General features: G+C 70.2%; 48 protein-coding genes and 1 riboswitch (2 of these 49 running past the window's edge). Of the genes, 23 read left to right on the plus strand and 25 right to left on the minus strand.

Going from position 1 to position 56,850, the window contains the following annotated elements; genetic code table 11:
- Together MQC88_RS07200 and MQC88_RS07205 are read left to right on the plus strand one after the other, a co-directional pair.
- Window positions 1-97, plus strand: the 3' end of a protein-coding gene (locus tag MQC88_RS07200) for a TonB-dependent receptor (protein WP_243320559.1). The gene continues 2,918 nt to the left of window position 1, outside the view; the window shows 97 of its 3,015 coding nt (coding positions 2,919-3,015); the start codon falls outside the window, past its left edge; its stop codon occupies window positions 95-97.
- A gap of 82 nt (window positions 98-179) precedes the next feature.
- Complete coding sequence (locus tag MQC88_RS07205) at window positions 180-1,736, plus strand: tetratricopeptide repeat-containing sulfotransferase family protein (protein ID WP_243320561.1); 1,557 nt, start codon at window positions 180-182, stop codon at window positions 1,734-1,736.
- 54 nt (window positions 1,737-1,790) lie between these two features.
- Here the strand turns inward: MQC88_RS07205 and MQC88_RS07210 are convergent, their stop codons facing one another.
- Both MQC88_RS07210 and hslO read right to left on the minus strand, forming a co-directional pair.
- Complete coding sequence (locus tag MQC88_RS07210) at window positions 1,791-2,606, minus strand: XOO1806 family protein (RefSeq protein WP_243321287.1); 816 nt, start codon at window positions 2,604-2,606, stop codon at window positions 1,791-1,793.
- A gap of 154 nt (window positions 2,607-2,760) precedes the next feature.
- Complete coding sequence (gene hslO / locus MQC88_RS07215) at window positions 2,761-3,699, minus strand: Hsp33 family molecular chaperone HslO (RefSeq protein ID WP_243321289.1); 939 nt, start codon at window positions 3,697-3,699, stop codon at window positions 2,761-2,763.
- Between the two features lie 99 nt (window positions 3,700-3,798).
- On the opposite strand from hslO, the gene mtgA reads away from it, so the two are divergent.
- From mtgA to MQC88_RS07230, 3 genes are read left to right on the plus strand one after another with little or no spacing between them, the layout of a single operon-like run.
- Window positions 3,799-4,539: a monofunctional biosynthetic peptidoglycan transglycosylase gene (mtgA, locus tag MQC88_RS07220; protein ID WP_243320565.1), complete on the plus strand. Its 741-nt coding sequence runs from the start codon at window positions 3,799-3,801 to the stop codon at window positions 4,537-4,539.
- A gap of 33 nt (window positions 4,540-4,572) precedes the next feature.
- Window positions 4,573-5,595 (plus strand): glycosyltransferase family 2 protein, encoded by a 1,023-nt coding sequence (locus tag MQC88_RS07225; RefSeq protein ID WP_243320567.1) that lies wholly within the window; start codon window positions 4,573-4,575, stop codon window positions 5,593-5,595.
- Entirely contained in the window at window positions 5,555-5,983 is a 429-nt protein-coding gene (locus MQC88_RS07230; RefSeq protein ID WP_243320569.1) for a CBS domain-containing protein, read from the plus strand. The genes MQC88_RS07225 and MQC88_RS07230 overlap by 41 nt, the downstream gene beginning before the upstream one ends.
- A gap of 123 nt (window positions 5,984-6,106) precedes the next feature.
- Here MQC88_RS07230 and MQC88_RS07235 read toward each other — a convergent pair whose 3' ends face one another.
- The 6 genes from MQC88_RS07235 to MQC88_RS07260 form a co-directional block, all read right to left on the minus strand.
- Window positions 6,107-8,080, minus strand: a complete 1,974-nt coding sequence (locus MQC88_RS07235) for an AsmA family protein (RefSeq protein WP_243320571.1) — start codon at window positions 8,078-8,080, stop codon at window positions 6,107-6,109.
- A gap of 18 nt (window positions 8,081-8,098) precedes the next feature.
- The gene (locus tag MQC88_RS07240; RefSeq protein WP_243320573.1) at window positions 8,099-8,473 is read right to left on the minus strand and encodes a hypothetical protein; all 375 of its coding nucleotides are present in this window, start codon (window positions 8,471-8,473) and stop codon (window positions 8,099-8,101) included.
- A gap of 81 nt (window positions 8,474-8,554) precedes the next feature.
- Entirely contained in the window at window positions 8,555-9,193 is a 639-nt protein-coding gene (gene trhA / locus MQC88_RS07245; protein WP_243320576.1) for a PAQR family membrane homeostasis protein TrhA, read from the minus strand.
- A 157-nt stretch (window positions 9,194-9,350) separates the two neighbouring features.
- On the minus strand, window positions 9,351-10,955 hold the full coding sequence (locus MQC88_RS07250) for a peptide chain release factor 3 (RefSeq protein WP_243320578.1): 1,605 nt from the start codon (window positions 10,953-10,955) through the stop codon (window positions 9,351-9,353).
- A 61-nt stretch (window positions 10,956-11,016) separates the two neighbouring features.
- On the minus strand, window positions 11,017-11,949 hold the full coding sequence (locus MQC88_RS07255; protein WP_243320582.1) for a peptidoglycan DD-metalloendopeptidase family protein: 933 nt from the start codon (window positions 11,947-11,949) through the stop codon (window positions 11,017-11,019).
- A 5-nt stretch (window positions 11,950-11,954) separates the two neighbouring features.
- A complete protein-coding gene (locus MQC88_RS07260) occupies window positions 11,955-13,067 on the minus strand; it encodes an NHL repeat-containing protein (protein ID WP_243320584.1) in 1,113 nt (370 codons plus the stop codon).
- Between the two features lie 144 nt (window positions 13,068-13,211).
- Window positions 13,212-13,329: riboswitch (SAM riboswitch) on the plus strand.
- 94 nt (window positions 13,330-13,423) lie between these two features.
- Between MQC88_RS07260 and metX the strand changes: the two genes are divergently transcribed.
- Genes metX through MQC88_RS07275 form a run of 3 tightly spaced genes read left to right on the plus strand, consistent with a single transcriptional unit; the run spans window position 13,424 to window position 16,874 of the window.
- On the plus strand, window positions 13,424-14,491 hold the full coding sequence (gene metX, locus MQC88_RS07265) for a homoserine O-succinyltransferase MetX (protein ID WP_243320586.1): 1,068 nt from the start codon (window positions 13,424-13,426) through the stop codon (window positions 14,489-14,491).
- Window positions 14,470-15,687 (plus strand): cystathionine gamma-synthase, encoded by a 1,218-nt coding sequence (metB, locus tag MQC88_RS07270; RefSeq protein WP_425491602.1) that lies wholly within the window; start codon window positions 14,470-14,472, stop codon window positions 15,685-15,687. The genes metX and metB overlap by 22 nt, the downstream gene beginning before the upstream one ends.
- Window positions 15,684-16,874, plus strand: coding sequence for a homoserine dehydrogenase family protein (locus tag MQC88_RS07275; protein WP_243320590.1), 1,191 nt, complete (start codon window positions 15,684-15,686; stop codon window positions 16,872-16,874). Before metB ends, MQC88_RS07275 begins: the two co-directional genes overlap by 4 nt.
- Here the strand turns inward: MQC88_RS07275 and MQC88_RS07280 are convergent.
- Window positions 16,817-19,006: a putative bifunctional diguanylate cyclase/phosphodiesterase gene (locus tag MQC88_RS07280; protein ID WP_243320592.1), complete on the minus strand. Its 2,190-nt coding sequence runs from the start codon at window positions 19,004-19,006 to the stop codon at window positions 16,817-16,819. The genes MQC88_RS07275 and MQC88_RS07280 overlap by 58 nt on opposite strands.
- Window positions 19,007-19,079: 73 nt before the next feature.
- Window positions 19,080-20,462, minus strand: coding sequence for an L-serine ammonia-lyase (locus MQC88_RS07285; RefSeq protein WP_243320594.1), 1,383 nt, complete (start codon window positions 20,460-20,462; stop codon window positions 19,080-19,082).
- 17 nt (window positions 20,463-20,479) lie between these two features.
- Here MQC88_RS07285 and MQC88_RS07290 point away from each other — a divergent pair, with 17 nt between their 5' ends.
- A complete protein-coding gene (locus MQC88_RS07290) occupies window positions 20,480-20,719 on the plus strand; it encodes a glutaredoxin family protein (RefSeq protein ID WP_243320596.1) in 240 nt (79 codons plus the stop codon).
- 161 nt (window positions 20,720-20,880) lie between these two features.
- Here the strand turns inward: MQC88_RS07290 and MQC88_RS07295 are convergent, their stop codons facing one another.
- From MQC88_RS07295 to MQC88_RS07305, 3 genes are read right to left on the minus strand one after another with little or no spacing between them, the layout of a single operon-like run.
- Complete coding sequence (locus MQC88_RS07295) at window positions 20,881-21,426, minus strand: YceI family protein (RefSeq protein ID WP_243320598.1); 546 nt, start codon at window positions 21,424-21,426, stop codon at window positions 20,881-20,883.
- Entirely contained in the window at window positions 21,419-22,000 is a 582-nt protein-coding gene (locus MQC88_RS07300) for a cytochrome b (protein ID WP_243320601.1), read from the minus strand. The genes MQC88_RS07295 and MQC88_RS07300 overlap by 8 nt, the downstream gene beginning before the upstream one ends.
- Window positions 21,997-22,767, minus strand: a complete 771-nt coding sequence (locus MQC88_RS07305) for a YceI family protein (protein ID WP_254713277.1) — start codon at window positions 22,765-22,767, stop codon at window positions 21,997-21,999. Before MQC88_RS07305 ends, MQC88_RS07300 begins: the two co-directional genes overlap by 4 nt.
- A gap of 133 nt (window positions 22,768-22,900) precedes the next feature.
- Here MQC88_RS07305 and MQC88_RS07310 point away from each other — a divergent pair, with 133 nt between their 5' ends.
- Complete coding sequence (locus tag MQC88_RS07310; RefSeq protein WP_243320603.1) at window positions 22,901-26,437, plus strand: hybrid sensor histidine kinase/response regulator; 3,537 nt, start codon at window positions 22,901-22,903, stop codon at window positions 26,435-26,437.
- Between the two features lie 6 nt (window positions 26,438-26,443).
- On the opposite strand, the gene MQC88_RS07315 is transcribed toward MQC88_RS07310, so the two are convergent.
- The 5 genes from MQC88_RS07315 to MQC88_RS07335 form a co-directional block, all read right to left on the minus strand.
- Window positions 26,444-27,538 (minus strand): proline iminopeptidase-family hydrolase, encoded by a 1,095-nt coding sequence (locus tag MQC88_RS07315; RefSeq protein WP_243320606.1) that lies wholly within the window; start codon window positions 27,536-27,538, stop codon window positions 26,444-26,446.
- A gap of 72 nt (window positions 27,539-27,610) precedes the next feature.
- Entirely contained in the window at window positions 27,611-28,705 is a 1,095-nt protein-coding gene (gene hemE, locus MQC88_RS07320; protein WP_243320608.1) for a uroporphyrinogen decarboxylase, read from the minus strand.
- Window positions 28,706-28,807: 102 nt separating this feature from the next.
- Window positions 28,808-29,068, minus strand: a complete 261-nt coding sequence (locus MQC88_RS07325) for a WGR domain-containing protein (protein WP_243320610.1) — start codon at window positions 29,066-29,068, stop codon at window positions 28,808-28,810.
- A gap of 41 nt (window positions 29,069-29,109) precedes the next feature.
- Window positions 29,110-30,207 (minus strand): 3-dehydroquinate synthase, encoded by a 1,098-nt coding sequence (aroB, locus tag MQC88_RS07330; RefSeq protein WP_243320612.1) that lies wholly within the window; start codon window positions 30,205-30,207, stop codon window positions 29,110-29,112.
- Entirely contained in the window at window positions 30,204-30,794 is a 591-nt protein-coding gene (locus MQC88_RS07335) for a shikimate kinase (protein ID WP_243320614.1), read from the minus strand. Before MQC88_RS07335 ends, aroB begins: the two co-directional genes overlap by 4 nt.
- Window positions 30,795-30,902: 108 nt before the next feature.
- Between MQC88_RS07335 and MQC88_RS07340 the strand changes: the two genes are divergently transcribed.
- Window positions 30,903-31,106 (plus strand): dodecin family protein, encoded by a 204-nt coding sequence (locus tag MQC88_RS07340; RefSeq protein WP_243320616.1) that lies wholly within the window; start codon window positions 30,903-30,905, stop codon window positions 31,104-31,106.
- Window positions 31,107-31,211: 105 nt separating this feature from the next.
- The gene (locus MQC88_RS07345; protein ID WP_243320617.1) at window positions 31,212-32,873 is read left to right on the plus strand and encodes an NAD+ synthase; all 1,662 of its coding nucleotides are present in this window, start codon (window positions 31,212-31,214) and stop codon (window positions 32,871-32,873) included.
- 544 nt (window positions 32,874-33,417) lie between these two features.
- On the opposite strand, the gene MQC88_RS07350 is transcribed toward MQC88_RS07345, so the two are convergent.
- A complete protein-coding gene (locus tag MQC88_RS07350) occupies window positions 33,418-34,275 on the minus strand; it encodes an outer membrane protein assembly factor BamD (RefSeq protein ID WP_243320619.1) in 858 nt (285 codons plus the stop codon).
- 115 nt (window positions 34,276-34,390) lie between these two features.
- On the opposite strand from MQC88_RS07350, the gene rluD reads away from it, so the two are divergent.
- Window positions 34,391-35,395 carry a 23S rRNA pseudouridine(1911/1915/1917) synthase RluD gene (gene rluD, locus MQC88_RS07355; RefSeq protein ID WP_243320621.1) on the plus strand — a complete coding sequence of 335 codons (1,005 nt, stop codon included), beginning with the start codon at window positions 34,391-34,393 and terminating at the stop codon, window positions 35,393-35,395.
- Entirely contained in the window at window positions 35,392-36,129 is a 738-nt protein-coding gene (pgeF, locus tag MQC88_RS07360) for a peptidoglycan editing factor PgeF (RefSeq protein WP_243320624.1), read from the plus strand. The genes rluD and pgeF overlap by 4 nt, the downstream gene beginning before the upstream one ends.
- A gap of 144 nt (window positions 36,130-36,273) precedes the next feature.
- Here pgeF and otsA read toward each other — a convergent pair whose 3' ends face one another.
- From otsA to MQC88_RS07380, 4 genes are all read right to left on the minus strand, one after another.
- Complete coding sequence (otsA, locus tag MQC88_RS07365) at window positions 36,274-37,641, minus strand: alpha,alpha-trehalose-phosphate synthase (UDP-forming) (protein WP_243320626.1); 1,368 nt, start codon at window positions 37,639-37,641, stop codon at window positions 36,274-36,276.
- Between the two features lie 22 nt (window positions 37,642-37,663).
- Window positions 37,664-39,457: a glycoside hydrolase family 15 protein gene (locus MQC88_RS07370; RefSeq protein ID WP_243320627.1), complete on the minus strand. Its 1,794-nt coding sequence runs from the start codon at window positions 39,455-39,457 to the stop codon at window positions 37,664-37,666.
- Window positions 39,454-40,221 (minus strand): trehalose-phosphatase, encoded by a 768-nt coding sequence (otsB, locus tag MQC88_RS07375; RefSeq protein ID WP_243320629.1) that lies wholly within the window; start codon window positions 40,219-40,221, stop codon window positions 39,454-39,456. The genes MQC88_RS07370 and otsB overlap by 4 nt, the downstream gene beginning before the upstream one ends.
- Before the next feature lie 99 nt (window positions 40,222-40,320).
- Window positions 40,321-42,573, minus strand: a complete 2,253-nt coding sequence (locus MQC88_RS07380) for a hypothetical protein (RefSeq protein WP_243320631.1) — start codon at window positions 42,571-42,573, stop codon at window positions 40,321-40,323.
- Between the two features lie 113 nt (window positions 42,574-42,686).
- On the opposite strand from MQC88_RS07380, the gene clpB reads away from it, so the two are divergent.
- The gene (gene clpB / locus MQC88_RS07385; RefSeq protein ID WP_243320632.1) at window positions 42,687-45,266 is read left to right on the plus strand and encodes an ATP-dependent chaperone ClpB; all 2,580 of its coding nucleotides are present in this window, start codon (window positions 42,687-42,689) and stop codon (window positions 45,264-45,266) included.
- 30 nt (window positions 45,267-45,296) lie between these two features.
- Here the strand turns inward: clpB and ybaL are convergent, their stop codons facing one another.
- Together ybaL and MQC88_RS07395 are read right to left on the minus strand one after the other, a co-directional pair.
- Window positions 45,297-46,973, minus strand: a complete 1,677-nt coding sequence (ybaL, locus tag MQC88_RS07390) for a YbaL family putative K(+) efflux transporter (protein ID WP_243320634.1) — start codon at window positions 46,971-46,973, stop codon at window positions 45,297-45,299.
- A gap of 119 nt (window positions 46,974-47,092) precedes the next feature.
- The gene (locus tag MQC88_RS07395) at window positions 47,093-48,307 is read right to left on the minus strand and encodes an NAD(P)/FAD-dependent oxidoreductase (protein WP_243320636.1); all 1,215 of its coding nucleotides are present in this window, start codon (window positions 48,305-48,307) and stop codon (window positions 47,093-47,095) included.
- 139 nt (window positions 48,308-48,446) lie between these two features.
- Here MQC88_RS07395 and abc-f point away from each other — a divergent pair, with 139 nt between their 5' ends.
- From abc-f to ruvC, 8 genes are all read left to right on the plus strand, one after another.
- Entirely contained in the window at window positions 48,447-50,396 is a 1,950-nt protein-coding gene (gene abc-f / locus MQC88_RS07400; protein ID WP_243320638.1) for a ribosomal protection-like ABC-F family protein, read from the plus strand.
- Window positions 50,397-50,532: 136 nt separating this feature from the next.
- Window positions 50,533-51,741, plus strand: coding sequence for a cation:proton antiporter (locus MQC88_RS07405; protein WP_243320640.1), 1,209 nt, complete (start codon window positions 50,533-50,535; stop codon window positions 51,739-51,741).
- Window positions 51,742-51,932: 191 nt separating this feature from the next.
- Complete coding sequence (locus tag MQC88_RS07410; RefSeq protein ID WP_243320642.1) at window positions 51,933-52,274, plus strand: FmdB family zinc ribbon protein; 342 nt, start codon at window positions 51,933-51,935, stop codon at window positions 52,272-52,274.
- Between the two features lie 133 nt (window positions 52,275-52,407).
- On the plus strand, window positions 52,408-54,177 hold the full coding sequence (gene aspS / locus MQC88_RS07415) for an aspartate--tRNA ligase (RefSeq protein ID WP_243320644.1): 1,770 nt from the start codon (window positions 52,408-52,410) through the stop codon (window positions 54,175-54,177).
- Between the two features lie 3 nt (window positions 54,178-54,180).
- On the plus strand, window positions 54,181-54,729 hold the full coding sequence (locus MQC88_RS07420) for a GNAT family N-acetyltransferase (protein WP_243320646.1): 549 nt from the start codon (window positions 54,181-54,183) through the stop codon (window positions 54,727-54,729).
- A complete protein-coding gene (locus MQC88_RS07425; RefSeq protein ID WP_243320647.1) occupies window positions 54,726-55,358 on the plus strand; it encodes a putative lipase in 633 nt (210 codons plus the stop codon). The genes MQC88_RS07420 and MQC88_RS07425 overlap by 4 nt, the downstream gene beginning before the upstream one ends.
- A gap of 157 nt (window positions 55,359-55,515) precedes the next feature.
- On the plus strand, window positions 55,516-56,244 hold the full coding sequence (locus tag MQC88_RS07430) for a YebC/PmpR family DNA-binding transcriptional regulator (RefSeq protein WP_243320650.1): 729 nt from the start codon (window positions 55,516-55,518) through the stop codon (window positions 56,242-56,244).
- A 127-nt stretch (window positions 56,245-56,371) separates the two neighbouring features.
- A protein-coding gene (gene ruvC, locus MQC88_RS07435; RefSeq protein WP_243320653.1) for a crossover junction endodeoxyribonuclease RuvC crosses the window boundary here: on the plus strand, window positions 56,372-56,850 show its 5' portion. The gene runs 49 nt beyond the window's last position; only the first 479 of its 528 coding nucleotides appear in the window; its start codon is at window positions 56,372-56,374; its stop codon lies off the right edge, out of view.

A 56,850-nucleotide genomic window follows, 5' to 3' on the forward strand; every position in this document is an offset into this window, starting at 1 on the left:
GGACGCAGCGGGTAACCCGACCCCTGAAACCTACAAGCGCGCCACTGAGTACCAGGCCCCGCGTTCGGTGCGTTTCATGGTCCAGTACGATTTCTAAGAAAAGCGTTTGATGCACGGATTGAGCGGCCGCCTTCGGGCGGCCGCTTTTTTTGTGGGCGGGCGATATGGGACCATGGCCCATGACCACGCAAACCATCGGCCTGTGGCAGGCCGCACAGCAACAGTTCGCGCGCAAGGACTGGCCCGGTGCCCGGCGTTCCCTGCTGTCGATCCTGTCGATCCAGCCCGAACACGTCGCCGCCTTGCTGCATCTGTCATACGTGGAGTCGTACCTGGGGCACTACCGGGCCGCCAGGGAGTGCACCCTGCGTGCCCGGCACCTGGAGGTGCGCCACCCCGAGCTGCTGATGGACCTGTTCGGCCGGCTCCGCACCTTCAACGAGGCGGAAGCCTTCTTCAGCCGGCTCCAGTCGTTGCCGCCGCTGTCCCAGGTGGGCATACCGGTACTGCTCACGATTGCCGCGCAGCTGAGCTACCTGAACCTGCAGGAGCGCGCCTTGCCGTTCCTCGCGGAGGCGCGGAAGGGGGATCCGGACTACCCGCCGATGTTGCTGGCATCCGCGCAGGTACTGATTTACCTCGGGCGCTTCGATGAAGCGGAGGCCGATCTGGCGCGCTGCCTGCGTGTGGCGCCGGACTTGGCTCCCGCCTATTGGCAGTTGGCGCGCCTGCGTCGCCAGACCCCGGCTGATAACCACGTCGACCGGCTCCGTGAACTGCTTCGCAAGGATGCTTCCCCGGCCGAGCGCACGACCCTGCTCGCCTATGCCTTGCACAAGGAACTCGATGACCTGGGCGACCACGCCGGGGCTTGGCGGGCGCTCGAAACTGCGCTCCGCGCCAAGCGCCAGGCCTTGGCCTACGACCCAGAGGATTCCAGGCGACTGGTAGAGCAATTGATGACCTTGCCTGGAGCGCCGATAACGCAACCGGCATCGGGCGAGGGTGGGCGCACGCCCATCTTCATCGTCGGCATGCACCGCTCGGGGACGACGCTGCTCGAACAACTCCTGGACGGCCACGATGATGTCAAGGGCGTCGGCGAGTTGTACGACTTCACCAGCCAGATGCGCTACGCGACCGACCACCACTGCCGCGGCGTCATCGACGCGACCATCATGGAGCGCGCCGGCAGCGTGGACTTCGAAGCGGTCGGCCGCGGCTACCTGGACAAGATCGGATGGCGGCTAGGCAGGGAACGCTGTTTCACGGACAAACTGCCATCCAACTTCTTGAATATCGGCTTCATCTGCCAGGCGCTGCCGCAGGCGAAGATCCTGCACATGGTGCGCGATCCGGTCGAGACCTGCTTTTCCAACCTGCGCGAGCTGTTTTCCGATGCCAACCCCTATTCCTACGACCAGCTGGAGTTGGCGGCGTTCTACAGGCAGTATCGCCGCCTGATGGCGCACTGGCACAAGGCCTGGCCCGGCCGGATCCTCGACGTGGACTACGCCGAACTGACGCGGGATCCCGAAACGGTGCTAAGGCGGGTATGCGCGTTCTGTGGGCTGGACTTCGAGCCGCGGATGCTGGCGCTCACGGAAAGGGAGCGTGGAGTGGCAACTGCGAGCGCGGTTCAGGTGCGGCAGGGGATCGTCGCCCGCGAACGCCCCAAGTGGGCGCCATACGAGGCTTATCTGCAGCCGCTGATCCAGGCGCTGCGCGAGGACTGAGTGCCGGATGCAGGGCGCGGAAAGGCCGTGGCGGCCCCGAGCGACGTGCGCCGGCTACAGGTCCTGCTCGTAACGCACGTACGGCACGGTCCCATCACCGGAATCGCCGTTGCCGCTGGTCGAGAACGGGTTCTTGCCCCGGGTCACGACATTGTCCGCGCCGACCGTGAGCTGTCCGCTCCAGGGCGTACGCCAGGTCAGGCCAAGTCCCAGGCCGCTCCACTTGGGTTGGCCAGGGGTGTCGATGACGTGGCCAACGATGTTTGCGCCAAACGCGCCGAATCCACCGCCGATCGTCAACGACTTGCTGCTCCAGCGGTCCGTGAGCTCCGGTGCCTGCGAAGCCGGAACCAGGCGCGCCTTGGCGACGGTGCCGGCGATCGAGACGAAGCCTTCATTGCGCAGGTTCTTCTGCGCGAACACGGTGAGGTCGTTGACGTCGACCTGGTTGCGCGGCGCGCCGGGGACCAGCCAGCCTGGCAGGGTGTCGTGTCCGCTGCCGGCGCTTACGCCGAGCTTGCCGCCGTCGCGGCTGAAGGCCGCGGTCGCGCTGGCGCGGCGGCTGCCGTTGCGATTGTCGTCGTCAAGACTGTCGCCGAGCGCGGCGAGCAGGCAATTGTTGGGCAGGTTGCCGAGCGCGCCGACGATGCCGCTCTTGCGGTTGCACAGCAGTGCCAGCGAATCACCGGCTTCGAGGCCGAAAGTGGTGTCCAGCGAGTTGTTGCCGAAGCGCCAACGGGTGCCGACCTGCGGCGCTTCGGTCGGTTCAAGCACCAGATAGGCTTCGAGCTTGCCGCTGGCGTTGTTCCAGACCGGCAGCCAGGTGCTCTTGTCGCTGTGCCGCGTCTGCGCGGCCGCGCCTGCCACCATGCAGAGCAGGAGCAGCAGGGCCAACGGCAATTTCAGCAACCGGATGGTCATCGGCGGATCTGACCTCGGGGTCCCGGTCGAGTTCCCGGGAGGGGGAAGCCTGAATCTACTGGATTTATGTTTCTTTAACAATCGGTGAAGCGTGAAGGACGTCTCATTGCAGCCGTTCCGGCGCCTCGACGGCGACCGACCCGGCCGGGAACAGGGCCGCGATTTCCTCCAGGCCAAACCGGTATTGCTCTCCGCAGAACTCGCAACGGATCTCTGCGTCGCCAGCGGCCGCCGCGGCCCGAGCCTCCTCCTCGCCCAGCGACTGCAGCATGGCCGCCACCCGGTCCCGGGAGCAGGAGCAGGCAAAACGCAACTGACGCTCGCCCAGCACCTCGACCCCGTCCTCCTGGAACAACCGCTGCAGCAGCGTGGTGGCGGGCGCGACCAGCAGTTCGGTGGGCGACAGGGTCTCGAACAGGGCGCACGCGCGATCCCAGCCGTCGTCGTCGCCGCCATCGCCGGGCAGCTTCTGCAGCATCAACCCGGCTGCCCGGTGCCCGTCCGCGGCCAGCAGCAGGCGCGTCGGCAGTTGTTCGGACTGGCGGAAGTAGTCCTCGAAGGCACCGGCGAGCGATTCGGACGCCAGTGCCACCAGCCCTTGGTAGCGCACCGGCTCGCGGCCGGCGCCGCCCGGGTTCTCGATCGTGATCGCCAGCACTGCCTCCGCGCCCAGCGCACGCAGGTCGCGCGGCATTGGCGCGGCGTCCGGCCGGACCTGGGCGATCCCGCGCAAGGTCCCCGCGGCCGTGCACTCGGCGAACAGGGTGCGCACGGGGCCGTCGCCACGCAGTTGCACCGAGAGCCGGCCTTCGATCTTGGCGTGGCCGGTGAACAGCGCGGCGGCGACGGCGGCTTCGCCCAGCAGTTCGGTCACCGCAACCGGCACGTCGTCGCCGGCGCGCTCGCGGATGCGTGCCCAGGTTTCGTCCAGTTGCACGTGCACGCCGCGGACCCCGGCCGCCTGCAGCAGGAAACGGGTCAGGCGGTCCGGGCCGACATTGCTGGCGACACTGGCGGGAGGGACGTGCGTGCTCGTGGGCATGGTCATGGAACTCATTGTGGAGGCATGCGAGGCAGCGCGCGACGGTGATAATGCGCGTGCGCGGGCCGCTGTCCGCTCAATGGGGACCAGGGGCCGCCCGTGCAAGCCGAACCACTGCAGACAGCCGATCCCAAGCGCTCGTTGCGCCGCCGTCGCTGGCGCTGGCTGCTGGCCTTGCCACTACTCGCATTGCTGGCCACGGTGCTGCAGGTGCTGGCGCTGCGCTTCGTCGATCCGCCGTTCACCGCGTTCATGGCCGCGCGCCAGCTTTCGGCGTGGCGCGAGGGCGACTGGGATTACGGCATCGTCTACGACTGGCGCGACCTCGACCACATCGCGCCGAACCTGCCGCTGGCGCTGGTCGCCGCCGAGGATCAGAACTTTCCCGTCCACCACGGCTTCGACTTCAAGGCGATCGAGAAGGCGCGGCGCAACAATGCGCGCGGGCGCAAGGTCCGCGGCGCCAGCACCATCAGCCAGCAGGTGGCCAAGAACCTGTTCCTGTGGAGCGGCCGCAGTTGGGTGCGCAAGGGCATCGAAGCCTGGTACACGGTGCTGATCGAGGCCTTGTGGCCCAAGCGGCGGATCCTGGAGATGTACGCCAACATCGCCGAGTTCGGCGACGGCGTGTATGGCGCGCAGGCGGCGGCGCGCAGCTTCTTCGGCAAGGATGCCGCCCGGCTGTCCGCTGCCGAGTGCGCGCGGCTGGCGGCGGTGCTGCCCAACCCCGCGCGCTACGATGCCCGCAACCCCGGGCCTTACGTGCAGCGCCGCAGCAACGGCATCCAGCGGCAGATGCGGCACCTGGGCGGCAGTGCCTACCTCGAACGCCTGGACTGACCCGGTCGCCCGGGCTGCAGGTACGATGGCGCCATGGCCCAGGACCTGCTGACCGTCGTCGTCGCCGCCTACAACGAAGCCGAGGCATTGCCTGCGCTGCACCCGCGCCTGTCCGCGGTGCTGGAAGGACTGCGCGATGACGGCGTCGACGGCCGCGTGCTGTATGTCGACGACGGCAGCAGCGACGGCACCTGGGCGGTGCTGCAGAGGATCGCCGCTGGCGATCCGCGGGTGTCGCTGCTGCGGCTGTCGCGCAACTTCGGCAAGGAGGCGGCGTTGACCGCGGGCCTGGACCGGGTCGTGGACGGCGCCGCCCTGATCCTGGACGCCGATGCCCAGGATCCGCCGGAGCTGATCCCCCGGTTCGTGGCCAAGTGGCGCGAAGGCTATGACGACGTCCATGGCACCCGCATCGCCCGCGACGGCGAGGGCCTGCTCAAGCGCGGGACCGCGCACCTGTTCTATCGACTGATCGGGCGCCTGTCGAAGACGCCGATCCCGCAGGACACCGGTGATTTCCGCTTGCTGTCGCCGCGCGCGCTGGCGGCGCTGCGGCAATTGCGCGAGCGCCACCGCTTCATGAAGGGCCTGTTCGGCTGGGTCGGCTTCGAGCAGGTCGCAATCCCCTACCAGCGCGAGCGCCGGATCGCCGGGAGCAGCAAGTTCAATTTCTGGAAGCTGTGGAATTTCGCGCTCGAGGGCATCACCAGTTTCACCACCGCGCCGCTGCGGCTGGCGACCTACCTGGGCGTCGCCACCGCGCTGCTGGCGTTCGTCTATGCGCTGTGGATCGTCCTGAAGGCGCTGCTGTGGGGCGACCCGGTCGCCGGGTGGCCGACGATGATGTCGGCGATCCTGTTCCTGGGCGGCGTGCAGCTGGTGGCGCTGGGCCTGATCGGTGAATACCTCGGCCGCCTCTACCTGGAATCCAAGCAGCGTCCGTTGTACCTGGTCGATGCCTGGCAGCCGGCGACCGGAGTATCCTCGCAACAGTCCCCTGTGCAAGGAGATGGCCATGCGCACCGTGAGGCAATTGCTGGAGGCCAAGGCGCCTGAGATCTTCGCCATCGGCCCGGATGCGCCGGTGGTCGACGCGATCCGGCTGATGGCCGAGAAGCGCATCGGCGCGGTGCTGGTGATGCAGGCCGGCCGGCTTGCGGGGATCCTGTCCGAGCGCGACTACGCGCGCAAGATCGTGCTGCAGGGGCGCTCGTCCAAGGACACGCCGGTGCGCGACATCATGACCGCGCAGGTGGTCAGCGTCGGCCTGGGCGACAGTACCGACCACTGCATGCAGCTGGTCACCGACAAGCGCATCCGCCACCTGCCGGTGCTCGACGGCGACAACGTGCTCGGCGTGGTCTCGATCGGAGACCTGGTCAAGGCGGTGATCGAGGACCAGCAACTGGAACTGGACCAGCTGCAGCGCTATATCGCCAGCTGACGGATTCATCCTTGCCTGTGTTTGTGGGAGCGGCTTCAGCCGCGAGCTCCCTGGTTGTGACAGTCGCCAGGAACTCGCAGCCAAAAGGCGCCCCGCGGATGAGCGCAGCCGCGCCTGCAAGCCTCATTTCGCGTATTTGCCGCCGCAGCCCGAGTCCTCGCCCGGGCCCAGTTCCAGCGTCGCCAGCAACGCCGCCGGTGGCGCGATGCTGCCCAGCACCAGCGCGATCGCGCCGCGCAGGCCGACGCGCGCGTAATCGGGGTGGAACTTCGGCGCCTTGAAGCTGCCCTCGACGATCAGCGGCGAGCGGAATACCAGCAGGCTGCGGTCCTTCGGCCGCGGCCGCAGCTTCAGGTGCAGGGACTCGTCGCGGAGGCTGATCGTGCCTTCGCCGACGATGATCGTGTCGGTGGTGTCGAAGGCCAGCGCGCGCGTGGTCATCACCCCGTCCTTGACCGCGAAGTCGCCGAAGGCGCAACGGATCGGGATCTTGCGGTCGCCGCTCACCAGGAATTTCAGCGCTTCGGCGATGTCGAGCCCGGCGTATTCCATCAGCAGGTTGCTGATCTGGCCGCGGCCCATGCCGATCGCCGCGTTGCCGTTGCTGCTTCCGAGCATGCGCGCGATCGAATTGCCGCTGCCGCTGAGGGCGATGTTGCCACCGACCTTGCCGATGGCGTCCTGCGCCTGCTTCACGTCCGGCAGCAGCGGTGCCAGGTTGAGGCCGCGCGCGGCGATATCGGCCCGGGTGCGGATCGGCGATTCGCGCGCATCCATGCGGATGTCGGAACGGATGTCGCCACCGGCGACGCCGAAGTTGAGCGGCTTGAGCTGCAGCAGGCCGTTTTCCAGCACCAGGCGGGCATCCATGTCGTCCAGCGGCAGCTTCGGCGCACTGATCCGCTGCGCCTTCCAATGCACGTCGGCGTCCATCGCCCTCAGTTTGTCGAGTTCATACGGCGTATCGGGCAAGACCCTGGCGCTGGCCCGTTGGCGCGCGGCCTGGGCGGCGAGTTCCGGATTGGTGCTTTCCCTGCCGCCAGCCTGTGGCGCTGCGCCGACGAAACCGGCCAGGTCGTCGAAATCCAGGGTCTTGGACACCAGGTCCGCGCGCAGGTAGGGGCGCGCACCGCCGGTGGTGACGCTGGCGCTGCCGGACAGGTCGCTGTCGCCGACCTTGCCGCCGAAACCGTCGTAATGCCAGGTCGTGCGGCCGTCCTTGATGTCGCGCGTCAGGCGGCCGTCGAGGCTGTACGGCGGGGTCGGCGGGGTGGCAACGCCGATCAGGGGGTACAGGTCGGCCATGTCCTGGCCCGCCAGTGCCAGCTTCAGGTCGAAATCCCGCAGTCGCAGGGGATCGACCAGGATGCCTCGTGCGTGCGCCCTGGTGTCGCCGGCCTGGGCGTGGGCATCGATGCGATACGGGCTGCGTGGATCGCGCAGGTCCAGCGGCGATTCGGCGTGGCCGCGCACGCTGAACTTGTTGCCATGCCAGCGGCCGCCGCCTTCGACGTCGATTGGAGGCGCATCCTGGCCCTTGCCCTGCGCGCTGCTGTCGACCGCGACATCGATGTCGGTCTTGTTCGCGGCATCGAGGAAACGCAGGCGGCCGTCGTCGATCCACAGCCGCCGGAACTGCGGCTGCATCCCGCCAGGCTCGCCGAACACCCAGTTGCCGACGCCCTTGGGTCCCTTTTCCAGCCGCAGGTGCGGCTTGGCGAGGTGGATGTCCGGGATCAATACCTCCCGGTGCAGCAGCAATGGCCACACGGCGATGCCGAATTCGAGCCGTTCCGTGCTGGCCATGATCGGTGCCTTCGACCAGGCCGCGTTGCCGAAGCTGAGTGCGTCGGCGCGGATCGTGGTGACGCGCCCGAGGTCGACATCCAGGTTGCCGCCGATTTCAAAACTGCGCCCGGTGCGAGCCTCGACCTGGCGTTCGATCGGGCCGCGGAACCAGTTCCAGTCCCACAGCGCAACCAGGATCGCGATCCCGACCAGCAGCACGGCCAGCAAAGACAACCAGGGGTGGCGTCGAACCCCCGCCCACGCCTTGCGTGGATCGAAGTTCGGCGCGCTGGTGTCCGGGGTCGCCATGCCGGTCGGCGCAGCCGCTTACTGCGGCCGGCAGGTCAGCTCGTTGGTCTCGTCGCCGCGCGACAGGTGCGCGCCGCTGTCTCCGATCGCGAAGTACAGTTCGCCGCCGGTGAACACCGGCGGTGCGCTGCCGGCGACCTTGGACAGGGTGACGTCGGGTCCGTCGGGCAGGTCCACCCGGGCCGTGTCGCTGCCCAGGATCGCCACGCTGGTGTTGCCGTCGCAGGCGTAACGCATGGTGACGTCCTTATCGTCGGTGCCGGCCGGTGCAGTGGCGGACGCGGGCGGGGTGGTGTCGGCGGGGGTAGCGGAACCGGCATCGGCGCCAGTGTCGCGATTGCATGCGCCGAGCAGCAGCGCGCCGGCCAGCGGGAGAAAAACGGAAAGGCGCATGGAAAGCCTCGTGGCTCAGCGGGATCGTCGGCCACCATCGCCATTGCGGGGTCAAGCGACAGTGAAGCCGCCCATCACGGTTCAGCGTGCGGGAAGCATCAGCGGCAGCACCGCGAGGTAATGGCAGACGCTGCCGGTGATCACGAACAGGTGCCACACCGCATGCGAATAGGGCAATGACGGCCGGTGGTAGAACACCGTGCCCAGGGTGTAGGCGGCGCCGCCGGCCAGCAGCCAGCGCAGGCTCCAGGCGTCCAGTGCGACCAGCAGTGGCTCGATCGCGACCAGGGCCAGCCAGCCCATGGCAATGTACAGCAGGGTCGACACCAGCTTGAAGCGGCCGGTGAAGCGGAGCTTGAACAGCACCCCCAGCGCCGCCAGCGACCAGATCGCGGCGAACAGCCACCAACCGACATTGCCGCGCAACGCGACCAGGGTGAACGGCGTGTAGGTGCCGGCGATCAGCAGGTAGATCGCGCAGTGGTCGATCACCTTCAGCCGCGCCTTGGCGTCAGGCTGTCGCGCGCAGTGGTACAGGGTGGAGGCGAGGTACAGCAGCAGCAGGCTGGTGGAAAACACGATCGCCGCGGCCAGGCGCCAGGCGTCCCCATGCGCGGCCGCGAGCGCGACCAGCACCACGCCGCCGGCCAGCGCCGCCAGCGCGCCAAGGCCGTGGGTCAGGGCGTTGGCGGCTTCCTCCCGGTGTGCCGATGCGTGCATGCCGCCCGAGCATCCTCGCGTAGGCTGGAGCAAATGCTCCATGAAAGGCCGGTGCGACGATGGGCACGCCCGGTCGTCGTCGCTCCGCTACCGCAATGCGCGTGCACGCAGCGACGGCCGCGCATGCGCACGGGACCGCGGGTTGTTGCCCCGGGGATCAGCCTGCGTCGACCGCGTGCGCATGCTCGCGCGTGGCCAGGAATTCGACGCCGGAGGCGCGCTCCTGGGCGAGCTGCAGGTTGACGCGGGTCGGCGCCAGGTAGACCAGTTGCCCGGCGGCGTCGATGCCGAGGTTCATCGCGTTCTTCTCGCGGAATTCCTCCAGCTTCCTCGCGTCATCGCAGCGGATCCAGCGCGCGGTCGCCACCTGTACCGGCTCGAAGCTCGCGTCGACGCCGTACTCGTCCTTGAGCCGGTAGGCGACGACGTCGAACTGCAGGGTGCCGACCGCGCCGAGGATCAGGTCGTTGCTCATCAGCGGGCGGAAGAACTGGGTGGCGCCTTCCTCGCTGAGTTGCGCCAGGCCCTTCTGCAGCTGCTTGAGCTTGAGCGGGTCGCGCAGGCGCGCGCGGCGGAACAGTTCCGGCGCGAAGTTGGGGATGCCGGTGAAGTGCAGCACTTCGCCTTCGCTGAAGCTGTCGCCGATCGAAATCGTGCCGTGGTTGTGGATGCCGATCACGTCGCCAGGCCAGGCGGTTTCGACGATCTCGCGGTCCGACGCCATGAAGGTCAGCGCGTTGGCCAGCTTCAGCTCCTTGCCGGTGCGCGACTGGAATGCCTTCATGCCGGCGCTGAACTTCCCGGAACAGATGCGCATGAACGCGACGCGGTCGCGGTGTTGCGGATCCATGTTGGCCTGGATCTTGAACACGAAGCCGGTGAGCTGCGGTTCCGATGGCGCGACCTCGCGGCTGGTGGTCGCGCGTGGCCGCGGTGCCGGTGCATGCTCCACGAAGAAGTCCAGCAGCAGCTGCACGCCGAAGTTGTTGACTGCCGAACCGAAGAACACCGGCGTCTGCTGCCCGGCGAGGTACCTGGCCAGGTCGAACGGGTGCGAGGCGCCCTGCACCAGCTCCAGTTCGTCGCGCAGCTCGGCGAGCATCGGTGCGCCGATGCGCTCCTCCAGCTTTGGATCGTCGATCGAGGCGAAGATGGTCGAATCCTGCCGCGTGAAGTTGCGGCCGGGTTCGTACAGGTGTACCTCGCCGCTGACCAGGTGCACGACGCCCTTGAGCCGCTGGCCCATCCCGATCGGCCAGGTGACCGGCGCGCACTGGATGCCGAGCACCGACTCGACCTCGTCGAGCAGGTCGATCGGGTTGCGGCCCTCGCGGTCGAGCTTGTTGATGAAGGTCATGATCGGCGTGTCGCGCAGCCGGCACACGTCCATCAGCTTGATCGTGCGTTCCTCCACGCCCTTGGCGACGTCGATCACCATCAGTGCCGAGTCGACCGCGGTCAGCACGCGGTAGGTGTCCTCGCCGAAGTCGGCGTGGCCGGGCGTATCGAGCAGGTTGACGATGCGGTCGGAATAGGGGAACTGCATCACCGACGAGGTCACCGAGATGCCGCGCTCCTTTTCCAGCGCCATCCAGTCGGAGGTGGCGCTGCGCGAGGTCTTGCGCGACTTGACCGAGCCGGCCATCTGGATCGCGCCGCCGAACAGCAACAGCTTCTCGGTCAGCGTGGTCTTGCCGGCGTCGGGATGCGAGATGATGGCGAAGGTGCGGCGGCGCGCGGCTTCGAGGGAAACGTCGGACATGGCGGCGGCGCGCGGCGGGCGCGGGGAACGGCGGGGAAGGGCGCGATTATACGGGGCGCGGTCAGCGCCGGTCGCCGAAACGCAGTTCGCCCCGTGGTCCCAGCATCCGGAACGGGATCGACTCCAGGCGCATGCCGCGGTTGACCTGCACCGCGAAATGCAGGTGCGGGCCGGTGGTGAAGCCGGTATTGCCCGATAGCCCGATCTGCTGCCCGGCCTGCACCCGCTGGCCCACGCGCACCATCACCCCCTCGGGCTTGAGGTGCGCGTACAGCGCCATGGTGCCGTCGTCGTGCAGGATGCGGACGAAGTTGGCGCGACCGCCGTATTTCTCGCGGTTGAGACCGGCCTTGTCGAAATCGTTTTCGACCTGCATCACCACCCCGGCGCGCGCGGCCAGCACGCTGGTACCGACGTCGGCGGCGAAATCGACCGCGTACAGGTTCTGCGGATCCGTGTGGCTGAAGCTGCCGCCGTAACCCTGGTCGACCTGCAGCGCGCCCTGGCGCAGCGGCAACAGGTACTGGACGTCGCTCGGCCGCGCCGACGGATCCCCGGGAATGCCGTCCAGGCGCAATTCGAATTCGCCCGGTTGCGCTGGATCGACCGCGCCGATCCGCGCGACCAAGGCGCTGCCGCGGGCCGGCACGGTGGCGCGCGCAGGCAGCGACGGGTCGCCGGCGACGTTGCGCTCGCGGCTGAAGCGCAGCATCACCTCGATCGGCCCGGCCAGGGTGTTGTCGGCCCAGGCCATGTAGGCGCCATCGCTGTTCTCCACGCGCAGCCGCACCATCGCGCCGGGCTGCGCCTGGACCGGGATCACCTTGACGTGCTTCACCGCGGCGTTGGCGTCGGGCGGGCGGTCGCCGTAATGCACGACGCCATTGCGGTCGGTCCACTTGTAGACCTTGCCGGCGTGGGCGACGCCGGCCGTGGCCACCAGCGCTGCAAGCAGCGCGGGCCACAGGCGGGCGGGGGGCGGGGGCGCGGGCATCGCCGTCAGTGCACGCAGTCCGTCGCCAGGCCGAGGGTGGCCACGACGTCGCGCAGGTCGAACGCCGCGACCGACTTGTCGTCGTGCACCGCATACAGCACGCCGCCGGGAAAGCGCGGCGTGGCGATGGCGTGCAGCGCGACGCCGTCGGTATGCGCGGTGACGTTGCCCTCGAAGCTGCCGCGCGGCTCCAGCGTGAGCCGGTCGAACAGGTGGAAGATCGTCAGCGGCGCGAGCTGGTCGACCGCGATCCAGTAGCCGCCGCCGTCCGGGCAGGTCCATAGCGCCACGCCTTCGGCCTCGGCGCCGAAGGCGTCCTGCGGCAGGCTGTGGCCGGTGTAGCGGCCGCTGAACGAATACTCGCGCAGGGTGGAGGCGTGGCGGGTGTCCTCGTCGGCGATCAGCAGGCGGTCGTTGGCCGGGTCGCCGGCAATCGATTCCACCATCCGCAACGCGGTCTGCTCGTGGGTATCACCGAAGGCGCCGCCGTAGTTCGCGCGCAGCCGGCCGGCCTGGTCGAACTGCACGCGGAAGCGGCGCACGCGCTGGCCCAGTTCGTCCCACGGCGGCACCACGTCGTACTTCTTGCCGTACATGAAGCTGTCGGTGACGTAGGCCTCCAGCTCTTCGGGTTCGGTCTCGTTGATCCAGATGCCGTAAGGGCTGCGCAGGATGTCGTCGCCGAAGCTGCCGATCGCCGTGAAATCCGGCAGCGTGAATACCTGCACGCGATGGTTGTCGCGCTCGACCACGAACAGGTGGTCGCCATACACGGCGATGCCGTTGGGGCGATTGAACTGGCCAGGACCGCTGCCTTCGCTGCCGAAAGTGCGCAGCTGCCTGCCGGTTTCGGCGTCGTAGACCACCAGCCGGTGGCTGGACTTGCCGGTGGCGATCAGCCAGGTGCCGCCGTCCTCGCCGGTCCAGGTGGCCAGGGAATCGAGTTCCTCGGCCGGGGTTTCGGCCGAGACCCAGGCTTCGGCGATGCCGTGGACGGTGGGTGCCGCCGCGGGCGTCGCCGCTGCCGCGGGTGGGGCGGATGGGGCCGGCTGCGGCAGCGTACTGCAGGCGGCAAGGAACAGGGCGGCGCTGGCGCCGGCAAGAAGTCGTATGCGCATCCGCGAAGTATGCGGGTATCGGGGAAAAATGCGATCCGGATCGTTCATCCGACGCTCCCGGCGGCCATCCCGACGATTGCCTGTTCCATCGCTTCATGCCGATGAAGAGATTGACAAAGTCAAATGCCGCTGGCAACCTGCGGCCATCCATCGAGACCGGCTGAGGGACAGGCCCGAAGACGCCGGGGCAACTGGATGGGGCGCAAGCCCCGTCGCGGTGCCAATTCCTGCGGGGACCTGCGTGTCCACCGGAAGATGGTTGCGATCCGCCCCTGCTCCCCGGGCGGACCGTGGCTGCCGTACTTCCGGCTTCGCCCCGCGCGATTCGATGGCCCTTTCCCACCAGGAACGACGCCATGGGTCTCGCCATCACCGCCGGGCGGCAAGCCCTGCCAGCACTCCCGCCCTGCCCGCTGGACGCCGCCGCCAGGATCGCCCATGCGGCCGATGCCCGGCGCGGCACCCAGGCCTGCGTGCTCGCGTTGCGCCACGCCGGCCCGCGGCGGGTCGAGCTGCGCCATGAACTGCTCGGCGATGCGGCGTTGCCGATGGTGCTGGTGGCCGGCGGCATTTCCGCCGATCGCCACCTGGCGGCCAGCGCTGCCTTCCCGCAGCCGGGCTGGTGGGATGCGCAGGTCGGCGCGGGCCGGGCCCTGGATCCTTCGCGGCATTGCCTGCTCGCCATCGACTGGCTCGGCGCGGACGGTACGCTCGATGCGCCGCTCGACCCAGCCGACCAGGCCGATGCGATCGCCGCGGTACTCGACGCGCTGCAGGTCGATGCGCTGGCCGCCTTCGTCGGCTGCTCCTACGGGGCGATGGTCGGGTTGCAGTTCGCGGCGCGGCATCCGGCGCGGCTGCAACGGCTGCTGGCGATCAGCGGCACCGATCGCGCCCATCCCTACGCCAGCGCCTGGCGCGCGCTGCAACGACGCGCGCTGGCGCTGGGCGCGCTGCAGTGCGACGAGCGCGACGGGCTGGCGCTGGCGCGGCAACTGGCGTTGCTGAGCTACCGCACCCCGGAGGAATTCGCGGCGCGCTTCGGCGCCGCGCAGGTGGCCGGGGGACGCGTGCGGGTCGCGGCCGAGGATTACCTGGACCATTGCGGCGACAAGTACGCCGCGCGCACCCCGGCGACCGCGTTCGCGCGGCTGTCGGAATCGATCGACCTGCAGTCGGTCGATCCCGGCGCGATCCGGATCCCGGTCACCGTGGCTGCGGTCGCCGAAGACCGGCTGGTACCGATCGGGGACGCGTATCGGCTGGTGGAGCGCCTGCGCGGCGAAACCCGCCTGCGGGTGTTGCGCTCCCGCTACGGCCATGACGCCTTCCTCAAGGAAACCGACGCCATCGCCGCCCTGCTGCGCGAAGTGTTGGCCGATGGCGATGCCGGCAACCACGGATGTCCCGGAGTCGCGCCATGAGCCGCCCGTCCACCCGCGCGGTGCGCGCCGGCATCGACTGCGACCAGGCTTTCGGCGCGGTAGCGCCGCCGCTGGTGCTGTCGAGCAACTTCAGCTTCGCCGGCTTCGACCACAAGCGCCGCTACGACTACACCCGCAGTGGCAATCCGACCCGCGACCAGCTCGGCGATGCGCTGGCGGAACTGGAAGGCGGTGCCGGAGGCGTGGTCACCGCCACCGGCATGGCCGCGATCACCCTGGTGCTCAACGCATTGCTGCAACCGGGCGACCGCATCGTGGTGCCGCACGACGGCTACGGCGGCAGCTGGCGGCTGTTCGATGCGCTGGCGCGAAAGGGTCACTTCGACCTGGTGACCGTGGACCTCACCGACCCGCGCGCGCTGGCCGCGGCGCTGCGCGCGCCGGCAGCGCTGGTGTGGATCGAGACGCCCTCCAACCCGTTGTTGCGGATCACCGACCTGCGCTTCGTGGTCGAGGCCGCGCACAAGGCCGGCGCGCTGGCGGTGGTCGACAACACCTTCCTGTCGCCGGCGCTGCAGAACCCGATCGCCTTCGGCGCCGACTTGGTGGTGCATTCGACCACCAAGTACATCAACGGCCACAGCGACGTGGTCGGTGGCGTGGTCGTGGCGCGGGACGCGGCGCTGCACGAACGGCTGGCGTGGTGGGCCAACTGCCTGGGCATCACCGGCGCGCCGTTCGACAGCTACCTCACCCTGCGCGGCCTGCGCACGCTGGAAGCGCGCCTGCGCGTGCACCAGGACAACACCCAGGCGCTGCTGGCGCTGCTCGCCGGCCATCCCGCGGTACGCGCGCTGCACTACCCGGGGCTGGCTGCCCACCCGGGCCATGCCATCGCCGCCCGCCAGCAGCACGGGTTCGGGGCGATGCTCGGGGTCGAACTGGGAGGTGGGGAGCCGTCGGTGCGCGCATTCCTCGATGGCCTGCGATATTTCACCCTGGCCGAATCGCTGGGTGGCGTCGAAAGCCTGGTCGCGCACCCGGCGACGATGACGCACGCGGCGATGAGCGCCCAAGCGCGCGCGGCGGCAGGCATCGGCGATGGACTGCTGCGGCTATCGGTCGGGATCGAGCATGCCGACGACCTGGTTGCGGACATCGCGGCCGCGCTGCAGCGGGTGCAGGCGCTGCTTTCCGCGGATCGCAACGGCCTGGGGGCCACGGCGACGCGATGAATGCCATCCCGCGACCCAGGCTGGCGGCAGCCCCCAAGGGATGGGTTCCTGCGCCGCTGCCGTCGACTGCGCCTGCGCGGCTGGCGTTGCTCGGCATCGGTACCGTCGGCAGCGCGCTGCTGCAGCGGCTGGCGCAATGGCAGGGCACCGCGCTCGGCGAGCGGCTGCGAGTGGTGCACGTCGCCAATTCGCGCCAGGCCTGCAGCGATGGTGCCGGCCTGTCGCCGCTGGCGGCGGCGCAGCACCTGCACGCGGCCGGCCGGCCCGCGGCGCTGGACGCCGTGGCGCCGGCGCTGGCCGGGGACGGGGCGCGCATCGTCATCGACGCCACCGCCAGCGATGCGGTCGCGGCGCGGCATGCGTGGTGGCTGGCGCAGGGCATCCACGTGGTCACCGCCTGCAAGCTCGGGCAGGGCACGTCCGTGGCGCGCTGGAGCGAGATCCGTGCCGCCTGCGCCCGCGGCGGCAGCGTGTATGGCGACAGCGCCACGGTCGGTGCCGGCCTGCCGTTGCTGCGCTCGATCCGCGGGCTGCAGGCCGGTGGCGACCGCATCCACGCGATCGCCGGGGTGCTTTCGGGGTCGCTGGCGTGGCTGTTCCACCACTACGACGGGTTGCGCCCGTTCTCGGGTTTCGTGCGCGCGGCGCGCGCGGCCGGCTATACCGAGCCGGATCCGCGCGAGGACCTGTCCGGCGAGGACGTGCGCCGCAAGCTGCTGATCCTGGCGCGGTCCGCGGGCCTGGCATTGGAAGCTGGCGCGGTCGAGGTGGATCCGCTGCTGCCGGCTGCGTTCGCGGCCCTGGATCGGTGCGGCGTCGACGCCGCGCTGCCGCAACTGGACGCACCCCTGCGCGCGCGCCATGCGGACGCCTGGAAGCGTGGCGAAAAACTGTGCTTCGTGGCGCGGCTGGACTGTCGCGCGGAGGGCGCGCCCTCCGCGCGCGTCGGCCTGGAATCGCTGTCGCCGGATGATCCGCTGCGCGGCGGCGGCGGTACCGACAATCGCGTCGCGATCTGGTCCGACCGCTACCGCGGGCAGCCGCTGTTGATCCAGGGCCCCGGCGCCGGCGCGCAGGTCACCGCCGCGGCATTGCTCGACGACGTGCTGGCGATCCTGCGCGCGGCCGCTCAGGCCGCGGGCGCGGCGAAGAACGCGTCGATCGGCTGCGGGTGCCGGAAGACGTAGCCCTGCGCGTAATCCACGCCCATCCGCCGCAGCCGGTCCAGCTGCGCCTCGGTCTGCGCCTGCTCGGCGACCGTGCGCTTGTCCAGGACGTGGGCGATGTCGGTGATCGAGCGCACCACCGCCTCGGCCAGCGGCGAATGCTCCAGGTCGCGGACGAAGCTGCCGTCGATCTTGAGGTAGTCGACGTCCAGGTCCTGCAGGTAGCCGAACGAGCAGAAGCCCGTGCCGAAGTCGTCGAGCGCGAAGCGGCAGCCGAGCTCGCGCATCCGCCCGATGAAGCGTTGCGCGCGGCTGCGGTCGCGGACCACGCTGGTCTCGGTGATTTCCAGGCACAGGCGTTCGGTCGGCACGTTGCTGCGGCGAAGGCGCGCGGCGAAGTAGTCGCTGAACTCCTCGTCCACCAGGGTCGCGCCGCCGAGGTTGATGCTGCAGTGCTCGACCATCGCCGCGGCGTCCGGGTGTTGCTCCAGCCAGTTGAGCGTGGCATCGACGACGTAGCGGTCCAGCCGCGGGCCGAGCCGGTAGCGCTCGGCGGCGGCGATCAGTTCGGCCGGCGCGCGCACCACGCCGCCGGCGTCGGTCCAGCGCAGCAGGATCTCGAAATGCCGTTGCGGCGGCCGCGGCGCGATGAGGTCGACGATCGGCTGGCAGTAGAGCACGAAGCGGCGCTCGTCCAGCGCCTCGCGCACCTGCAGCGCCGAGCGCATCGTCGCCGCGCGCACCTGCATCTCGTCGCTGTCCGGGGCGGCGGCGAGCATGCGGTTGCCGCCCAGTTCCTTGGCGGCGAAGCAGGCGGCATCGGCATGCGAGAGCAGGCTGTCGAAATCGACATGCGGCGCGCGGCCGAAGGCCAGGCCGATGCTCGCGGTGGTGGTCAGCACCTGCGCCTGCCAGGGCACGCGCAGGGCATCGATCGCCGCCAGCAAGCGGCGCGCGGACGCGGTCGCGGCGGCGCGGCTGGCCGGCAGCAGCGCCGCGAACTCGTCGCCACCGGTGCGCGCGACCAGCACCGTGCGCTCGAACTCGGTGGCGAACAGGTCGGCGACGCCGCGGATCAGGTCGTCTCCCGCGACATGGCTGGTGGCGTCGTTGACCAGCTTGAAGTGGTCCAGGTCCAGGTACAGCAGCGCCAGTTCGCCGTCGCCCGTGGCCAGTTGTTCGCGCGCGCGCTCCTCGAAGGTGCTGCGGTTGAGCAGGCCGGTCAGCGGGTCGAGGGTGGCGCGGCGGAACAGCGCGATGGCGGTACTCCGCTTCTCGTAGTTGGACACGCTCAGCATCACCGGGATCACCGAGATCAGGATCAGCAGCAGCATCAGTACCGCCGAGTCCAGCAGCGTGAGCGGGCGGGTGAAACCGCCCAGCCCGATCCCGGTCAACAGGCTGAGGAACACGACCACGGCGATCGTCGCCAGCATCGCCAGCAACGGCGAGAAGCGGATCGCGGCCCACAACAGCAGCGCCAGTGGCAGGCTGACCAGGCCCAGTGCGTACAGGTTGCCACTGCGCCCGGCGATCCAGATCGCCGCCAGGCACAGGGCCAGCGTCGCCCCCCATGCGATGCGTTCGCGTCGCGATGCCTCGCCGCCGCGGATGCGCATGCGCGGCGCACCGTCCTCGCGCCCGAACAGCAACGACAGGCTCGGTGCCAGGGTGGTGATCCCGAGCACGTCGCCCAGTGTCCACAGCACCAGTCCGCGGCCGCTGTCGCCGGGCGGGAGCATGCCCGATTCGACCAGGCCGACGGTGCCGATCGCCGCGCTCACCAGGCCGAGCAGCACGCCGCCACGCAGCAGCAGCAGGCCGTCGCCGATCTCCAGGTGCAGGTCGCGGCGCTGGCGGTGCACGTACCAGCCGGCCAGCAGCGTCGCCAGGGTGTTGCTGCCGAGCGAATAGGGCAGGAAAGCGGCCGGTACCGGCAGCACCAGCGCATGCAGCAGGGCCATGGCGGCGGGGACGATCACCACCCAGCGCAGTCCGTAACGCACGACCACGGCGTAGCCGACGCCGGCGCTGGGCCAGAACAGCGTCACGTCCTCGGGGGTGCGCAGGTACAGCGTCGCCAGCACTGCCCCGGCGAAGTACAGCCCGGTCAGCAGCGCGAAGCGGCGGAGGGTGTCCCACGGGACGGCCATCGCCGCAGTGTAAGCGCGAACCGGTCCCGCCGGCGTGGCCACGGGCTTGCCCGGCTCCGGTCAGCGGGCGACGTCAGCACTCGATGACGTTGACCGCGAGTCCGCCGCGCGAGGTTTCCTTGTACTTGTCCTGCATGTCGCGGCCGGTGTCGCGCATGGTCTTGATGACTTTGTCCAGGCTGACCTTGTGCTTGCCGTCGCCGCGCAGTGCCATGCGCGAGGCGTTGATCGCCTTGACCGAGCCCATCGCATTGCGCTCGATGCAGGGGATCTGCACCAGGCCGCCGATCGGGTCGCAGGTCAGTCCGAGGTTGTGCTCCATGCCGATCTCGGCGGCGTTCTCGACCTGCGACATGCTGCCTCCGAGCGCGGCGGTCAGGCCGCCCGCTGCCATCGAGCAGGCGACGCCGACCTCGCCCTGGCAGCCGACCTCGGCGCCGGAGATCGAGGCGTTTTCCTTGTAGAGGATGCCGATCGCGGCGGAAGTGAGCAGGAAATCGAAGATGCCCTGTTCGTCGGCGCCCGGGATGAAGCGCTGGTAGTAGTGCAGCACCGCCGGCATGATCCCGGCCGCGCCGTTGGTCGGCGCGGTGACGATGCGCCCGCCGGCGGCGTTCTCCTCGTTGACCGCGAGCGCGAACAGGTTGACCCAGTCCAGCGTGGCCAGCGGATCGGACACGTCCGTATCCGGCCTGGCCGACAGTTCCGCATGCAGCAGCGGCGCCCGGCGTTGCACGTGCAGCCCGCCGGGAAGGGTGCCGCCCTCGCGGATGCCGCGCTGCACGCCGGACTGCATCGCCTGCCAGATTTCGCGCAGGCCGGCGTGGATCTCGTCGGCGCTGCGCCAGGCCTGTTCGTTGGCGAACATCAGCTGCGCGATCGTCAGGCCGTGTTGCGCGCAGTGCGCCAGCAGTTCGTCGCCGCTGTGGAAGGGATAGGGCAAGGGCGTGGTGTCGGCGACGATGCGGTCCTCCGCGGCTTCGTCCTGGTTGACCACGAAGCCGCCGCCGACCGAGTAGTAGTCGCGGGTGGCGAGCAGGTCGCCGTGCGCGTCGTAGGCGGTGAAACGCATGCCGTTGCTGTGGAACGGCAGCTTCTGGCGCTTGTTCATCACGAGGTCGGTCTTTTCGTCGAAGCCGATCTCGTGGCTGCCGAGCAGGCGGATCCGCTTGCTTCCGCGGATGCGCTCGAGCGCGGCGGGGATGATGTCGGGATCGATGAGATTGGGCTGCTGGCCCTCCAGCCCCATCAGGATCGCCTTGTCGGTGCCGTGGCCACGCCCGGTCAGCGCGAGCGAACCGAACACCTCGGCGCGCAGGCGGGCGACGCGCTCCAGGGCGCCGGCTTCGCGCAGCCAGTGGTCGACGAAACGCGCGGCGGCGCGCATCGGGCCGACCGTGTGCGAGGAACTCGGGCCGATGCCGATCTTGAAGAGGTCGAAGGTGCTGACTGCCATGCAGCTATTCTAGGCCGATGCCAGCCCCGCGGTTCCTCCTGTTCCAGCGCGACGACTGCCACCTGTGCGACCTGGCGCTGGAGGTGTTGGCGCAGGCGCGCGCGCCGGCCTTCGACAGCGTCTTCATCGACGACCAACCGGCGCTGGAACAGCGCTATGGCCGGCGCGTACCGGTCTGGCGCGACGAGGCCCGCGGGCTCGAACTGGACTGGCCCTTCGACCCCGAAACCGTGCGCACTTTCGTTGCCGGCGAGTAGGTCTTCCCCCGGCCCATGTCGCTTGTCGCGTTGATGGCAACGGCCCGGGCTTCGGGCGGGGCCGCCGCGGGCACGGGCTGCCAGTGGAAGGCGCGTCGGGCCACGCCCCGGGTGGCGTGTCGCCCCGCCCGGACGGCAGCGATTGGCTTTCCAGACGAGATTCAGCGCGGAGTGAACAGGACGCGGGTGCTGATCGCGATTTCGTTGGGGATCAGGCTGGTGTCGGCCCAGTCGCCGCCACCGACGTCGAAGTCCAAGCGCCGGACCGTGGCCTTGCCCGCGAGCACCGGTTCCGTGCCCGGCGTCCAGGTGAAGGTCAGCGTGACCGGCTTGTCGATGCCATGCAGCGACAGCGTGCCGTCGGCGGCGTACTGGTTGCCACCCAGGCTGCGGAACCGGGTCGCGGTGTAGCGCGCCTGCGGGAAGCGGGCGACGGCGAAAAACGCGTCACCGCGCATCTCGGTGTCGTAGTCGGCATTGGCGGTGGTGGCGCCGGCCATCGGGATGGCCACGTCCAGCCTGGCCGACGCCAGGTCCGCGGGATCGAACGCGAGCGTGGTGCTGAAGCCGGGGAAGCGGCCGGAGAACGCTTCGCCCTGGTACATGCCGCCGAACGCCAGCGCCGAGCCCGGGGCCTGCACGTAGTCGGCCGCCAGTGCCGGGGGCGCCAGCAGCGCCAGCAGCGCCGCAATCATCGGATTACGCATGGGGAGGCTCCTTGGAGGCAGGAACGTGCAGCCAGCGCGATGGCAACATCCGCGCCAGGGTCGCGTCGCGCTGGAACAGGTGGTGCCAGAACGCGGCGCCTGCATGCGCCAGGGACAGCGCCGCCAGCGCCCAGAACAGCCATTCGTGCCAGTCCTCGCCGAGTTCGTGCAGCGCTTCATCCTGGCCCACCAGCGGCGGCAGGTGCACCAGCCCGAACCACGGCAGCGGAAATCCGGCGGCCGAGTTGGTCACCCAGCCGCTGATCGGCACCGCGAACAGCAGCAGGTAAAGACCGGCGTGGGTGAACGTGGCGACGCGGTGCTGCCAGCGCGGCCCGGGCAGTGCATGCGGAGCGCCGGCATGCCAGCGCCACAGCAGCCGCAACGCGGCCAGCGCCAGGATGGTCAGGCCGATCGACTTGTGCAGCGCATAGATGCGGATCTTGTACGGCGTGTTGGGCAGGTCGGTCATGGTCAGGCCCAGCCAGGCCATCACCACGATCAGGACCACGATCAGCCAGTGCAGCGACTGGCTGACCGCGCCCCAGCGATCATCGGTATTCCTGCCGATCACGATGGCTGGTCCGTCGTTGCCGGCACGGGGGACGGTGTCGGCTCGCCCTCGTCCTGCGGCGCCGGCGCGTTGTCGTCGGCGGCGGGTGGAAGCGGCGGCGCTTCCGTTGCAGGCCCGGCGTCGATGGCGTCGATGGCGTCGAGGACGTTGCCGTCGCGCACCGCCTCGGCCTCGATCCGCAATTCGACCTCGTCGCCGATCATGCTTTTCCAGGCATCGATGCCGAAGTCGCTGCGCTTGAGCGTTGCGTGGGCGGAGAACCCGGCGGTGCGGCGGAACGGCGGCACGGGATCGCGCCGCAGCAGGTTGAGGGTCACGTCCAGGCATTGTTCGCGCGCCACGCCGTGCAGGGTCAGCGTGCCGCAGACGCTGGCGCGGGTCGGGTCGACCGGCTCGACGCGCGTGGACACGAACGTCGCCACCGGGTAGCGGTCGGTATCGAGCATGTTGCGGGCCAGCACCGCGCGGTTCCAGCGCGCGTCGCCCAAGTCGGCGCGCGACAGCGGTACTTCGACTTGCAGGCGCGCGCTGCGCCAGTCGTCCGGATCGAACACCAGCATCCCGGTGCTGCCGGACACCGTGCCCAGCGAGGTCGAGAAACCGGCATGGCTGACCCCGAACAGTACCCGGGTGTGGACCGGGTCCAGCCGGTAGCCGGCGGCCTGCGCCAGCAGCGGGGATGGCAGCGCCAGCAGCGCAAGCAGCAGCACCGACCCTGGGGGCAGGCGGGGTGGCAGGCGCGACGGCTGCGGCAGGCGGGGCCTCATGCCACGGATTCTAGGCCGGATCGGCTGAATCGGGCGCGGCAGGCCTGCGGCCTGCTTGCGGGCACCGTGTGCGGTTGCGACCATGCCGGCGGGGACGTGCGCCGCGCAAGGCGGCTGCGAAAGGGGGAACGCCATGTCACGCATCGCATGGATGCTGTCGGGACTGCTGTGGCTGTGGGCTGCGCTGGCCTGCGCCGCGGTGCCGGAAACGCCGCGCTTCCGCCTGGTCGGCGTCGCCGAAGGCATGCCTTCGAGCAGTGTCAACGTGGTCGTGCGCGACCACGCCGGCTATGTCTGGCTGGCCACGCCGGACGGACTGGCACGCTACGACGGCGTCGGCTTCCGCATCTGGCGCAACATCCCGGGGGACGCCGATTCGCTGCCCGGCAACAACGTCCAGGCCCTGCATGTCGATGCGCAGGACCGGATCTGGATCGCCACCGAAGCCGGCGGCCTCAGCGTCCTCGATGCGCGCCGGCAGCACCTGCGCCATTACCGCATGGCCGATGATCCGCGCATCGGCAGCGACGACACCTGGGCCATCGTCAGCCGCGACGGCGTGGTGTGGTTCGGCACCTATGGCGGCGGCCTGCACCGCCTTGGCCGCGATGGCCGCATCACCCGCTACATGCCCGACGCCGGCGATCCGCGCAGCCTGCCTGCGGATACCGTGCTGACGCTGGCTTTCGATCCGCGAGGCAACCTGTGGGTCGGCACCACGCGCGGCATCGCGCGCTGGACCGGCAAGGACTTCGAGCGGATCGCGCTGCCGGGCAAGCGCCCGAATCCGATGGCGTTCTCGCTGACGGTCGATGGCGATGCGCTGTGGGCCGGCACCAGCACCGGGCCGTGGCGCCGCGGCGGCGACGGGCGCTGGGTGGCGCCGTCGTGGGCCCCGATGTTCGAACAGCCCAACGCGATGATGGCGTTGGCGCGCGACCGCGACGGGCAGTTCTGGATCGGTAGCCAGCGCGGCCTGTGGCGCACGCGCGCCGACGGCATCCCGGTGCCGGTGCACGAGAACGGGCCCGGCATCGACAAGGCAGTGGCGTCCCTGCTGCTGCAGCCCGATGGGGCGCTATGGGCGCCGATCCCGGGGATCGGCCTGGGCTACCTGCGCGCGGACTGGCGCCAGTTGGCGCAGTTCGCGCGCAGCGACGACGGCCTCAGCGGCGCGCTCTATCGCGGGGTCACGCCAGCGGTGCACGGCGGCGTCTGGCTGGCGAGCAACATCGGTGCGCCCGAGCGGCTGGCGGCGGACGGCAGCGTCGAACAACTGCCGACGGCGACGATCGAAGCCCTGCAGGCGACGAAGTTCGCGGCCATCGTCGAGGATCCGCGCGGCGTGCTGTGGGCCGGCGACCGCAACGTGCTGGTGCGCATCGACGGCGACGGCGGCATCCGCCGGTGGCAGGCCAACGACGCGATCGATCCGATCCTGCCCGGGGTCGACATCCTTCGGATCGCCCCCGACGGCAACCTGTGGGTGTCTTCCAGCGGCGGCGGCGTGCAGGAGCGCGACGGCAGCAGCGGCAAGGTGCTGCGCAACCTGCCGGCGGGCAGCCATGGCCTGGGCGGCGCCGACATCGAGGCGATGGTGTTCGCACCCGACGGCGCCTTGTGGATCGCGGGCGATCGCGGCGTCGCGTCCTGGCACGAAGAGCGCGATCGCTTCGAACCGGTTGCCGCGATGGGCGACGGCCGCGTGTACGCGCTGGCCTTCGACGGCAGTGGCGCGCTGTGGCTGTCGCGCATCACCGGCCTGGAGCAGTATCGGCGCGACCGCGGAGCCTGGCGGCGCAGCGCGGGCGTCGGTCCCGAGGTCGGCATTCCCGCGGTCGAAGCCGCGGGAATGGCGGTCGATCGCGAACATCGGGTCTGGCTGTCGACCACGCGCGGCCTGTTCCGCTGGGGTCCGGCTGCCCGCCACCTGCGCCGGTTCGGCGTCCAGGACGGGCTGAGCAGCCAGGAATTCGAGGCCCACAGCATCACGGTGACGGCTGCCGGCGTGCTCGCCGCCACCACCACCGACGGCGGCGTCGTGCTGGTCGATACCACCGCCCCGGACCCGGCGCCGGTACGCCCCGACCTGCGCATCGACCAGGTCGCGGTGCGCCGCGACGGCCTCTGGGAGCCCTTGCCCGCAGGCACGATCGAACTGCCGCCGCAGCTGCGCGAACTGCGCGTGCGCGCACGCCTGCTGGCATACGCCGATCCGCTCGCCAACCGTTATGCCAGCCTGCTGCAGGGCTACGACCGCAGCTGGGTTGGCCAGGACGCCAGCGGCGAACGCATCTTCAGCGGCCTGCAACCAGGCAACTACGTCCTGCGACTTCGGGCCCGCGATGCCGCCGGCAACTGGTCGCCGGAACAGCTGCTGCGCTGGCGCGTGCTGCCGCCATGGTGGCGCACGCCGTGGGCGCTGGCGGGACTGGCCGCGCTGGTTGCATTGCTGCTGTGGTGGGCCGCGGCCGCCTATCGCGAGCGCCTGAAGCAGCGTCATGCCCTGCAACTGATCGAACACGAACGCGAACTGGCCGAACAGGCATCGCTGGCCAAGACCCGGTTCCTCGCCACGCTCGGCCACGAGGTGCGCACGCCGATGACCGGCGTGCTGGGCATGAGCGAGCTGCTGCTGGGCACGCCCCTGGACGAACGCCAGCGCGGCTATACCGAATCCATCCGCCGCGCCGGCAACCACCTGCTGCGACTGGTCAACGATGCGCTCGACCTGGCGCGGATCGAGGCCGGCAAGCTGCAACTCGACCCGCAACCATTCGCCCTGGCCGCGCTGCTCGCCGACGTCGTTGCGCTGCAGGCGCCGCTGGCGCGGCAGAAGGGATTGCGTTTCCGGCAGCAGGTCGATCCGGGCGTTCCCGAGGTCCTGCTCGGCGATGCGTTGCGGATCAGGCAGATCCTGCTCAACCTGGTCGGCAATGCGATCAAGTTCACCGAGCATGGGGAAGTCGGGCTGGCGGTGACGACGCTGCCGGCGACTGCCGGCATCCGACTGGTCGTCAGCGATACCGGCCCGGGGCTCAGCGAGGAACAGAAATCGCGCTTGTTCCAGCGCTTCGAACAGGCCGAAGGCACGCGCACCACCGCGCGCCATGGCGGCAGCGGCCTGGGACTGGCGATCAGCCAGGAACTGGCCGCGGCGATGGGTGGCCGGATCGGCGTCGACAGCACGCCGGGCGATGGCGCCCGTTTTTCGCTCGAATTGCCGCTGCCGGCCGCCGCCGTCGTGAGCGCGGCAGCAAACGCGCCGGGGCCGGCGGCGGGAGTGGCGCGGGAGCTGGAACTGTTGCTGGTGGAAGACGACCCGACCGTGGCCGAAGTGATCGCCGGCCTGTTGCAGGCCCAGGGCCATCGCGTGGCCCATGCCCCGCACGCGCTGGCGGCACTGGGCGAAGCTGCGCGGGCGAATTTCGATGCCGCGCTGCTCGACCTCGACCTGCCGGGAATGGACGGCCTGGCACTGGCGCGGGCATTGCGTGCGCAGGGATTCGATGCGCCGCTGCTCGCGGTCACCGCGCGCGCCGACGCCGAGGCCGAACCGCAGGCGCGAGCGGCCGGCTTCGACGGCTTCCTGCGCAAGCCGCTGAGCGGCGCGATGCTGGCCGAGGCGATCGAACAGGCGTCCACCGCGGCGCTGCCGGCGGGGGCCTGAGGCGCGCTATTGCGCGGGTGTGCCCGGTTGGGTGGGCGATGCGGCCGCGTCGACGTCGTGCAGGAAGTCGATCACGCCCGCCATGTAGGTCGCCTGGTCGTCATACAACGCCATGTGGCCGCCGTTCGGGCAGTACAGGTAACGCCCGCCGGGCAACAGCTTCGACATCTTCTCCATGAACCCCGGATCCATGGTGTCGTGGCCGGCGCCGACCACCAGCGTGGGTACGGTGATGGCGTGCAGGTCGGCGGTGCGGTCCCAGTCGGCAAGGATGCCGCTGGCGCCCATTTCGCTCGGACCCTGCATCGGCACGTACACGGCCTTGTTGGTGTGCGCGAACGAGCGCAATGCCGGCTCCGGCCATCGCTCGCCCGGCATGCGCAGGACGTGTTCCTCGTAGAAGGGCTGCAGCAGCGCCTCGTAGCGCGGATCGTCGTACTGCCTGGCCGCCTCCAGCGCCAGGATCTGCTTGAGCTGGGCCTGGTCCATCGCCGGCATCAGCACGTCGTGCGCGTAGCGGTTGTAGGCGGGGATGCTCGACATCATGTTCGAGATCACCAGGCACTTGAGATGCTGCTGGTACTTGAGCGCGTACTCGATCGCGAGGATCCCGCCCCAGGAGTGCCCGAGCAGGCAGAAGTCGTCGCGGTCCAGGCGCAGCGCCTGCCGAACCTGCTCGACTTCGTCCACGTAGCGCGCGACCGACAGCAGCGGCGCCATGTCCCCGGGCTGGTCGCTGTAGGCCGAGCCGAGCTGGTCGTAGTAGTAGTACTCGATGCCGGCGCCGGGGAACCAGCTGTCGAAGGCCTCGAAGTATTCGTGGGTGGCGCCGGGGCCACCGTGCAGCAGCAGCACCTTGAGCGTCGGGTTGTTGCCGACGCGCTTGGTCCAGACGCGGAAGTCGCCGGAGGGCGTATGGATCGGGATCATGCGCACGCCGCCGGCGAGGATGTCGTCCCGGCCGGTATTGTCGAAGTACGACGCCGGCGGGGAGACGGCCTGCGACCGGGGTGCCGTGGCGGGGTCCGGTGGCGTTGCGGCCATCGCGTCCGCGGACAACAGCCCCAGCATCAGCAGGCAGCACGACAGGACCTTGCGCATGGCGGCTCTCCCGGGCGGAACCCGCGAAGGCTAACAGCTGGCGGGGGCGCCGGCGCAATCGCCGGGGGTGGCTCAGCTGCCCCGGCCGGAGAGCGCGTGCACCGCCTCGACCAGCACGGCGACGTGCTCGGGCGCCATGTCCGGCGACATGCCGTGGCCGAGGTTGAAGACATGGCCTTCGCGCGAGCCGCCGTTGCCTGCGGCATAGCCATCGAGCACGGCGCGCACCTGGGCACGGATCGCATCGGGCGAGCCGTACAGTACCGCCGGGTCGAGGTTGCCCTGCAGCGCGACCTTGCCCTGCAGCCGGCGCGCGGCTTCCCCGGCCTCGACCAGCCAGTCGACGCCGATGGCTTCGGCGCCGGAATCGGCCAGCGCCTCCAGGTGCGCGGCGTTGCCCTTGCCGAACAGGATCAGCGGCGTGCGCGCGTCGCCTTCGCCGCGCGGCAGTTCGCGCGCGATCCGGACCAGGTAGGGCAGCGAGAATTCGCGGTACATCGCCGGCGACAGCACTCCGCCCCAGGTGTCGAACACCTGCAACGCCTGCGCGCCGGCCGCGCGCTGCGCCGACAGGTAGGCGATGACGGCGTCGGTGTTGACCGAGAGCAACGCGTGCAGCGCCGCGGGATCGTTGAGCGCCATCGCCTTGATGCGCGCGAAATCCTTGCTGCCGCCGCCTTCGACCATGTAGCAGGACAGCGTCCAGGGGCTGCCTGAGAAGCCGATCAGCGGCACGCTTGCCACGCCGTTGCCGGCGTCCAGCTCGCGCCGGATCGTGCGTACCGCGTCCATGACGTAGCGCAGCTCGGTTTCCATGTCCGGCACGCCGAGCCTGGCGATGGCGGCGGCGTCGCGCACCGGGCGTTCGAACTTCGGGCCTTCGCCGTCGGCGAAGTAAAGGCCCAGCCCCATCGCGTCGGGGATGGTGAGGATGTCGGAGAACAGGATCGCGGCGTCGAGCGGGAAGCGACGCAGCGGTTGCAGGGTCACTTCGCAGGCCAGTTCCGGATTCTTCGCCATCGCCAGGAAACTGCCGGCACGGGCGCGGGTGGCGCGGTATTCGGGCAGGTAGCGGCCGGCCTGGCGCATCAGCCACACGGGGGTGCGGTCGACGGGTTGCCGGCGCAGCGCGCGCAGCAGGCGGTCGTTGGCGGGGGCATGGCTCATCGGCTGGATCCTTGGGCGGTCAGCCCGGGCGCGGCGGAGTATCCGCTGGCCCGGGAGCGGTCGGCGGCGGCTCCCTCGCTGCGCTCGGGAGCGCCGCCACGGTCATTTCGGATGGGGGGCTTCGGCGCCTTGCGCGAACATCAGCTGGAAGCCCTTCTTCAGTTGCAGGTCGCGGGCGTGCTCGAACGCGGCCTGGGCGCTGGCCTGGTCCAGGTACTGCTCGCGGCGCAGGGTGCTGCGGCCGCCGATCTGCCCGGTCTCGCGCACCAGCGTCCAGCCGCCCAGCAGGTCCGGCTCGAGCATCAGTTGCACGAAGCGCGGGGCTTCGCGGCCGTCGGGGCGTTGTTGCAGCAGCATGCGCATGGCCGGCCATTGTAGCCGGGGTGCGAGGCGCGGCCGCGCGGTCAGGCGGGGCGCAGCACGTCCAGCACGGCGTCGTCGGGCACGTCGGCGACCAGCCGCGCGGTCCCCGGCCGGTCCCAGAGGACGAAGCGCAGGCCGCCGGCGGCGGCCTTCTTGTCCATTCGCATGCGCGCCAGCAGGGCGTCGGCCGACAGCCCCGGCGGCATTGCGGTCGGCAGGCCGAAACGGTCAAGCAGCGCCTGCAGGCGCCCGGCGTCGGCGTCCGTCGCCAGCCCGAGCGTGGCCGACAGGCGCGCGGCCAGCAGCATCCCGGCGGCCACCGCCTCGCCATGGTTCATGACGTCGCCGCCGTACCCCTGTTCGGCCTCGATCGCGTGGGCGAAGGTGTGGCCGAAGTTGAGCAGGGCGCGCTCGCCGTGCTCCAGCGGATCACGGGCCACGATCGCGGCCTTGTGCGCGCAACTGCGGGCGACGGCCGGCGCCAGCACCGCGTCGTCTCGCGCAAGCAGCGCGTCGGCATGGGCGTCGAGCCAGTCGAGGAACCGCGCATCCATGATCGCGCCGTACTTGATGACCTCGGCGAACCCGGCGCGCAGTTCGCGCTCGGGCAGGGTGCGCAGCGTCGTGGTGTCGGCGAACACCGCGCGCGGCGGATGGAACGCGCCGACCAAGTTCTTGCCCTGCGCCAGGTCGATCGCGGTCTTGCCGCCGACCGAGGAATCGACCATCGCCAGCAACGTGGTCGGCAACTGCACGATGTCGATGCCGCGCATCCAGCAGGCGGCGGCGAACCCGGCGAGGTCGCCGACCACGCCGCCGCCCAGCGCCAGCACGCAGGCATCGCGCGTGGCGCCGAGGTCGGCGAGTTCGCGCAGCAACGCGGCGAAGCCGTCCAGCGATTTCGCGGTTTCCCCGGCGGCCACGCAGGCGACGACCACCTGGGCCGGCGTATGCGCATTCAATGCCGCCACCACCCGGGCCGCATACAGCGGCCCGACGTGGCTGTCGCTGACCAGCAGCACATGGCGGCCGCGCACGTGCGCGGCCAGCGCCGCGCCGTGGTCGAGCAGGCCCGGGCCGATACGGATCCGATAGGGCCGGGCGCCACCGACTTCGATCGTTTGCGACGCCGCGGTCATGCCGGGCCCTCGCCGCCGCGCGGATGCGCGGCCAGCGGCATCGCTGGCGCTGCGGCGGCGTCGCATTGCCAGCGTTCGCGCAGCAGGGACGCGAGCGCGCACGCGGCCTCGCTGGTGGCCAGGCCGTCGGTATCGAACGCAAGGTCGGCCACTTCGGCATACAGCGGCGCGCGCGCGCTGGCGAGCTGGCGCAGGACCTCCACGCGGTCGGCGCGCTGCAGCAATGGCCGCGTGCGGTCGCGTGCCAGCCGATCCACTTGCGCCTCGACACCGACCTGCAGCCAGACCACGAAGCCGCGCTCGCGCAACCGCCTGCGGTTGTCCGGATCGAGCACCGCGCCGCCGCCCGTGGCGATCAGCTGGCCGCTGCCGGCCAGCAATTGCGCCAGCGCCGCGCTCTCGCGGGCGCGGAAACCGGCTTCGCCCTCGCAGTCGAAGATGGTGCCGACGCTGGCGCCGGTGCGCAGCTCGATGTCGCGGTCGGCGTCGGCGAAACGCAGCCCGAACCGCTCGGCCAGGCGCTTGCCGATCGAACTCTTGCCGGCGCCCATGGGGCCGACCAGCACCAGGTTGGGGGCAGGGGTCATGGCGGCGATGCTAGCAGCGCCCCGGGGCGGCGTCCGGCTAGCGCCTGCTTAACAGAGCGGTCGCTAGGCTGGGGGCGGCGGATGTCCGTCGCTCCAGGGAGAAGGGCCATGTCGGTTGCCAAGATCATCGAGCTCAACGCCGCGTCCAAGACGAGCATGGAAGATGCGGTCAGGACGGGCTTGAAGAAGTGTGCGGAGTCGGTCAACAACATCAAGGGCGCCTGGGTCAACGAGATCAAGGTCGTCACCGACGACGGCGGCAATGTCACCGAGTGGCGGGTCAACCTGCGGGTTTCGTTCGTCGTCCAGTAAGGCCGATGCGGCGGCGGGGCGCCGCACCGCCCGCCACCACCCCTGGCACTGCCGCGCAAGTACACTGCGCGTCAGCGATGGCGCCGCCATCGCGCAGGAGCAGGCATGGCGTTGCGGATCGCGCTGGCGCAATTCGATTTCCCGGTCGGCGCGGTCGCGGACAACGCGGCGCGCATCATCGACCTGGTGGCGCAGGCGCGCGACGAGTTCGGCGCCGGCCTGGTGCTGTTCCCGGAACTGGCGCTGTCGGGCTACCCGCCCGAAGACCTGTTGTTGCGGCCCGCGTTCCTGTCCGACTGCGAGGCCGCGCTGCAACGCATCGCCGCCGCCACCCACGGCATCGTCGCGGTGGTCGGCTGGCCGCAGGCGGCCGGCGCGGTGGTCTACAACGCCGCCAGCGTGCTGCGCGAAGGCCGCGTGGAGGCCACCTACCGCAAGCGCGAGCTGCCAAATTACGCGGTGTTCGACGAGCGCCGGTATTTCGACGTCGATCCCGATGGCGGCGCCTGCGTGTTCGAGGTCGAAGGCGTGCGCGTGGGCGTGCTGGTGTGCGAGGACCTGTGGTTCCCCGAGCCGCTGGAGCAGGCCGCCGCGGCGGGCGCGCAGCTGGTGCTGGTGCCCAACGCCTCGCCGTTCGAACGCGACAAGCACGCGCAACGCGATGCCCTGCTGGCGCAGCGGGTGGCCGAAACCCAGGTCGATGGCCGGGGCGTCGCGCTGGCCTACCTCAACATGGTGGGCGGCCAGGATGCGCTCGTATTCGACGGCGCATCGGTGCTCGCCGACGGCGACGGCATCGTGCACCCGGCGGCCGCGGCCTTCCTCGACGACTGGCTGGTCGCGGACTTCGACCCGCAGTCGCGCCGCTTCGAGGCGGTGCGCTGGACGGTGGACGGCGACGAGAGCCGCGATGCCTTGGCGTGGCGCGCGGTGGTGCGCGGAACCCGCGACTACTGCCGCAAGAACGGCTTCGAAAAAGCCTGGCTGGGCCTGTCCGGCGGCATCGATTCTGCGCTGGTGCTGGCGATCGCGGTCGACGCGCTGGGCGCCGACAACGTCACCGCGGTGCGGATGCCATCGCGCTACACGGCCGGCCTGTCCAACGACCTCGCCGTCGCGCAATGCGCGGCGCTTGGCGTGCGCCTGCTGGAACTGCCGATCGAGGCGCCGTTCCAGGGCTACCTCGACACCCTGGCCGCGACCTTTGCCGGCAAGCCGGTCGACACCACCGAGGAAAACCTGCAGTCGCGCACCCGCGGCGCGCTGCTGATGGCCTTGTCCAACAAGTTCGGCGGCCTGCTGCTGACCACCGGAAACAAGAGCGAGTACGCGGTCGGCTACGCCACTATCTACGGCGACATGTGCGGCGGTTTCGCACCGATCAAGGACCTGTACAAGACCGAGGTGTTCGCGCTGGCGCGCTGGCGCAACACCGTCGGCGGCAGCGCGCCCCATGGCGGCCAGGTGATCCCCGAGGCGGTGATCGAGCGGCCGCCATCGGCGGAATTGCGCGAGAACCAGACCGACCAGGACTCGCTGCCGCCCTACGACGTGCTCGACGCGATCCTGATGCGGCACGTGGACCAGGAGCAGTCGCGCGGGGAGATCGTCGCCGCCGGGTTCGATGCGGCCATCGTCGACAAGGTGCTTCGGCTGGTGCGCACCAGCGAATGGAAGCGTCACCAGGCCGCGCCGGGGCCGAAGGTGTCGCGGCGCGCATTCGGGCGCGAGCGGCGCTACCCGATCAGCAACGGCTATCGCGGATAGTTGCCGGCAGGGAGCCAGGCCCTGGCCTTCGGCTGTTCGCGCGGCGAATACTTCGAAGAGCAGCCTCTGGGCCGCTCCGTGGAAGGGGTCCCGGTAGCGGGACCGGCGCGCTGCGACTTGGCGGCACACACCTTTTACTACCCTTTGAGTGTGCGGATATTTCGTGGAGGAAGCCGGCGGCCCGCTATTCGCGGGACACGCCGCAAGTACATCCATGTAGGCTCATCGGCGACATCCATGTCGCCGAAGGTCCCGCGAATAGCGGGCCACCGGCTTCAGCACGGTTGCTCGGCGCTTGAAGAGCAAGAACGGCCGGAACCCTGGCCTCCAAGCTCGCCAGTCGCCGCCCGGCGGGCTGGGGGTGCGGAGAGTGGACCATGGATGGTCCACGACCCGACTTGAAGACAGGATGTCGTCAGGAGGGCACAGCACCCCCAGGCCGTCGGGCGGTGACTCCGGCCGAAGCCGACGTCCGGAGACTGAACTGCGCGCAAACAAAAACACCGCCCTTGGGCGGCGTTTTCGGTGGCAGCCGGCGTTTCGCCTACTCGTGGTCCAGCGCCGACTTGTCGCCGGCGAAGGGGTTGAGCCGGCGCAGCGACGAGGGATAGTCCGGCCAGTCGCCGCTCAGCCACGGGTGCTGCGGATCGTTCTGCTGCAGCACGCGCCGGGCGTCGGCGGCCAGGGCGGTGTTGCCGAGCTGGGTGTAGGCCTCGCCGAGAGTGGCGACCGCGTCGTTCTGGTACTGCGTCTGCGGATAGGTCTCCAGCATGTACTTGGCGCGGTCCGCCGCTGCAACCCAGGCGCCGCGGCGCATGTAGTACAGCGCGACGTCCAGTTCGTGCCGCGCGAACAGGTTGCGCAGCGCGACCATGCGCTGGCGCGCGTCGGCCGCGTAGCGGCTGTTCGGATAGCGCTCGGTGACGATCTTGAAATCGTTGTAGGCCTGCTGCGGCGTCGCCAGGTCGCGGCGGCTGGCGTCCAGGGTCCAGACCTTCTGCAGGAACACGGTGTCGCGGTTGGAGTTCACCAGGCCGCGCAGGTAGTACATGTAGACCGTGTTGCGATGGGTCGGGTAGGTACGGATGAAGCGGTCGATGGTCGAGATCGCATCGTCGTTCTTGCCCGACTTGTACTGCGCATAGGCGGTTTCGACCAGCGCCTGCTCGGTATAGGGCCCGTACGGGTATTGCGCGACCAGGCGCTTGTAGATCGTCAGCGCGCTGCTCCAGTCGCCGTCCATGACCTGCTCGTGGCCCTTCTGGTAGAGCTCGGCGACCGGCACGCCTTCGTTGGCGTCGCCATCCTTGAACATGCCCTTGAGGCGGGCGCAGCCGGAGGTGCCGAGCACGGCCACGAGCAGCAGCAGCAGCACGGGGCGCAGGAATGAACGTGGGGTCATGGGACGGGACTGAAGGCGCCGGGGGCACGAAGGACGGATAATAGCAGCGCCGCCGTGGCCCGCACCGCCCCGGATCGCCGCCACCCCTTCCCCGACGCCCGCAGGCCCGCGCCACATGCCCCACGACCACCCCGACCCCGAGCACGCAGACCAAGCCGAGCCGCGTCGCGCCGTGGTTCCGCAGGCGTCCGCGGGGCGCCGCTTCGACGCGGTGCTGGCGGAGCTGTTCCCTGAATTCTCGCGTTCGCGGCTGGCGGCCTGGATCAAGTCCGGGGACGTGCTGCTCGACGGCCAACCGTTGCGCCCGCGCGACCTGGTCCGTGGCGGCGAGGAAGTCGTGCTCGCGGCGGTGCTGGAAACCCAGACCCATGCGCAGGCGGAGGACATCCCGCTCCAGATGCTGCACGAGGACGCCGACGTGTACGTGCTCGACAAGCCGGCCGGGCTGGTGGTGCACCCGGGCGCCGGCAACCCGACCGGCACCCTGGTCAATGCGCTGCTGCACCGCGACCCCACGCTGGCGACGCTGCCACGCGCCGGGATCGTGCATCGTCTCGACAAGGACACGTCCGGCGTCATGGTGGTCGCACGCACGCTGCCGGCGCACACCGCGCTGGTGGCGCAGCTGTCGGCGCGCGCGGTGCACCGGCAGTACCTCGCCGTGGTGGTCGGCGCGCTGGTCAGCGGCGGCACCGCGAGCACGGCGATCGACCGCCACCCGCGCGACCGCATCCGCATGGCGGTGCGCGAAAACGGCCGCGACGCCGTCACCCACTACCGGCTGCGCGAACGCTTCCGTGCGCATACCGCACTGGAGTGCCGCCTGGAAACCGGCCGCACCCACCAGATCCGGGTGCACATGGCGCACCTCAAGCATCCGATCGTGGGCGACCCGCTGTATGGCGGGCCGCTGAAGCTGCCGCGTGCCGCCTCCGACGAGTTGATCGCGGTGCTGCGCGGCTTCAAGCGCCAGGCCCTGCACGCCGAGACGCTGGAATTCACCCACCCCACCAGCGGCGAACCCTTGCGCGTGAGCGCGCCGCTGCCGGCGGACATGCAACGGCTATTGCGGGCGCTGCGCGAGGACGCCGCGGCGCACGCGGAGAGTGGGCGCCGGTGAGCGCGATCCTGGCCGCCGACTGGCCGGCGCCGCCGGGCGTGGCCGCGTTCACGACCCTGCGCCATGGCGCCGGCGTGTCGGCGGCGCCGTTCGACCGGTTCAACCTCGGCACGCGCTGCGGCGACGTCGCCGAAGACGTCGCCGGCAACCGCGCGGAACTGTTGCAACGCTTCGGGCTGCCGTCGCCGCCGCGCTGGTTGCGGCAGGTGCACGGCACCACGGTCGCGATCGAACCCGGAACCGACGAACCCGAAGCCGACGCCGCGGTCACGCGAATGCCCGGCACGGTGCTGGCGATCCTCACGGCCGACTGCCTGCCGGTGGTGCTCGCGAGCGACGATGGCGGCGAAGTCGCCGTGGCGCACGCGGGCTGGCGCGGCCTGCATGCCGGTGTGCTGGAATCCACCGCCGCTGCGATGGAGGCCGCGGCCGGGCGCATCGTGGCCTGGCTTGGCCCGGCGGCAGGACCGCGGGCCTACGAGGTCGGCGACGAGGTCTTCAGTGCTTTCGTCGACCGCGATCCACGCGCAGCGGGCGCCTTCGCGGCGACCCGGCCCGGGCACTGGCGGGCCGACCTGTACGCACTGGCGCGGCAGCGCCTGGCCGATGCCGGCGTGACCCGCGTCCACGGCGGCGGCCTGTGCACCATCAGCGATCCGCAGCGCTTCTTTTCGCATCGCCGCGACCAGCGCGGCGGGCGCATGGCGACCCTGGCCTGGCAGCGCCCGGCGTAGGTCTCTGGATCCGGGTGTCGGTGGCGATCCAGTTGGTTTCCCGGGTCTTGCCGCCGTCGTCGGAAAACGCCTGCTCGAACCGCATGCTGTTCTCGTCGACCCCGCCGTTCGCGCCAAACTGCACGGGGGCGACCGGAACGGCCGTCAGGCGCTTGCGAGGGCAGCCAGGTAGTCGCGCCGCCATGCGGTGATGTCGTGCGTCCGCAGCGTTCCCATCATCGCCTGCCAGCGTTCCCTGCGCTCGTCACGGTGCATGCGCATCGCGGTCGCGATCGCGTCGGCGACGCCGTCCAGGTCGTAGGGATTCACCAGCAGGGCGCTGTCCAGCTCGCGCGCGGCGCCGGCGAAAGTCGACAGCACCAGCACGCCCGGATCCTCCGGGTCCTGCGCGGCGACGAACTCCTTGGCCACCAGGTTCATGCCGTCGCGCAATGGCGTCACCAGGCCGACCCGCGCCAGCCGGTAGAAGCCGGTGAGCGTGGGGTGCGCGTAGTTGCGGTTGACATAGCGCATCGGCGTCCAGTCCGGCTCGGCGTGGCCGCCATTGATGTGGCCGGCGAGTTGCTCGAGTTCCTCGCGCAGCGCCCGGTATTCGGCGACGTCGCCGCGCGAAACCGGCGCGATCTGCAGGTAGGTGAGCTTGCCCAGCTGCTGCGGATGTCGCTGCAGGTAGCGCGCGAAGGCGCGGAAGCGTTCCGGCAGGCCCTTGGAATAATCCAGGCGGTCGACGCCGATCGCCAGGGCGCGCCCCGACAGGCTGTCCTTGAGCCGGCGCACGCTGGAGTTCTCGACCGCCTCGCCCGCCTGCTGCGCGATGTGCGCGGTGTCGATGCTGATCGGGAAAGCACCGGCGTGCAACCGCCGCCCGCCTGCGGTTTCCAGCACCCCGGGCGATATCACGTCGCCACGGCCGAACAGGCGCACGTAGTCCTGGAAGCGCTCCAGGTCGCGGCTGGTCTGGAAGCCGACCAGGTCGTAGGCCGACAACCCCTCGAACAGCCGGCTGTGCTGCGGCAGCGCCGCCAGCAGGTCGGAGGACGGCATCGGCACGTGCAGGAAGAAGCCGAGCTTGCAGCGCACACCATGCTCGCGCAGCAGGGCGGCGAGCGGAATCAGGTGGTAGTCGTGGATCCAGACCATGTCGTCGTCGCGCAGCAGCGGCGCCAGTTTTTCCGCGAACAGCGCGTTGACGCGCCGATACGCCGCCCAGGTCTCGCGGCTGTAGTCGACCAGGTCGACGCGGAAATGCAGCAACGGCCACAGCGAACGGTTGGCGAACCCGTTGTAGTAGTCGGCGTGGTCGCGCCGCGACAGGTCGATGGTGACGTAGCGGATGTTGCCGTCGTGCTGCTCGTGCAGCTTGCCGGAGTGGCTCGGGTCGATCTTGCCGCTCCAGCCGAACCAGAGTCCGCCGGTCTCGTCCAGCGCGGCCTGCAGCGCGACGGCCAAGCCGCCGGCGCGCGATTCGCCCGGCAGCGCGACGCGGTTGGAAACCACCACCAGCCGGCTCACGCCTGGCCTCCCGGCGCGGCGTTCATACCGCGCTCTGCCACGGCCGGCTCAGCGCCATCGCGGCGATGATCAGGCCCACGTGCGAATAGGTCTGCGGGAAATTGCCCCAGGCCTCGCCGCTGTCGAAGGCCAGGTCCTCCGAGAGCAGTCCCAGCGGGTTGCGCCGCGCCAGCACCTGTTCGAACATCCCGCGCGCTTCGTCCTTGCGGCCGATCGACGCCAGCGCGTCGATGTACCAGAAGGTGCAGATGGTAAAGCTGGTCTCCGGCGCGCCGAAATCGTCGGGTGCGATGTAGCGGAACAGGCCCTGCCCGCGCTTGAGGTCGCGTCCGATCGCCTCGACCGTGGCGATGAAGCGCGGGTCGCGCGCCTCGATGAAGCCCAGGTCCGCGAGCAGCAGCAACGATGCGTCCAGGCGCTCGCCGCCGAAGGCGTCGGCGAAATGCCCGCGCTGCGCGTTCCAGGCTTCGTCCAGCACCCGCGCGCGGATCGCGTCGGCGCGCTGGCGCCAGTGCGCGGCACGCTCGTCGAGCTCGAAGCGCGCCGCGATCTTGGCCAGGCGGTCGCAGGCCGCCCAGCACATCACCGCCGAATAGGTGTGCACGTGGCTGCGGCCGCGGAATTCCCACAGGCCGGCATCTGGCTGGTCGTAGAGCGCGAAAGCGCGGTCGCCCAGCGACTGCAGGCGCTCGAAGGCCGCCAGGTCGCCGCGCTGGCGCAGGCGCTGGTCGAAGAACAGCTGCGCCGACGCCAGCACCACGCTGCCGTAGACGTCGTGCTGCTTCTGCAGCCAGGCCAGGTTGCCGCGCCGCACCGGGCCCATGCCGCGATAGCCGGCCAGGCTGTCGACTTCCTCCTCGGCCAGCGCGGTTTCGAAGCCGATGCCGTACACCGGTTGCAGGTCGGGTTCCTCGCCGGCGACCAGGTTGAAGATGTAGCGGATGTATTCCTCCATGCTGCGGGTGGCGCCCAGGCGGTTGAGCGCGCGCACCACGAAGGCGGCGTCGCGCAGCCAGCAGTAGCGGTAGTCCCAGTTGCGCGCGGTGTGGGGCGCTTCCGGGATCGACGTGGTCATGGCGGCAACGATGCCGCCGGTGTCCTCGTACTGGCACAGCTTCAGCGTGATCGCGCTGCGGATCACGGCGTCCTGCCATTCCAGCGGGATCGAGAGGTAGCGCACCCACTCGCGCCAGTACGCGGTGGTCTGGCGCTGGGCGTCGTCGACGAAGCTTTCCAGCGGCCGGGTGAGCGTCTCGTCCGGGCCGAGCACGAAGCGCAGTTCGCGGTCGAGCACGAACGGCAGCTCGTCGCGCAACAGCCGAAGCGGCGCGTCGGTGGTGAGCCGCAGGGTCATCCGCGGCAGCAGGAAACGCAGGTGGTTGCTGCCCCAGGTGCGCTCGGGCACGCGCGCGCCCCAGTCGGCCAGCGGCCGCAGGCGGATCCGCACCCGCGGGCTGCCGGCGAGCGGCCGCAGCCGCCGCACCAGCATCACCGGACGATAGAAGCGGCCATGCTGGCGCCAGCGCGGGGCGAAGTCGACCAGTTCGACCGTGCCGCCATGGCTGTCGTGCAGCAGCGTGCGCAGCAACGCGGTGTTGTCGATGTAGTGCTGCTCGGCGTGGGAGAAGTCCTCCAGTTCCACGCTCCAGTCGCCGCCATCCACCTTGGGCTGCAGCAGCGCGCAGAAGGCGGGGTCGCCGTCGAACGCCGGCAGGCAAGCCCATGCCACGCGGCCGCGGGCATCGACCAGCGCGCCGAAGCTGCCGTTGCCGACCAGCCCCAGGTCCAGGTTGGGCTGCTGCGTTGCTGCATTCATTGCGGTCGTCCCTCGTTGGTGCCCGGCATCGCGCCGAGCCAGTCGCGCACCGTCCCCGGATCCGGCAATCCGTAATGCGCGGCGCTGGGTTCACGCCCGCCGACCAGCACGCTCAGGCCGCCATCGGCGTTGACCACCGCAAAACCGCTCTCGTCGGTGAGGTCGTCGCCGGCGAACACCGGCACCCGGCCGCGGAACGGCGGCTCGTCCAGCAGGGCGCGGATCGCGCTGCCCTTGTCGCCGCTGGCCGGGCGCAGTTCGACCACATGGTCGCCGTGCTGCAGGCGATAGCCCGGCAGCCGCGGCAATGCGGCTTCCGCGAACCTGCGCAGCGCGTCGCCCGCACCGGGCGCCGTGCGCCAGTGCAGTCCCAGCGCCACGCCCTTGTCTTCGACCAGCGCGCCCGGATAAGCCTGCGCGATCGTGGTGGCTTCGGCGTGGATCGCCGCCAGCGCCGGCGGTGCCTGCGGCGGCAGGTGCAGGCGGGTGTTGCGCCGTTCCAGGCCATGCAGGCCGGCGGCCGGCAACTGCAGTGGCGCGAAAAGCGCGTCGATCGCATCGATGGAACGGCCACTGACCAGCGCCAGCGCGCCCTGCAGGCGTCGTGCCAGCGCCGCCAGTGTCGCGCGCAAGTCCCGGGGCACCACCACCGCCCCGGGGGCATCGGCGAAATCGAGCAGGCAGCCGTCCACGTCGAGGAACAGGGCCCAGTCGTCGGCGGGCGCCGGTGGACGCGGTCGTGAGGGATCGCGGCGCGCATTCATCCGCGCATTGTGGCCAAGGTCGCGTTATCGGCGGGTTCACATGCGCGCCACGCGGCCGTCCGCGAATGCGCCGGCGCGGCGCGGATCAGGCCAGGCCGGCTACTGCTCGACCGCCGCCGCGGGGTCGGCGCCGGGAAGCAACGGCCGGCCCGAGGCCTGCAGTGCCGAAAAGGCGCGGGCATTGCGCCCGCGGACCGCCTGCATCAACCGCTGGAATTCGGGCAGGTCACGCAGCGGTTCGACCAGCGGGTCGGGCGCATCGACGTTGGTTCGGGTGAGGTAGTACTCGCAAACCCAGCCGGCGGCGACTTCGCGCCGGACCACCGCCATCGCCGCCTCGCGATCCCCCAGCCATGCCAGCGCCACCGCCTCGGGCAGCTGCGAAAGGCGCCGTCGAGCCGCAGGCGGGAGTCGCCGGGTGGCCTCGACGACGCGCTGGAACATCCGGCGTGCATCGGCTTGCCGCCCGCTGCGCAGCATTGCGATGCCGACTTCGTTGGCCCCGTCCAGGTTCGAACCCAGCAGGGGCTCCTGCAGGTCGACGACACCCGGGCTGAGTTCGCCGCGCAGTTCGATCAGGGCCTCGTATTCGCGGGATTCCAATGCGGCGGTGGCGAGGTCGTCGCCGAAATACCGCTTGAAGCTTTCGCCTTCGCCGCCCTGTCGCTGCAGCCAGGCAAGTGCCGCGCGGTAGCCTCCGCGCCGACGTTCGGCCTCGAATGCGTCGTAGCTGGCCTGCATCGGGTGCCCGGACCCGCGTTCGGCCGCGCGCGCGAGTGCCGGCTGGCGCAGGATGCGGTACATGTCCGCCAGCGTGGCGCTGCAACCGCGACCGCCGGCCTGCCGGCAGGCTGCCGCCACGACCAGCGCCTCGCCGTAGCGGCCGACGCGCGCGAAGTGGCGTGCGAGTTCCCAGTAGGCTGCATCGAACCGCGGCGACACATCGATGGCGCGCCGGAACGCGGTGGCCGCTTCCTCGTCGCGACCCATTCCGCGCAGGGCCAGGGCGGTGGTGACATGGCCCTTGGGGTCGCGCGGTTCCAGCGCGACGTAGCGCTCGGAATACCGCAGCGCCAGCTCCGGCTGGTCCAGGATGCGGGCAGCGTCCGCGGTGTTGAGCTGCAGCAGCGGATGGTTCGGGGCCGCATCGGCCAGCTGGCGATGCGTCGCCAGGATGCGCTCGTAGCCGCGGTAGCTGGGGGCCAGGTCGTTGCGCGCGAACGGAATCAGCGCGCCCAGCACGCGGACGTCGAGGTCGCCCGGCGCACGCCGCGAGGCCTCGGCCGACAGCGTCTCCATCTCCTCGAACGCCTGCAGCCAGGGCACGCGCCCGTACCACCCCAGGCGTTGCACGCTGTCGGCCAGGGGCAGGTAGGCGGGAATGAATTCCGGATGCGCGCGCTGCAGCGGCCGCAACAGCTCGACGGCACGCACGAGCGATTCCTGGCTGCTTTCGCCGATCAGGCCGAGGGCCTGCAGGTAGGCCTGCTGCGACAGGCTGTCCAGCGCGACCGTGCCGCCGCTGGATGGCAACACGCTGAGCTGCAGCTTGTCGGCGACCGCGGCGGCGATTTCGCTCTGGATCGCCAGCGCGTCGTCGAGCTTGCGGTCGAAGGTCTGCGACCAGAGGTGGAATCCGTCGTCGGCCTTGATCAGCTGTGCGGTCACGCGCAGCGTCCGGCCCTGGCGGCGCACGCTGCCTTCGATCACGTGGGCGACGCCCAGTTCGCGGCCGATCTTGCGGATGTCCTGGTCACGGCCCTTGTAGGAAAACGAAGACGTGCGGCCGGCGACCTTCAATCCGGGCGTGTTGGCGAGCGAATTCAGGATCTCCTCGGACAGGCCGTCGGCGAAGTAGCCGTCCTCGACGGCGCCGCCCATGTTGACGAATGGCAGCACCGCGACGCTGGTGCCGGCAGCGGTGGGCGCGATTGCCTTCGCTGCCGTCGCTTGCGCCGGGGGCGGCGATCCGAATGTAGCCAGCAGCCGCTGCGCCGCGCCGCCGACGCCGATCCCGAGCACCGCGATCGCCGCCAGCAGCGCCCAGTCGCGCTTGCGCGTCCGGGGTGCAGGCGCATCGGCACCGTCCTCGCGCTCGCGCTCCAGGCCGCGATCGCCCAGGTTGAAATACCAGGCCAGGATGACTGCGACCGGGAAGCCGAGCATCAGCAGCCACAGCACCATCCGCAGGGTCCAGCCAGGGAGTTCCAGCGCCGGCGCGACGATATCGGTCAGCTGGAGCAACACCCAGGCCGTGGCGAGGTAGACCGCGCCGACCTTGAGCACCTTGCGGCGTGCCAGTTGCCCCAGCCAGCGCATCCCATGCCCCTGGTCGCGCACGACGCGACCCATTGGAGGGAAAACGCCCTGCCGGCCTGGAGTCGGTCAACGCCTTGCATCCGTGCTTCACGCCCGCATCTCCACGCTATCGCCGGCACCCCGGCCCCAATCCGGAGATTCCGTCCATGCGCATGGACAAGCTCACCTCCCGCTTCCAGCAGGCGCTGGCCGACGCGCAGTCGCTGGCCGTCGGCCGCGACCACAACCTGATCGAACCGGCGCACCTGCTGGTGGCGTTGCTCGACCAGCCCGGCGGCGGCAGCCGGCCGCTGCTGGCGCAGTCCGGGGTCAACGTGCCGTTGCTGCGCGAGCGCCTCGGCGAGGCGCTCGACAAGCTGCCGAAGGTCTCCGGCCAGGCCGGCAACGTCAGCGTCGGCAACGACCTGTCGCGGCTGCTCAACGTTACCGACAAGCTGGCCCAGCAGCGCGGCGACGGCTTCATCGCCAGCGAGCTGTTCCTGCTGGCGGCGCTGGACGACGGTGGCGACGCCGGCCGCGCGCTCAAGGCCGCTGGCGCCACCAAGCCGAAACTGGAAAGCGCGATCGATGCGATGCGCGGAGGCGAGAAGGTGCAGGACGAGAATGCGGAAGAGGCGCGCCAGGCGCTGGAGAAGTACACCATCGACCTGACTGCGCGCAGCGAGAAGGGCAAGCTCGACCCGGTGATCGGCCGCGACGAGGAGATCCGGCGCACCATCCAGGTGCTGCAGCGCCGGACCAAGAACAACCCGGTGCTGATCGGCGAACCCGGCGTCGGCAAGACCGCGATCGTCGAGGGCCTGGCCCAGCGCATCGTCAACGGCGAGGTGCCCGAAGGCCTCAAGGGCAAGCGCGTGCTGAGCCTGGACATGGGCGCGCTGATCGCGGGCGCCAAGTTCCGCGGCGAGTTCGAGGAGCGGCTCAAGGCCGTGCTCAACGACCTGGCCAAGAACGAGGGCCAGATCATCCTGTTCATCGACGAGTTGCACACCATGGTCGGCGCAGGCAAGGCCGAGGGCGCGATGGATGCCGGCAACATGCTCAAGCCGGCGCTGGCGCGCGGCGAGCTGCACTGCATCGGCGCGACCACGCTGGACGAGTACCGCAAGTACATCGAGAAGGACGCGGCGCTGGAGCGCCGCTTCCAGAAGGTCTTCGTCGGCGAGCCCAGCGTGGAGGACACCATCGCGATCCTGCGCGGGCTCAAGGAGAAGTACGCCGTGCACCACGGCGTCGAGATCACCGACCCGGCGATCGTCGCCGCGGCCACGCTGTCCAACCGCTACATCGCCGACCGCCAGCTGCCGGACAAGGCGATCGACCTGATGGACGAGGCCGCATCGCGCATCCGCATGGAGATCGATTCCAAGCCCGAGGAACTGGACCGCAAGGAGCGCCGGCTGATCCAGCTCAAGATCCAGCGCGAGGCGCTGAAGAAGGAGAAGGACGCCGAGTCCCGGAAGCGGCTGGCGGACCTGGAAAGCGACATCGCCACGCTGGAGCGCGAGTTCAACGACCTCGAGGAGGTGTGGAAGGCCGAGAAGGCGACGCTGCAGGGCGCGACGAAGATCAAGGAGCAGATCGAGCAGGTGAAGCTGCAGCTGGAAGCCGCGCAGCGCACCCAGGACTATGCGCGCATGAGCGAGCTGCAATACGGGCAACTGCCGGAGCTGGAAAAGCAGCTGAAGGCGGCGCAGGAAGCCGAGAACAAGGGCTTCACCCTGCTGCAGGACAAGGTCACCGCCGAGGAGATCGCGCAGGTGGTGTCGCGCTGGACCGGGATCCCGGTCAGCAAGATGCTCGAGGGCGAGCGCGAGAAGCTGTTGCAGATGGAGGCGCAGCTGCACACGCACGTGGTCGGCCAGGACGAGGCGATCAAGGTCGTGTCGGACGCGGTGCGGCGTTCCCGCGCCGGGCTCTCGGATCCCAACCGCCCGTCGGGCTCGTTCCTGTTCCTGGGGCCGACCGGCGTCGGCAAGACCGAGCTGACCAAGGCGCTGGCCGATTTCCTGTTCGACAGCAGCGACGCGATGGTGCGCATCGACATGAGCGAGTTCATGGAGAAGCACTCGGTCGCGCGCCTGATCGGCGCGCCGCCGGGCTACGTCGGCTACGAGGAAGGCGGTTACCTGACCGAGGCGGTGCGGCGCCGTCCGTACAGCGTGATCCTGCTCGACGAAGTCGAGAAGGCGCACCCGGACGTGTTCAACATCCTGCTGCAGGTGCTCGACGATGGCCGCCTCACGGATGGCCAGGGGCGCACGGTCGATTTCCGCAACACGGTGATCGTGATGACCTCCAACCTGGGTTCGCAGATGATCCAGGAGATGGGTGGCGACGATTCGCCCGAGGCCTACACCCAGATGAAGGCCGCGGTGATGGGCGTGGTCCAGGCACACTTCCGCCCGGAGTTCATCAACCGGCTCGACGACATCGTCGTGTTCCATGCGCTGGACAAGGCGCAGATCAGGGAGATCGCGAAGATCCAGTTGCGCGGGCTGGAGAAGCGGTTGGCCGAGCGCGGCATCGCGATCGAACTGTCGGACAAGGCCTTCGAGCTGCTGGGCAACGCCGGCTTCGATCCGGTCTACGGCGCGCGCCCGCTCAAGCGCGCGATCCAGCAGCAGATCGAGAACCCGCTGGCGTCGCGGATCCTGTCGGGGGACTTCGGCAGCGGCGATACCGTCCACGTCGATGCCGAGGGCGGGCAGCTGGTTTTCCGCTAGGCCACCCCGCCTCCGGATCCGTCCCGCCGCTCACACTGCAGTGCGCGCCGGCCGGTAAGGCGGCGTCGCCATCACCATCTCCGCGAGGGAGTAGGCGAGTTCGCGTTCGGCCAGGACCGCGGCATCGGCGCCGTGCGCGAGCAGGTGCTTGACCTGCGCTTCGCTGTGCGCGCGCGCCAGCACCGTGATCCGGGGGTTGAGCGCCTTCAACCGCTCGATCGTCTCGCCGGCTTCCAGCGCCTGCGGGATGGCGAACACCGCCAGCTTCGCGCGCTCCGGCGCGGCCTCCTGCAGCACCCGCTTGTTGGCGGCATTGCCGCGAACCACCGGCAAGCCGTAGGCCCGCGCCTGTTCGACCAGGTCGGCGTCGTCCTCGATCACCACCAGCGGCACGCCGCGCTCGTGCAGCAACTTGGCCAGCTGGCTGCCGACGCGGCCATAGCCGACGATGATCGCGTGGCCGGCGATGTCCATCGGCACGACTTCCGGCTCGGGTGGCGCGTTCGCGGCGACGCGTGCGTTCTCGCGCGCCATCCAGCGGTCCAGCACCATGAACAGAATCGGGTTGAGCATGATCGAGATCAGCGCGCCGGCCAGCACCAGGCTGTGGCCGTCCTTGGGCAGGATCCCCAGCGTCAAGCCGAGTCCGGCGATGATGAAGGCGAACTCGCCGATCTGCGCCAGGCTGGTGGAGATCGTCAGCGCGGTCGCGTTGGGATGGCCGAACGCACGCACGATCGCGTACGCCGCCGCGGACTTGCCGAACACGATGATCAGGGTGGTGGCCAGCACCTGCCACGGATGCTGGACCAGGATGTTGGGGTCGAACAGCATGCCCACCGAGACGAAGAACAGCACCGCGAATGCGTCGCGCATCGGCAGGGAATCCTGCGCCGCCTGGTGGCTGAACTCGGACTCGTTCAGCAGCATGCCGGCGAAGAACGCACCGAGCGCGAACGACACCCCGAACAGTTCGGCGGAACCGAACGCCACGCCCATCGCGATCGCCAGCACCGCCAGCGTGAACAGTTCGCGCGAACCGGTGCCCGCCACCCGCTCCAGCACCCACGGGATCGCCTTGCGGCCGACGACCAGCATGAAGGCGACGAACGCGGCGACCTTGCCGAAGGTCAGCGCCAGCGCCTTCAGCACCGCGCCGGCGCCCACCGCCTCGGCGCCGGCGAGCGCCCCGGCCAGCGCCGGGATCAGCACCAGCGCGACCACGCAGGCCAGGTCCTCGACGATCAGCCAGCCGACCGCGATCTTGCCCCGGCGCGTATCCAGCAGCCGCCGCTCCTCCATCGCCCGCAGCAGCACCACGGTGCTGGCCGTGGCCAGCGAGAAACCGAACACGATGCCCTGGATGTGCGACCAGCCCATCATCTCGGCCAGGCCCCAGCCCAGCAGCGTCGCTACCGCGATCTGCGCGACCGCGCCGGGGATGGCGATGTTCTTCACCGACATCAGGTCGCGCAGCGAGAAATGCAGGCCGACCCCGAACATCAGCAGGATCACGCCGATCTCGGCCAGTTGCGGCGCGATCTCGGCGTCGCCGACGAAGCCCGGCGTGAACGGCCCGGCCAGCACCCCCGCGAGCAGGTAGCCGACCAGCGGCGACAGCCGCAGCCGGTGGGCCAGCGCGCCCAGCGCGAAGGCCAGCACGAAGCCGAATACCAGCATCGCGATCAGTGAGGTGTGGTGCGGCATTCGTCGGCCGTGCGTGGTCAGGTCCGGGAGTGTCGCCGCTGCCGCCGTGCCCGCGCAAACCGTGTCCCCGGTGCCGGCTCGTGCCCTACTGGCCAGGGGCGGCGCCGATGACGGCAGGATCAGCGCTGCAGCCGCGAAAACGCGAACAGCGCGGCCAGCGGGTGTCGCCGCCGCTCGACCAGCGCCCGCAGCAGGCCGGCGCCGAGCATGCTGTAGGTGATGCCGTTGCCGCCATACGCCATCGCGAACAGCACCCGCGGTCCGTATTGCGGATGCGGGCCGAAGAACGGCAGGCCGTCCGCGGTTTCGGCAAAGGTGCCGGCCCAGGCGAACGCGGGCACCAGCGGCAGCCCCGGGAACAGGTCCAGTACCTGCCGCAACAGCTTGCGCGCCTTGCCGTCGACGCGCGCGTCGCGGCGCGCGGGGATGTCGACCGCATCGTCGGCGCCGCCGACCAGGACGCGGCCGTCGCTGGTGGCGCGCAGGTACAGGTAGGGGCGCGCCGTTTCCCAGAACAGCGTGGTGGCCAGCGCGCCGAGCGCGCCGCGCTCGATCGGATCGGAGACGCACGCGTAGCTGCTGCGGTTGCGGGCCACGCGCTGGTCCAGCCATTGCTGGCTCTCGTAGCCGGCGGCCAGCACCACGTGGCGGGCACGCACCCGGCAGCCCTCCGGCGTGGTCAGGGTGACGCCGCGCGGCGTGGCGCTGACCTGCGCGATGTCGGTGCGATCGAAGACCTCGATGCCGCGCTCCTGCAGGCGTGCCAGCAGGCGATAGGCCATCCGGTAGGGATCCATGCGCGCGGCCACGCGGCTGAGGATCGCGCCCGGCGCGTCGAATCCGTAACGGCCGCGGACCGCGCCGGGGTCGAGCCAGGCGACATCGAATCCGTGCCGCTTGCGCAGTTCGAATTCCTCGCGCAACGCCTTCGCATGCCGGCGCTTGCTGGCGTAATAGAGGCTTCGGGTTCGGGCGAAGCCGACATCGCGCACTTCGGCGGCCTTGGTCCGCAGCATCCCGATGGCTTCGGCGCAGCTGCGATAGGCGAGCACCGCGTCGGCTTCGCCATAACGCCTGGCCAGGTCCGTCATCGGCGTATCGATCTCGTATTGCAGCAGCGCGGTGCTGGCCGCGGTGCTGCCCCAGCCGATGTCGCGGCGGTCGATCACCACGACCTCGTGGCCATGCGCCGCCAGCTCGTCGGCGATCAGCGCGCCGCTGATGCCGCCGCCGAGTACCGCCACGTCGCAGCGCAGGTCGCGTTGCAGTGGCGGGAAGGCATGCAGCAACCCGTTGCGCACCGCCCACCAGGGGTAACCGCTCTTCAGGTCCATCCCGGCACGCTATCGGCAGCAGTGCGGGGCGGGGGTGAAAGTCGCGCGCAGGCCACGGCGTGGCTGGCGACGCACCGCGGCCGGGCTGCGGCCGACCGGCCAGGGCGGCCGGGCCGGGCCGGGCCGTTACAATGGCCGGATGATTTCCTTCCGCAATTTCGCCCTCCGGCGGGGCGAGCGCCTGCTGCTGTCCGATGTCGACCTGACCCTGCAGGCGGGCTGGCGCGTGGGCGTGGTCGGTCGCAACGGCACCGGCAAGTCCTCGTTGTTCGCCGCCCTGATGCACCAGCTCGAACCCGACAAGGGCGACCTCGACCTGCCAGGCAAGGCGCGGATCGCATCGGTGGCGCAGGAGACGCCGTCGCTGCCGGACGCGGCGAGCGACTTCGTGCTGTCGGGCGACGCCGCGGTGCACGCCGCGATCCAGGCCGAGGCCAACGCCTTCGCCAACGAGGACTGGGAAGCGGTCGCCGAAGCCCACCACCGGCTCGAGGAGTTGAATGGCTACGATGCCTCCGCGCGCGCCGGGCGCCTGCTGCACGGCCTGGGGTTCGCGGCCGAAACCCACGCCCGCCCGGTGTCGGACTTCTCCGGCGGCTGGCGCGTGCGGCTCAACGTCGCGCGCGCGCTGATGACGCCGTCGGACCTGCTGCTGCTGGACGAACCCACCAACCACCTCGACCTCGACGCGGTGTTGTGGATGGAACAGTGGCTGTTGCGCTATCCGGGCACGCTGCTGGTGATCTCGCACGACCGCGAGTTCCTCGACAACGTCACCACCCACACCCTGCACCTGCACGAAGGCAGGGCGAAGCTGTACACCGGCGGCTACACCGCGTTCGAGCGCCAGCGCGCCGAGCAGCTGCGCCAGCAGCAGATCGCGCACGAGAAGGAACAGGCCGAGCGCGCGCACCTGCAATCGTTCATCGACCGCTTCAAGGCCAAGGCCAGCAAGGCCAGGCAGGCCCAGTCGCGGATGAAGCGGCTGGCCAAGCTCGCCGGCACCGAGGCGGTACGCGCGGAACGCTCGCTGCGGATCGAATTCCCGCAGCCGGCGCGAATGCCCAATTCGCTGATCCGCCTGAACCACGTCGATGCGGGCTATGGCGTGGCCCCTATTGGAGCGGCTTCTGTGGGAGCGGCTTCAGCCGCGAGCTCTTCCCATCCACTCCAGAAGCTCGGGGCTGAAGCCCCTCCCACAGTGATCCTGCACGACGTCAATTTCGGACTCGAGGCCGGCGACCGCGTCGGCCTGCTCGGTCCCAACGGGGCCGGCAAGTCGACGCTGGTCAAGACCCTGGTGGGCGAGCTGCCGCTGCTGGCCGGCGAGCGCAACGCGCACCCGGACATGCGCATCGGCTACTTCGCCCAGCACACGGTGGAATCGCTGCATGCGGGGCAGTCGCCGATCGACCACCTGCGCGAGTTGTCCCCGGACAGCGCGGTGCAGGCGTTCCGCGATTTCCTCGGCAAGTGGAACTTCCCCGGCGACCGCGCCTTCGAGAGCATCGACGGCTTCTCCGGCGGCGAGCGCGCGCGCCTGGCGCTGGCCCTGATCGCGTGGCGGCAACCCAACGTGCTGCTGCTCGACGAACCGACCAACCACCTCGACCTCGACATGCGCGAGGCGCTGGCCGAAGCGCTGAGCGATTTCGATGGCGCCATCGTCATGGTCTCGCACGACCGCCACCTGATCGGGCTGGTGTGCGAGACGTTCTGGCGCGTGGCCAGCGGCAAGGTCGAGGCCTTCGACGGCGACCTGGACGAATACGCGGCGTGGCTGCGCTCGCGCCCGGGCAGCGAAACGGCGAAGCTCGACAAGCCGGCGAAGGCGCCGCTGGTGTCCGCGCCAGCGCCGGCGCCGAAGCCGGCGTCGCCAATCAACCCCCGCAAGCTGGCCCAGGCCGAGGCGCGCGTGGCCGAACTGGAATCCCGGCTCGCGGCGATCGAAGCCGAACTCGCCGATCCGCGGCTGTACGCGCAGGACAATGGCGTGCGCGCCGCGCAGCTCGGGCGCGAGCAGGGCGAGCTGCGCACGGCACTGGAAACCGCGGAGCAGGCGCTGCTGGCGCTGTACGAAACGGCCTGAACGTCCACGGGTCCCTGGCCGGCGCGCACCTGGAGAACATCGCCGGACCGCGGCCTCGCGCATGCGCCGCCGGCCGGAGCTTGCCATCGTCGCCCCACGCCGCGACCATGCGGCAACCGCTGCCGGCAGGGAACGCATGAGCAACGAACTGGTCTACCTGCTGCTGATCTTCGGGCTGCTGGTGGTGCCGCGCGCATTGCAGCGGCTGCAGATCCCGGCGCCGATCAGCTGCCTGCTGCTGGGCATCGGCGCGATGCTCGCCTGGGGCGACCGCACCCACGATCCGGTGGTGGTGCTGCTCTCGGCGCTGGGCATTTCCTCCCTGTTCCTGTTCGCCGGCCTGGAGGTGGAACTGAAGGCATTGCGGCGCGGGCTCGGACGGCTGACGCTGCACCTGCTGGTCCGCGTCGCGTCGCTGGCGCTCATCACCTGGCTCGGTTGGCGCTACCTCGACCTGGGGTGGCAGGCCTCGACGCTGCTGGCGCTGGCGCTGCTGACGCCATCCACCGGATTCATCCTCGACACCCTCGAACGCCTCGGGCTCGACCCGGGCGAACGCTTCTGGGTCACCAGCAAGGCGATCGCCGGCGAATTGCTGGCACTGGCGGTGCTGTTCGTGGTGCTGCAGGCCGATGATCCGCTGCAGCTGGGGACCGCATCGCTGGCGATGCTCGCGCTTCTGGTCGGGCTGCCGCTGCTGTTCCTGGCGCTGGGGCGCTGGGTGATGCCGCAGGCTCCGGGCTCGGAGTTCTCGCTGCTGGTGATGGTGGGGATGGTCGCCGCCTACGTCACCTTCAAGCTCGGGGTGTACTACCTGGTCGGTGCGTTCATCGCCGGGCTGACCGCGCGCCTGCTGCGCGATCGCATGCCGCGGCTGGCCTCCCACGACAACATCCAGGCGTTGCGCCTGTTCGCGACGTTCTTCGTGCCGTTCTATTTCTTCCACGCAGGCACCCAGGTCTCGCGCGACGCGCTGAGCTGGGAGGCGCTGGCGACGGGCGTGGTGCTCACCGCGATCGTGCTGCCGCTACGCGTGGGCATCACCTGGTTGCAGCGCCGGGTGCTCTTCCGCGAGTCGCACCGCAGCGCATTGCGGGTGTCGGTGGCGCTGGCGCCGACGCTGGTGTTCACGCTGGTGCTGGCGGAGATCCTGCACGCGCGCTTCGCCATCCCTGGCGCGCTGTTCGGCGGGTTGATCCTGTACACCACGCTCAACACGCTGCTGCCGTCGCTGGTGCTGCACCAGGCCTTCGACATCGATCCGATCGACGTCCGCGACCATCGCCATCCCGAGGACCGCGTCGGCGCGCCTCCGGGGGAGTCGGACAGGGCAATGCCGGGCTGACGCGCGCGGGCGCACCGCTTGCCACCCCGGTCCCGGAGCAACGGATCGAGCATCGGGACCATCCCGGATGGCTCGTGGCGAGGGCCGGGGCGCGTTCCGGTCGTTGGCCTTTCAGCGATCGGGGTCTCGCGGCTTGATTGCGCGGTTGCAGGCCCCAGAATATGCGCTGGTTTCCAGCGTTGCCTCGCCCCATGCCGATCTACGCATTCGCCTGCGCCGCCTGCGGCCACCAGTTCGACCGCCTGCAGAAGCTGTCCGATCCGGACCCGGCCGCGTGCCCGGCATGTGGAGCGCCCGCGGTCGAGCGGCAGGTGACGGCGCCGTCGTTCCGGCTCTCGGGCAGCGGCTGGTACGAGACCGACTTCAAGAAGGATGGCGACCGCAAGCGCAACCTGGCGGGCGATGCCGCCGGGACCGGCAGCGGCGACAGGCCCGAGGCCAAGCCCGCCGCAGCCAAGGCCGAGACAAAGGCCGAGGCCAAGCCGGAGCCGAAGCCGGCTGCGAAAGCCGAAGTCGCCAAGCCCGCTTCCTAGAACCGATGTCTGGTTGCGGGCCGCCGCGGCGGACGCGCCCGTTGTCCGCCCGCGCCGTCGGAAACCCGGCAGGCCTTGCGCTACCGGCTAAAATGACCGGCTTTCCGGCCGGTGCCGGAACCCCGGAGTATCCATGCGTACCCATTTCTGCGGCCTGATCGACGAGGCCCTGGTCGGCCAGACCGTGGCCCTGTGCGGCTGGGCCGACGTCGCCCGCGACCTCGGCGGCCTGTGCTTCATCGACCTGCGCGACCACGAGGGCATCGTCCAGGTCGTCGCCGAACCCGATGCCGGCAGCGCGGGCAACGCCGCGGTCGTCGCCACCGCCGCCCAGGTCGGCTACGAGGACTGCCTGCGCGTGACCGGCGTCGTGCGCCGGCGCCAGAGCGTCAACAACAGGATCGCGACCGGCCAGGTCGAGGTCGTCGCGCAGTCGATCGAGGTGCTGAACAAGGCGCAGCCGCTGCCGTTCCATGCCCACGAGAACGCCGGCGAGGACATCCGCCTCAAGTACCGCTACCTGGACCTGCGCACGCCGAAGATGCAGCAGATGATGCGCACCCGCACCAGGCTGGTGCAGGCGCTGCGGCGCTGGCTGGATGCGCGTGGCTTCCAGGACATCGAAACCCCGATCCTGACCAAGGCCACGCCCGAAGGCGCGCGCGACTTCCTGGTGCCGGCGCGGATGCACGCGGGCGAGTTCTACGCGCTGCCGCAGTCGCCGCAGTTGTTCAAGCAGATCCTGATGGTCGCGGGCTTCGACCGCTATTATCAAATCGCGCGATGCTTCCGCGACGAGGCGCTGCGCGCCGACCGCCAGCTCGAGTTCACGCAGCTGGACATGGAGTTCGCCTGGGTCGACGAGCAGGTCGTGCAGGACACCACCGAGGCGCTGATCCGCGACGTGTTCCGCGAAGTGATGGACGTGGAGCTGGCCGCGCCGTTCCCGCGCATGACCTACGCCGAAGCGATGCGCCGCTACGGTTCCGACAAGCCGGACCTGCGCATCGCGCTGGAACTGGTCGACGTCGCGGAGCAGGTCAAGTCCTCGCAGTTCAAGGTATTCACCGACTGGGCCGGCGCCGAGGGCGGGCGCGTTGCCGCGCTGCGCATCCCCGGCGGCGCGTCGCTGTCGCGCAAGCAGATCGACGAATACGCCGCCCACGCGGCCAAGTACGGCTCCAAGGGCCTGGCCTACGCCAAGATCGACGAGGCCGGCGTGGTCAACTCGCCGATCGCCAAGTTCTTCGACGAAGCCGCGTTCACGGCCGTGCTCCGGGCAGTGGGCGCCGGCCATGGCGACATCGTGTTCTTCGGCGCCGGCCCGTACAACGTGGTCAGCGACTTCATGGGGGCGCTGCGGCTCAAGGCCGGCAAGGATTTCAACCTGGTCGCGGAAGGCTGGGCGCCGCTGTGGGTCACCGACTTCCCGATGTTCGAGTGGGACGACGAGGAGCAGCGTTACGTCGCGCTGCACCACCCGTTCACCGCGCCGGCGGTCGACGACGAGGCCGACCTGCGCGCGAACGCCAGGACCGCGGTCTCGCGCGGCTACGACATGGTGCTCAACGGCAACGAGATCGGCGGCGGCTCGATCCGCATCCATCGATCGGCGATGCAGTCGGCGGTGTTCGAGCTGCTGGGAATCGGCGCCGAGGAAGCCGAAGCCAAGTTCGGCTTCCTGCTCGACGCGCTGAAGTACGGCGCGCCGCCGCACGGCGGCATCGCCTTCGGCATCGATCGCATTGCCGCGCTGATGGCCGGTACCGAATCGATCCGCGACGTCATCGCCTTCCCCAAGACCACCACCGCGCAATGCCTGATGACCGGCGCGCCGTCGCCGGTGCCGGACAAGCAGCTGGCCGAAGTGCACGTGTCGATCCGTGCCAGGCACAAGGAGTAGGACGTGGCGTTCGCGATCCGCCGCGCCGTGCCCGCCGATGCCGAGGCGCTGTCCCGGATCGGAACGCGCACCTTCGTCGACACCTTCGGGCACCTGTATGCGGACGCGGACCTGCAGGCGTTCCTGCGCGAAAGCCATTCCACCGCGGCCTATGCGCGCTACCTGGCCGATCCGCACTTCGCGCTTTGGCTGCTGGAGGACGATGCCCGGGCCGGGGAAGCCCGGAGCGGCGAAGCGGTCGGCTACGCGGTCGCCGGCCCCTGCGGGCTGCCGCATCCTGAAGTGGCACCGGGCGACGGCGAATTGAAGCGCCTGTACCTGCTGCCCTCGCTGCACAACGGCGGCTGGGGCGGGCGCCTGTTCCAGGCCGCGCTCGACTGGCTGCAACGCGAAGGCCCGCGCACGCTGTGGATCAGCGTCTGGTCGGAGAACCAGGGCGCGCAGCGCTTCTACGCGCGGCACGGGTTCGAGAAGGCCGGCGAATACGAGTTTCCGGTCGGCAGCGTGCGCGACCGCGAGTTCATGTTCCGGCGTCGCGCATCGGCGGCATGAGCCACCGCGTCATCCTGCTGCACGGCCTGTGGATGCCCGGCGCGGCGATGCACTGGCTGGCCACGCAGCTCAGGACGGCGGGCTACAGCCCGGAAACCTTCAGCTACCACAGCGTCGCCGACGGTCCGGACCTGGCGGTGCCGCGGCTGGTCGAACGGCTGCAGGCGCATGCCCGCGAGCATGGCGATGGAATCGACATCGTCGCCCACAGCCTCGGCGGCCTGATCGCGTTGCAGGCGCTGTGCGAGGCCCCGGACCTGCCGGTGCGGCGGGTGGTCTGCCTGGGTTCGCCCCTGACCGGTAGCGGCGCGGCCACCGGGATGCTGCGCTGGGCGCCGGCGGCGAGCCTGCTCGGGCGCAGCGCCGCGCTGCTGCAGCAGGGGATCGCCTGCTGGCAGGGGCGGGCGCAGGTCGGGGCGATCGCGGGGCACGTGCCGCACGGGCTGGGCGCGCTGTTCGCCGGGTTCGGCGGCGAGCACGACGGCACCGTGGCCGTGGCCGAAACCCGCCTGCCCGGGCTCGCCGACCACGTCGTGGTCGATGCCAGCCACAGCGGCCTGCTGTTTTCGGCGCAGGCGGCGGCGCAGACCGTCGCGTTCCTGCGCGACGGCCACTTCGTCCATTCGTAGGCGCGCGCGGGCACCGGCCCTCCGCGACCTTCGAGGCAGGAGTGCCCGCCGCGCCCGATCGCCCCTGGCGAAACCGCCCCCGCAGCGGCCGGATGCGTTCCTGGCCACTGAAGCGGGATAAAATCGCCGCCTTTCCCGCGCAGCAGACCAGGATCCCATGGGTAGAGGACCGTCCATCGAGGCCCGCAAGAACGCCGAAGACGCGCGCCGCGGCAAGATCTTCACCAAGATCATCCGCGAGATCGGCGTTGCCGCGCGCGCCGGTGGCGGCGATCCCGCCAACAACCCGCGCCTGCGCGCGGCGATCGACAAGGGCCTGTCGGCGAACATGACCAAGGACGTCATCGAGCGCGCGATCCGGAAGGCCACCGGCGAACTGGAAGGCGTGGTCTACGAGGAAATCCGTTACGAGGGCTACGCACCCGGCGGCATCGCGGTGATCGTCGATTGCCTGACCGACAACAAGGTGCGCACCGTGGCCGACGTGCGCCATGCCTTCGGCAAGTTCGGCGGCAACCTCGGCACCGACGGCTCGGTCGCCTTCATGTTCAGGAAGCTCGGCGTGCTGTCATATGCGCCCGGGGCGGGCGAGGATGCCGTGACCGAGGCGGCGATCGAGGCCGGTGCCGACGACGTGGTCGCCTACGACGACGGCGCGATCGACGTGCTCATGGCGCCCGAGGCCTTCGCCGCGGTCAAGGCGGCGATGGAAGCCGCCGGCCTGAAGCCGGACCTGGCCGAAGTCACGATGCGCGCGGACAACGATGTCGCCGTTTCCGGCGACACCGCGCAACAGGTCGCCAAGCTGCTGGGCTGGCTGGAGGACCTCGACGACGTGCAGGCCGTGTATTCCAACGCCGAGCTGGGCGCGGACGCGTACGCCTGAGCGCGTAAGCTGACGCCGTGACCAGGATCCCGGGAATCCCCTTCGACTTCGCGCGCCCGGCGGCGCTCCACGCCCAGGGCAGGGTCCGGCTCCGGGCCCTGCGTTCCACGCGCCGGGGGCGTGCGGCGTGATCCGCATCCTCGGAATCGACCCCGGCTCGCAGCGCACCGGCATCGGCGTCATCGACGTCGCCGCCGACGGCCGCTGCAGCTACGTGCACGCGCAGGCGTTGGTGCTGCTGGGCGCGGCCGACTTCCCGTCGCGGCTGGGCCTGTTGTGCGAAGGGCTGGAGGCGTTGCTGGAGCAGTGGCAGCCGCAGCAGGTCGCGATCGAGACGGTGTTCATGGACAAGTCGGCGATGTCGGCGCTCAAACTCGGCCATGCGCGCGGCGCGGCACTGGCGACCGTGGTGCGGCGGCGGCTGCCGGTCAGTGAATACGAGCCGCGGGTGATCAAGCAGTCGCTGGTCGGCCGCGGCGCCGCCGACAAGGCGCAGGTGCAGCACATGGTGCGGCTGCTGCTGAAGCTGCCGGACACCCGGCTGCAGGCCGACGCCGCCGACGCGCTGGCGGTGGCCTTGACCCACGCGCACATGGGCGCGACCGC

The organism is Cognatiluteimonas sedimenti (genome assembly GCF_022808325.1).
GTDB lineage: Bacteria > Pseudomonadota > Gammaproteobacteria > Xanthomonadales > Xanthomonadaceae > Cognatiluteimonas > Cognatiluteimonas sedimenti.

Coding starts and splice junctions, on each gene's coding strand:
- hslO (WP_243321289.1), bottom strand. CDS start 3,699: ATGCCCACGAGCACGCACGTCCCTCCCGCCAGTGTCGCCAGCAATGTC.
- MQC88_RS07340 (WP_243320616.1), top strand. CDS start 30,903: ATGTCGGTTGCCAAGATCATCGAGCTCAACGCCGCGTCCAAGACGAGC.
- MQC88_RS07290 (WP_243320596.1), top strand. CDS start 20,480: ATGCCAGCCCCGCGGTTCCTCCTGTTCCAGCGCGACGACTGCCACCTG.
- MQC88_RS07275 (WP_243320590.1), top strand. CDS start 15,684: ATGAATGCCATCCCGCGACCCAGGCTGGCGGCAGCCCCCAAGGGATGG.
- MQC88_RS07430 (WP_243320650.1), top strand. CDS start 55,516: ATGGGTAGAGGACCGTCCATCGAGGCCCGCAAGAACGCCGAAGACGCG.
- MQC88_RS07280 (WP_243320592.1), bottom strand. CDS start 19,006: ATGGCCGTCCCGTGGGACACCCTCCGCCGCTTCGCGCTGCTGACCGGG.
- MQC88_RS07260 (WP_243320584.1), bottom strand. CDS start 13,067: ATGCGCATACGACTTCTTGCCGGCGCCAGCGCCGCCCTGTTCCTTGCC.
- ybaL (WP_243320634.1), bottom strand. CDS start 46,973: ATGCCGCACCACACCTCACTGATCGCGATGCTGGTATTCGGCTTCGTG.
- MQC88_RS07255 (WP_243320582.1), bottom strand. CDS start 11,949: ATGCCCGCGCCCCCGCCCCCCGCCCGCCTGTGGCCCGCGCTGCTTGCA.
- MQC88_RS07235 (WP_243320571.1), bottom strand. CDS start 8,080: ATGGCGACCCCGGACACCAGCGCGCCGAACTTCGATCCACGCAAGGCG.
- MQC88_RS07350 (WP_243320619.1), bottom strand. CDS start 34,275: ATGACCCCACGTTCATTCCTGCGCCCCGTGCTGCTGCTGCTGCTCGTG.
- MQC88_RS07315 (WP_243320606.1), bottom strand. CDS start 27,538: ATGCGCAAGGTCCTGTCGTGCTGCCTGCTGATGCTGGGGCTGTTGTCC.
- MQC88_RS07295 (WP_243320598.1), bottom strand. CDS start 21,426: ATGCGTAATCCGATGATTGCGGCGCTGCTGGCGCTGCTGGCGCCCCCG.
- MQC88_RS07205 (WP_243320561.1), top strand. CDS start 180: ATGACCACGCAAACCATCGGCCTGTGGCAGGCCGCACAGCAACAGTTC.
- MQC88_RS07305 (WP_254713277.1), bottom strand. CDS start 22,767: ATGAGGCCCCGCCTGCCGCAGCCGTCGCGCCTGCCACCCCGCCTGCCC.
- MQC88_RS07230 (WP_243320569.1), top strand. CDS start 5,555: ATGCGCACCGTGAGGCAATTGCTGGAGGCCAAGGCGCCTGAGATCTTC.
- MQC88_RS07405 (WP_243320640.1), top strand. CDS start 50,533: ATGAGCAACGAACTGGTCTACCTGCTGCTGATCTTCGGGCTGCTGGTG.
- metX (WP_243320586.1), top strand. CDS start 13,424: ATGGGTCTCGCCATCACCGCCGGGCGGCAAGCCCTGCCAGCACTCCCG.
- MQC88_RS07380 (WP_243320631.1), bottom strand. CDS start 42,573: ATGGGTCGCGTCGTGCGCGACCAGGGGCATGGGATGCGCTGGCTGGGG.
- clpB (WP_243320632.1), top strand. CDS start 42,687: ATGCGCATGGACAAGCTCACCTCCCGCTTCCAGCAGGCGCTGGCCGAC.
- aroB (WP_243320612.1), bottom strand. CDS start 30,207: ATGACCGCGGCGTCGCAAACGATCGAAGTCGGTGGCGCCCGGCCCTAT.
- metB (WP_425491602.1), top strand. CDS start 14,470: ATGTCCCGGAGTCGCGCCATGAGCCGCCCGTCCACCCGCGCGGTGCGC.
- MQC88_RS07225 (WP_243320567.1), top strand. CDS start 4,573: ATGGCCCAGGACCTGCTGACCGTCGTCGTCGCCGCCTACAACGAAGCC.
- trhA (WP_243320576.1), bottom strand. CDS start 9,193: ATGCACGCATCGGCACACCGGGAGGAAGCCGCCAACGCCCTGACCCAC.
- MQC88_RS07370 (WP_243320627.1), bottom strand. CDS start 39,457: ATGAATGCAGCAACGCAGCAGCCCAACCTGGACCTGGGGCTGGTCGGC.
- MQC88_RS07335 (WP_243320614.1), bottom strand. CDS start 30,794: ATGACCCCTGCCCCCAACCTGGTGCTGGTCGGCCCCATGGGCGCCGGC.
- MQC88_RS07285 (WP_243320594.1), bottom strand. CDS start 20,462: ATGGCAGTCAGCACCTTCGACCTCTTCAAGATCGGCATCGGCCCGAGT.
- rluD (WP_243320621.1), top strand. CDS start 34,391: ATGCCCCACGACCACCCCGACCCCGAGCACGCAGACCAAGCCGAGCCG.
- MQC88_RS07325 (WP_243320610.1), bottom strand. CDS start 29,068: ATGCGCATGCTGCTGCAACAACGCCCCGACGGCCGCGAAGCCCCGCGC.
- MQC88_RS07210 (WP_243321287.1), bottom strand. CDS start 2,606: ATGGTGGCAGGCGCGGCCGCGCAGACGCGGCACAGCGACAAGAGCACC.
- MQC88_RS07250 (WP_243320578.1), bottom strand. CDS start 10,955: ATGTCCGACGTTTCCCTCGAAGCCGCGCGCCGCCGCACCTTCGCCATC.
- abc-f (WP_243320638.1), top strand. CDS start 48,447: ATGATTTCCTTCCGCAATTTCGCCCTCCGGCGGGGCGAGCGCCTGCTG.
- MQC88_RS07425 (WP_243320647.1), top strand. CDS start 54,726: ATGAGCCACCGCGTCATCCTGCTGCACGGCCTGTGGATGCCCGGCGCG.
- MQC88_RS07395 (WP_243320636.1), bottom strand. CDS start 48,307: ATGGACCTGAAGAGCGGTTACCCCTGGTGGGCGGTGCGCAACGGGTTG.
- MQC88_RS07240 (WP_243320573.1), bottom strand. CDS start 8,473: ATGCGCCTTTCCGTTTTTCTCCCGCTGGCCGGCGCGCTGCTGCTCGGC.
- MQC88_RS07345 (WP_243320617.1), top strand. CDS start 31,212: ATGGCGTTGCGGATCGCGCTGGCGCAATTCGATTTCCCGGTCGGCGCG.
- MQC88_RS07410 (WP_243320642.1), top strand. CDS start 51,933: ATGCCGATCTACGCATTCGCCTGCGCCGCCTGCGGCCACCAGTTCGAC.
- otsB (WP_243320629.1), bottom strand. CDS start 40,221: ATGAATGCGCGCCGCGATCCCTCACGACCGCGTCCACCGGCGCCCGCC.
- aspS (WP_243320644.1), top strand. CDS start 52,408: ATGCGTACCCATTTCTGCGGCCTGATCGACGAGGCCCTGGTCGGCCAG.
- hemE (WP_243320608.1), bottom strand. CDS start 28,705: ATGAGCCATGCCCCCGCCAACGACCGCCTGCTGCGCGCGCTGCGCCGG.
- MQC88_RS07310 (WP_243320603.1), top strand. CDS start 22,901: ATGTCACGCATCGCATGGATGCTGTCGGGACTGCTGTGGCTGTGGGCT.